The organism is Cupriavidus sp. a3 (genome assembly GCF_051015765.1).
In the GTDB taxonomy this organism is placed as follows: domain Bacteria; phylum Pseudomonadota; class Gammaproteobacteria; order Burkholderiales; family Burkholderiaceae; genus Cupriavidus; species Cupriavidus oxalaticus_A.
In genome coordinates this window covers 2,254,476-2,311,402 of record NZ_CP170644.1, presented here as the reverse complement: position 1 = coordinate 2,311,402, position 56,927 = coordinate 2,254,476, and the positions used below count along the sequence as shown (strand labels likewise).

Here is a 56,927-nt window from a genome sequence, read left to right as displayed (position 1 = left end):
TCGACCAGCGCCGGCGGCATCTTCTCGTCGCCGATGCGGAAGTTCTGGCGCGAGCGTTCGGTCTGCGCGCCCCAGAGGTGGTCGGCGGGCACCGGGACATCGCCCAGGCTGTCTTTCTCGATGCGGGTGTTGCTGGCGGAAGGGCTGGACATGGACAGACTCCTTTGCAAGGCAGGAGGCGGCGCTGCGGGCGCCGGCATTGCCGGATGGAAGGAACGTGGCAAGGAACGTGGGGAAGCGCGGGCGCCGGCAAGTCATGGCTGTCTGGAGCCAGGCCGCGCACCGCCCGTGCGAGCAGTCCGCCAGATTACGCCGCAGGCGCGCTGCGTGCGTTCAAGTCCATGCTGCCCGCCGGGATAACCAGCATGCGGCCGACGCGGCGGGCGGGGGCGCGGCTACGCCGTCATCTTGAGGCACTGCTCCATGCAAACCGCACAGGCCCGCGCGCACTCCTGGCAGTGCTCGGCGTCATGGCGCTCGCATTCCTCCTTGCACCACTTGCAGACTTCGGCGCAGTCCTCGCAGACCAGCGGCGCGAACTCGCTGTTGCGCAGCATGTAGGAGGCGGCCAGCTGCGCGATGCCGGCGACATCCATGTCCAGCGCGATGCAGCGCGCCATCCTGTGCACGTCCTGCTCTTCCAGGCAGGCCCCGGCGCATTTCAGCGCGGCGGCGGCACAGGCGTTGCACGCGGCGATGCAGTCGGCGTAGCGGGCGGCGTTTTCCTGCACGGTGGGTCGGATCATCGAGCGTCCTCCTTCGGGGGTAGGTGGATGGAACCGTGAATGCCGGCGCGTGGCCGGCGGGCGCAGGGCACCGCGCCGCCCTGGCGGCGGCAAGCCGGTCCCATGGCGCGGTGATGCGGGCGCCCCAAAGGCGCCGTCACGGGGCATCGTTATTCACAATAGCAGGCGAAAGTCGATCCTGCGGGCCCGGTACTTGCAGCGCCGCGCTGGTTACAATGCCGCCTGCGCCAGGCGTTCCGGAGGATAGGGCGCGGGTATCGTGCCCGGCACCCGGCGTGGTCGTCGGGCACCACCGTCCCCCCAACCGCATCTAACAGGAAGCCGCAGACAACATGACGCATTGCCGGGCTCCGGCCGGGCACGCGACAGGCCGCCAGTCGGCTACCCAACAACACACCGCACCGCGTGGCCACAGTGGCCGCGCCGGGGCAAGCACACCGGCAGCACGGGAAGGAAGGACATCATGGGCGAGGCAAAGAAACGGGGCACCCCCGAAGAGCGTGCGGCACAGGCGCGCGCGAAGATTGAGGCCCTGCGTCCGGCGCAGCTGGTCTGCGGGCACTGCAAGACTGCGTTCAAGCAGTTCGACACCCTCAACGTGCCGGGCCTGCCCGGCATCGACGCCGTGTTCGGCGGGGAATGCCCCGGCTGCGGCAACGATGTGGTGGTGTTCAAGGGCGCGCCGGAAGCCGTGGCGCAGGCCATGATCGCCTGGGAAAAGATGCTGGGCGCCGACGCCCAGCTTGGCTACCAGTCCAGCGACGGGCGCCATGTCCCGTTCGAGCCGGAAGGCAGCGGTGCGGCAACTGCCAACACCGTGCCTGGCAAGCCTGGCGGCACGCTGCATTGACGGGCCGCCGGCCCGGCACGGGCCTGCCACGGCCCAGCTGGTGGCTGAGTTCGCCGGCCAGGTCCGGCGGACCGATTTCATAGCGCCCGCGCCCGGCACCCTTGGCGCGGTACAGCAGCACGTCCGCGAGCCGCGTCAGCCCGCGGTCCTGCACTGGCCCGCCGTGGTAGAGCGCCACATCGGGCCAGCACCTTACACCCCTTCGGGTCACGCGCACGGGACTGTGCCTTGTGCATCCGTCGCGGTATAGTGCCGCGTTATCGCAAGGCACGCAGCCGTTTGCCGGGCGCTGGCCAGCCTGACGGGTTCCGTGGCAGGCGCGCGTCGCTGGCGCCAGACCGTTCACGAAGACCATGAGACTGACTGCGCTTCCCCCTGCCTTGCTGTCGCTGCTGGCCGCGGCAGGCGGGGCGCTGCTGACCGCGGGGGCGTGGCGCCAGGTACAGCAATTCGAGCAGCGGCTGGCCCAGCAGCATTTCGATGCGCGGCTGAGCCAGGCCAGCAGTGCACTGCGCGAGCGCATGCTCGAGAACGAGCGGCTGCTGCGCGGCGTGGCGGGCCTGATGACGGCCAATCCGGCAACTTCGCGCGCGCAATGGCGCAACTATCTCTATACCGCCCAGCTCGATGAGCTGCCGCCCGGCACACAATCGATCGGCTACGCACCGCTGACGGCGCCGCGCCAGGTCCAACCCCTGATCGCGGCCGCGCGCGCCGATGGCCTGACCGATTACCGGATCCATCCCGCCGGCCCGCGCAGGCTCTACGCGCCCATCCTCTACGTGGAGCCGCTGGCCGGGCGCAACGCCCGCGCCGCCGGCTTTGACCTGCTGTCCGAGCCGTCCCGTCGTGCCGCGATGGAAGCGGCGCGCGACAGCGGCGAGCCCCGGCTGACGCGCGGGCTCGACCTGGTGCGCGAGGCCGAGGCGCAGGAGCGGCAGCGCGGCGCGCTGCTGTTCCTGCCGGTCTACGGTGGCGGCGTGGCCGCCAGCACGCTGGCGCAGCGGCGCGAGGCGGTGGTCGGCTATGTCTATGTGTCGCTGCAGCTGGGCGACCTGATGCGCGGGATCGGCGCGCCGGCACTGGCGGACCTGGAACTGTCGCTGCACGAGGGCACGCCTGCCATGCCCGGCCCGCAGCTGTCGGATACGGTTGGTACCGCGGATCGCGATGACGGCAATGCCCCATTGCTGCGCGGCGAGCGCCAGTTCCACTATGGTGGCGCCGCGTGGAGGCTGCGTGCGGCCACGCGTCCCGCGTTCGAGGCGGCATATGGCCCGCGCCAGGGGTATGCCGTGCTGGCCGCGGGCGCGCTCGCCACGCTGGCGCTGGCCGGCATGGCCTATGCGCTGGCACGGCAGCGCCGCACCGCGCGGCAACGCGAGGCGCAGGCTGTCCCCCCCTGGGAAGACGACAATGCCACGCTGCAGGCATGCATGGCGCAATCCGCCGACGGCTTTGTCCTCACCGACGCCAACGGCGTGGTCGTGCGTGCCAGCGAGCGCGCCGGCATGCTGTTCGGCATCGCGCCGCCCGATCTCGTCGGGCGTAGCCTCGATACGCTCGCCCCGGGCGCCACCGGTGTCGTGGAGGGTGCCGATGGCGCTGGCCTGGCCCGCGGCGCCGCGCAGCGAGAGCTGGCCGGCGTGCGTAGCGACGGCAGCCGTTTCCCGCTGCGCGCCAGTGCCGCGCACCTGCCCAGCGCCGAGGGCGGCGACAGCAGCGACAGCGGCGCCCACTGGCTGTGGGCAATCACCGACCTGGAGCCGCAGCAGCGCGCGCACCAGGCCGCCGCGCACCAGGCCGCGCGCTACGCCGGGCTGCTCGACCATGCCAGCTTCGGCGTCATCACCTTCGGCGACGACGGCGTGATCACCAGCGTCAATGCCGCAGGCACGCGCATGCTGTGGTACACCACCGCCGAGCTGGTCGGCCGCATGCCGGTCACCGGGCTGCATCTCGCCGACGAACTGGCGGCGCACGCGCGCGCGCTCAGCCAGGAGCTGGGCGAACCGGTGCCGGCCGGCATGCCCGCGCTGGTCGCCAAGGCGCGGCTCGGGCTGACCGACGAAGGCGAATGGACCTGGGTGCGCAAGGGCGGGTCGCGCCTGCCGGTGCAGGTATCCGTGTCGGCGCTGGCCGCGCAGCCGGACGGGCCGCCGGCAGGCTACCAGGCCATCGCCTACGACCTGACCGAACGCCGCCGTGTCGACGAATACATCCGCCACCTGGCGCTGCACGACCCGCTGACCGGCCTGCCCAACCGCGCCGAACTCAACGAGCGCGCACAGCCCATGCTGCTGCACGCGCGCCGCCACGGCGAACGCGTGGCGCTGCTGCTGCTGGACCTGGACCACTTCAAGCACATCAATGATTCACTCGGTCACCCGGTCGGCGACGACGTGCTGCGCACCATGGCCGACCGCCTCAAGGGCGCGGTGCGCCAGGGCGACCTGGTGGCGCGCATGGGCGGCGACGAATTCGGCGTGGTGCTGGGCGGCCTGCGCGACGACAGCGAGGCCGAGCTGATCGCCGCCAAGATCCAGGCGCGGGTCAATGAGGAACTGCTGGCCGGCGGGCAGCGCCTGCGCGTGACCCTGTCGATCGGCATGGCGATCTTCCCCGAAGACGGCGATTCGCTGACCGAGCTGATGAAGTCCGCCGACGCCGCCGTCTATGCCGCCAAGCAGGGTGGCCGCGCCCAGCTGTGCCGCTTTGCCGCGTCGATGGCGGAGGCCTCGCTGGCGCGCTTCACCATCGAAGGGCTGCTGCGCCGCGCGCTGGCCGGCAATGAATTCCGGCTGCGCTACCAGCCCATCGTCGATACCGCCACGAAAGAGATTACCGGCGTCGAGGCGCTGATCGCCTGGGAAACGCCCGAACGCGGCCCGATGCAGCCGTCCGAGTTCATCCCCATCGCCGAGCAAAGCGGGCTGGTCGCGCCGCTGGGCGATTGGACGCTGGCCACCGCCTGCCGCGAGATCCAGGCGCTGCGCGAGGCGTTGGGCCGTGACATCGAAGTGGCGGTCAATATCTCGCCGCTGCAGCTGCGCCAGGCCGGCTTCCCGGACACCGTGGCGCGCTGCCTGGAGCAGGCCGGCCTGCCGCCGCGGCAACTGGTGATCGAGGTCACCGAAGGCATCCTCGTCGACGGCGGCGAGACCACCATCGAGACCTTCCGTCGGCTGCGCGCGCTTGGCGTGGCGCTGTCGATCGACGATTTCGGCACCGGCTATTCCGGCCTGAACTACCTGACCCGGCTGCCGATCGACCGGCTCAAGATCGACAAGTCCTTCGTCGACGACGTGGCCACGCCCGGCCACGACCAGGCGGTGGCTGCGGCGATCATCGCGCTCGGGCACCAGTTGCACCTGAAGGTGGTTGCCGAAGGGGTGGAAACCGCGGCGCAGTTCGAGTTCCTGCGGTCGCAGGGCTGCGACGGCGTGCAGGGCTTCCTGTTCTGCCAGGCGGTGGCGCCGCACGCCTTGCGCCAGCTGCTGGAGACAGGCCTGGAAACGCCGCTGGCCGACCAGGCCGCCCCGCGGCAATAGGCCGGACACGCCGGACTGCGGCCTCGCAGAAACGGGTACGCTCAGTGCGGTTGGGCGGCTTAGTGAATGCGCGGACCGGTCAGGCTTCGCGCGGCGTGTCGGGGGTGGGAAGCTCGGCGTGCAGGCGGCGGTACAGTTCGTCGATGCGCTGGCGGCTGGCCGCCAGTTCCTCGCGGCCGCGCTCGGTCAGCAGGTAGACGCGGCCGATGCCGTCGCGCAGCACGCTTTCGAGATAGCCCTCCATCTGCAGGGCGCGCAGCAGGGGACGCACGGTGCCGATGTCGACCTGGAAGCCGTACTCCAGCAGCATGTCGGCGAGCATGGCTACCGTGGCGGGGACTTCCAGGGCAAATTGCAGGACGTAGACGCGGGCAAGCAGGCCCAGGAACTGTCGTTTCATGAAATCTGGCAACGCGGCAGCCGTACCGGCGGTTGACGCGGGCGGCATGCTGGATGTTTGGGTTTGCGGACGTTGTGCCGCCAACAGCGGAAACGCTGCCGGTAGCCGGGTTTGCCGTGCAGCGTATGCCGGATAATTCACTTTAGACGGCGCAGGCAAAAAAGAAGCCGCCAGGAGCCCTGGCGGCTTGTCGGGAATGCGTCGGAGGGGTCAATTAACTCTGGCGCAGACCAGAGTTTAATTTAATTGAATACGGCTTGTCACCTGTCTGATTCGACACCCCTCCCATGGAGGGGTATGGGTGTAGGCGGTTCGAAGGGAACGCCCTGCAATTGTCTGCCATTGTGCCCAAAAAGGCAGCCTGATGTGAGGTAGATCCCTCAACTGCAGCGAAAAAGCGACTCACATGTGCCGCATTCATCGCATGCAACAAGATGCAGATGTCCGAATCCGGCTTGCGCCCGTGCCACCACCAGCGTCAAATCGCGACACCCTCATCTTGCCGTGGCGACGCAGCTCGCCGCCGCCTCCTCATGAAGCCCGCCGATCTCGCACGCCTGCTCACCTTGGCCGCCATTTGGGGCGCCAGTTTTCTGTTCATCCGCATTGGCGCGCCGGTGCTCGGCCCGATGCCGGCCGCTTTCGTGCGCGTGCTCGTTGCCGCCATCACGCTCGCCGTATGCCTGCCGTTGTTGGGACTGCGCTGGGACATGCGCGCCAAATGGCCGGCGGTGCTCACACTGGGCGTGATCAACTCCGGCATTCCGTTCGCCATGTACGCGGTGGCGGCGCTGTGGCTGCCCGCCGGCTATTCGGCGGTGTTCAATGCCATGACGCCGCTGATGGGCGTCGTGATCGGCGCGCTGGCCTTTTCCGAACGGCTGACGCGCGCCAAGGCGCTGGGCGTGATGCTGGGCGTGGCCGGCGTGGCGGTGCTGACGCGCACCGGCCCGGTCGCGTTCTCGACCGAGCTGCTGCTCGGCGCGCTGGCTTGCCTGGTGGCGACCGCCTGCTACGGCCTGTCCGGCTTCCTGGCGCGGCGCTGGATCACCCAGCGCGGCGGCCTGGACAGCCGCCTGGTCGCCGCCGGCAGCATGGTCGGCGCGACGCTGTTCCTGCTGCCGTTTTGCGCCGCTGCGCTGTGGCGCCACAACACCCTGCCCGAGGCCGGCGCCGGAGTGTGGTGGGCCATGGCGGGCCTTGGCGTGCTCTGCACGGCGCTGGCCTACATCCTCTATTACCGGCTGATTGCCGACCTTGGCCCGGTGCGCTCGCTGACCGTGACCTTCCTGATTCCGCCGTTCGGCATGGTCTGGGGCGCACTGTTCCTGGGCGAGGCGCTATCGTGGGCCCATGCCGCTGGCGGCGCGCTGATCGGCCTGGCGGTGTGGCTGGTGCTGCGGCCGGTGATGGCCGACGTGCCGGCGGCGGCGGCGGTGGGGATGCCGGCGAAACGCTGACCTGTCAGCAAGCCGCCCCTGGGCGCGCTGGCGCTCCCGCCGTCGTTCCCGCGGCGACGTTGTACTGCTCCCGCACCATCATCACGACGCGGCGCGCCTGGCGCCAATGACGGATGGCGTCGGCCTCGGTACGTTCGGGGAAATCGACCTCGGCGCTCCAGTTGCAGCCGGTGTGGTCGGGCCGGTGCACGCACACCGCCCGCAGTTGGCAGTCATGGCAGCCGGGTTCCTGCCTCAGGTACACGCTGAGCAGGCGTTCCAGTTCGGATAGCGGCTTGGTCAGGCGCTTCATGATGGCTCCGTCAGGGCGCGGCATCGCTATGTCTACGCGGACCTCGGGCGCGTTCAGGCTTGCGTGGGCAGCGCCGCGGACAGATGCGTTTCGTCCGCCGCGCCGGCACGGCACTCGGGGCAGACGCCGTACAGCACCAGCATGTGCTCGCGCAAAATAAAGGCGTTGTCGGCGGCCACCTGGCGCTGGCGTTGCTCGATGCTTTCGTCGCGGAATTCCTCCACGCGGCCGCAGGCAACGCAGATCAGGTGGTCATGGTGGCCGCCTTCGTTGAGTTCGAACACGGCGTGGTCGGACTCGAAGGTGTGCCGCAGCAGGATGTCGGCCTGCACCAGCTGGTTGAGCACCCGGTACACGGTAGACAGTCCCGCATCCTCGTCCTGGGTCAGCAGGATGCGGTAGACATCCTCCGCACTGAGATGGCGCCGTGCGCTGGTGCGGAACACTTCAAGGATCCGCATCCGCGGCGACGTAGCCTTCAGGCCCGCGCGCTTGAGGTGGATCGGGCTGGACTGTTCGGATGACATGGCGGATGACATTGGAATGCTGCTGTTGCCCCGCATCGGACAGGGCGGCACCGTGCCCGTCGCCGCGCACGGCGGCGTCGATGGCTTGGCGGGATATTCAGGCTGGAGCGCCAGGGCCGGCCGCGCGCAGCGCTGGCGTCCCTGGCGGCACGCCGTGCCTGCACGACGCGCTGAATAAAAAGGCGGCCTGGCTTGCCTGCGGAAGACGCGATCGGGAAAGCGGGGTCTGGTTGCTTTCCCGATCTTCCGAAGACTGGCTACTGCCAAACGCTCCGCGTGACGGAGCGGTCCCCACAAAAGTCGGTATCGGATGCCGCGTGGCATGGCACGTGGCGGCGTCCGGAAATTCTGTCCTGCCAGGGTTCGGGGCGGTGCCGCTTGCCGCGGCGGCCTCGGTGCTGGCCGGGCTGCCTGGGTGGTGAAGCACCGTGCGTCAGGCAGTGATCGAATGGTAAATGGGAATCGATCTCATTACAAGTGAAATTTTTGCCGATCTGATTTCTGATTGAATCGAGGCCCAGTCACACTGAACTGCGCGGGGCTTCTTCCATGACATGACGCTGGACGGAGCCATCACCTCGCCTGCCTGCCGTGACCCAATTCACCTAAAGTTGACTTTGCTTTGACGAGCGCGCAGCCAGCATCGCTCCCAGATCCACAGCGGGAGCGCACCGCTGCGCTTGGCTTGTGTAGCGGCCCCGGCACAAGGTAAGGAGAAGCGTGATGGCTCAGGTATTCGACGCGATCATCATCGGCACCGGACAAGCTGGCCCCGCGCTGGCCGCGCGGCTGTCCGGCGCAGGCAAGAAAGTGGCAGTCATCGAACGTGCGAACTTTGGCGGCACGTGCGTGAACACCGGTTGCATCCCGACCAAGACCCTGATCGCGAGCGCGTATGCGGCCCATCTTGCGCGGCGCGCGGGCGACTATGGCGTGACGATCGGTGGGCCGGTTGCCATCGACATGAGGCAGGTGAAGGCGCGCAAGGACGAAATCGCCGGGCGCTCCGCCAGTGGCGTGGAACAGTGGATGCGCGGCCTGGCCAACGGCACCGTCTATCAGGGGCACGCCCGCTTCGAAAGCGCGCACACCGTGCGCGTCAATGGCGAACTGCTGGAAGCTGAGCGGATCTTTATCAACGTCGGTGGCCGGGCCCTCGTTCCGCCGATGCCCGGGCTCGACGAAGTGGCGTACCTGACCAATGCGGGCATGATGAACGTTGACTACCTGCCCGAGCATCTGGTCGTCATTGGCGGCAGCTACATAGGCCTGGAGTTTGCCCAGATGTACCGACGCTTTGGCGCCAGGGTCACCGTGGTGGAAAAAGGCCCGCGCCTGATCCAGCGCGAGGACGAAGACGTGTCGGAGGCGGTGCGGGAGATCCTGGAGCGGGAGGGGGTCGAAATCCGCCTCGATGCCAACTGCCTGACTGCCCGCCGGGCGGGAGCAGGCATCTCCGTCGGGCTCGATTGCGCGTCTGGTTCGCGCGACGTCAATGGCTCGCACCTGCTCCTGGCAGTGGGGAGGGTACCCAACACGGCAGACCTGGGACTCGACAAGGCAGGGGTCGAAACCGACGAGCGGGGCTATATCAAGGTGGATGAACAGTTGCGCACCAGCGTCCCCGGCATCTGGGCGCTGGGTGACTGCAACGGCCGCGGGGCCTTCACGCATACGTCGTATCACGACCACGAAATCGTCGCCGCCAACTTGCTCGACAACGATCCTCGCACGGTTGCGGACCGCATCACGGCCTATGCCTTGTTCACCGATCCCCCGCTCGGGCGCGCCGGCATGACTGAAACGGAGGCCCGCCAGTCCGGGCGCAACGTTCTTGTCGGCAGGCGCCCCATGAGCCGCGTCGGGCGCGCCGTGGAAAAGGGCGAAAGCCAGGGTTTCATGAAGGTGGTGGTCGACGCCGACAGCCGCTTGATCCTGGGCGCGGCAATCCTGGGTCTGAACGGCGACGAGGTGATTCACTCCCTGCTCGACGTGATGTATGCCGGGGCGCCCTATACCACCATCAGCCGCGCCATGCACATCCATCCCACGGTATCCGAGCTGGTGCCGACAATGCTGCAGGAGCTGGCATGAGTGGATGGAAATGGCGACAGCCGAAGGTGAGGCGTAGGCCTGCGGCATCAGAGTCCCTTGGTGAACGAGTCCGACTCGCCGGCGCGGGCGCCGTCGGTGTACAAGTCGTAAGCACCGATGCGCGCACCGTCCGTGAACGGATCGGGCTTGCGAGCGGGCGACGCGGACACACCTGTCCGGTCCATGCCGGCCACAACGACTTCTCCTGCGTGGGCGTAGCCGCCCGACAGCGCGGCAGCAACGGTCAGGGTCGTCGACGCAACAACAAGAATACGGGCGAAATGGGAAATCATGATCAGCTCCTGAATCTTGGTAGGAAGAACCTCGTTTGCGGCTTCGCTGGATTGGTGCGTCGCCGTTGGGTTCAATGTAGGAGCCAGCTACTCAACACAGTAGAGCGATGAGTAGCGATTCAATGACAACCGATGGTTGGTAATGGTGGGATTCAGGCCGTGGGCCACGGCCGCTTGCAGCGTTCCGGGCAGGCATGGCAACACTCAAAATGGGGTTGGCTTGCCGCCGGATGCCAATGTGTTCGCTCATCGACACGGGTGCTGCTTTGCAGCAGCTTGGCTTGGTGTAGCGCTCGGCACGATCTCCTGGCAGCCTCAGGTCCTTGCCATGGTGACGCCCATGCGCTTTCGCGGCTATGGCATCCACGTATTGAACGTGAGCGTATCGACGCAGCCAGGCGCCGGGGCCGTGGAAGCCGCCGAGGCCGCGCTGGCCGGGCCACTGATGGAGCTGGCGGCGGCGATCCAGTTGCGGATGCTGCGGCTGGAGAACGAGGGATCCGGCTAATCCGCGCCGGGCGTGGTCCTGGCAAACATGGACATGTGCCGCGTGATATGGCTTAGCAGTTCGAGCGCAGCCGCCGGCAATGGCCGGCCGGCCTTCACCATCAGCCTTGCCTGGGTGCCCATGAACAGCGGGTGATCGATCGGCACGACGGCGAGCGTGCCTGCCGCGATCTCGCGATAGGCGGCAAATTCACCGATCAGCGTCATGAAATTGTTGTAGCCGACGAACTGCTTCAGGGCCGTCAGCGAATTGCTGACCAGCGTCGCCCGGATCGAGATGTTCTCGGCAAACTCCACCATGCTCAGTGCATGACCCACGCCGAAAGATGCCGGCATGATCGCGAGCGGGTAGGCCTGCAGATCCTGGAGGCTGGCCGCGCCGCCGCGCACGGCAAGCGGATGGTCGGGGCGGACCAGCAGGACCACCGGCTGCGCCGCACTCGCGCGGTACTCGACGCGCGGATGGGGCGGCGGATTGTACGCCAGCCCGATATGTGCGCGGCTTTCGGCGACTTCCTGCAGCACGCCGTCCACCGCCAGGATGTCCATGTGGATATCGAGCTTCGGATACCGGGCGCAGAACTGCGCAAGGACTTCGTTGACCAGGAGGTCCACATAGCCTTCGCTCAGCACCAGCCGGACCTCGCCTTGCTGCAAGCCCTTCAGTGAATGCAACTGGTCTTCGAGCTTCTCCTGGTGCGAGCGATAGCCACGCCAGAACTCGAGCAGGTGCGCAGCCGCCGCAGTCGGCTTGAGGCCACGCGGCTCGCGCTCGAACAGCGTCGCGCCGAGTTCTTCCTCGAGCAGCCTGATCTGCCGGGTGATCACGGACGGCGAGGTATTGAGGCTTTCCGCGGCCCCCCGGATGGTGCCGTGAGCCACGACTTCCCGGAAGTATCGCAACCGCTGCTGGTTGATCTCTCGCATGTCGAAACGCTCCGCTTCGCTTTCTGACCGCGCTGACGATACCTGAAGCCGGAGGCCCTTGCGCGGCACTTGCGGCACTCGGCGGAAAATCCGTTGCTCAAAAGGGAACGAACCGTGGACTTAGTTGCTCTTTGCCTGCCCCTCTCCGGCTGCCAGACTTCAGGCCAGAAAAACATGCAGACGACACGCAACCACAGGAGACAGGCAGCATGCTGGCAATTCCCACCTCGAGCGCCGCCGACGGCGCTTCCGACGCTTCCTCGCTGTACAGCAAGATCAACTGGCGCTTGCTGCCTTTCCTGCTGGTCTGTTACCTGTTCGCCTATCTGGACCGGGTCAATGTCGGCTTCGCCAAGCTGCAGATGCAAAGTGACCTGGGCTTCTCCGATGCCGCGTACGGCGTGGGCGCGGGGATTTTCTTTATCGGCTACGTGCTGTTCGAGTTGCCCAGCAACCTGATGCTGCCGCGGGTTGGCGCGCGCAAGACGTTCAGCCGCATCCTGGTGCTGTGGGGCATTACCTCCGCCTGCATGCTGTTCGTGCGCAACGTGCCGACGTTCTACGCCATGCGCTTCCTGCTCGGCGTGTTCGAGGCGGGATTCGCCCCGGGCATGATCTATTACCTGTCGTGCTGGTACGGTCCGCAACGCATGGCCCGCGCCATCGCGATCGTCTTCCTGGCGGGCCCGATCGGCGGGATCGTCGGGGGTCCGGTGTCGGCGTGGCTGATGACCGCGCTCGCCGGCCAGGCCGGTCTCGCGGGCTGGCAGTGGATGTTCCTGGTCGAGGGCCTGCCCTGCATCCTGCTCGGTGTGATGGCTTTGCGGCTGGTGCCGGATCGGCCCGCCCAGGCCAGCTGGCTGAGCGAACAGGAACGGCGCCTGCTTGAAGCCGAGCTGAGTCCCGCGGCGGCGCACAAGCATTCCTTCAAGGCCGTGGCGAAGGACGCGCGGGTCTACGTGCTGGCCCTGGCATACTTCTGCATCATCGCAACCATCTACGCCATCAGCTTCTGGCTTCCGAGCCTCATCAAGGCACAGGGCGTGAACGATACGGTGCAGCTTGGCTGGTACTCGGCCATCCCCTACCTGGCTGCCGCCTTTGGCATGGTCTTCATGGGCCGCAGGTCTGACCGGGTCGGGGAGCGGCGCTTCCACTGCGCGGTGCCTGCGCTGGGCGCGGCGGTGCTGCTGGCGGCCTCGTTTGCAACGGATGGAAACCTGTTCGTGACGCTGGCATTGCTGACGCTCGCCACGATGGGGCTGTGGATGGCCTACACGGTGTTCTGGGCCATGCCCGCCGAATACATCAAGGGTCCGGCGGCGGCGGGCGGCATCGCGCTGATCAATACCATTGGCTTGTCGGGCGGTTTCTGGGGTCCTGCCGTCATCGGCTGGACCAAGGGCGCGACCGGCAGCCTAAGTTATGGGGTGCTGCTGATGGCTTCGCTGCCGTTGCTCGCCGCCGTGATCGTCCTTGCCAACAAGCTGCCGGCCAAGCGCTGAACCTGCGCCAGGCGGCATGAATCAAGTATCGTGTCCGGACGCACCGGAGATCAAAAGGAGTAGCAATGCGCTTGCATCTTTCAACCTGGGCTGAAATCGAGCAATACCTGGCGCGCAGCCGTACCATCGTGGTTCCGATCGGCTCGAACGAGCAGCACGGACCGACCGGGCTGCTCGGCACCGACTGGCTGTGCCCGGAAATCATCGCCAATGAAGCGGAGAAGGGGGCCGATGTCCTGGTGGCACCGACGTTCAATATCGGTATGGCGCAGCATCACCTCGCCTTTCCGGGGACCATTTCCCTGCGCCCCTCGACCTTTATCGCCGCGATCGGTGACTGGGTCCGCTCGCTGGCCGGGCATGGCTTCGAGAAGATCCTGTTCCTGAACGGCCACGGGGGCAATGTGGCATCAATTGAAGCCGCGTTCTCCGAGCTCTACGCCGAGGCGAGCTTCGCCAGGCGCCGCGCGGGCTTCGCGCTAAAGCTGTGCAACTGGTGGGACCTGGAAGGCGTCGGCGAGCTGGCGCGCAATCAGTTCCCGGCTGGCCACGGCTCGCACGCCACGCCTTCCGAGATTGCGATCACTCAGTGGGCTTTTCCGGACGCCATCAAGATTGCCGACTATGCGCCGAAGATCGCACCGTCGGGCCCGATCCGCGAAGCGCTGGACTTCCGCGCGCGCTATCCGGATGGCCGTATCGGCTCCGATCCGGGACTGGCGACGCCGGAAAAGGGTGCCGAGCTGGTCAGGCTGGCCGCGCAAAGCCTGGTGCGCGAACTGGAAGCGTTCGGCCGCGAGTCCATGCCCGCCTGATTCACACGCTGCGCGCCGCGGTGGGGAACGTTGCAGAAGGCCCGCTGGGCCTCCGCCTACGGCGGCTATCTTGCGCCAAGAAGCGCCGCGCACCTTCAGGCTGTCGATGACGGTCGGCTTCCGAGCGCTGTGGCGCCCTCCGCGCTCTCCGTGCCCCCAGGGCCTTCGGCGACGGCGCCCTGCAGCAGGTCCAGCAGCGCCTGCGGCGCATACGGCTTGCGCAGCACCGCGGCGTCGCCCAGCGCCTGGTGCTGGGCCGGCGTCAGCGCCAGCGGATAGCCGGTGGCAAACACGATACGCAGCCGCGGCTGGCGCTGGCGCGCGGCCAGTGCCAGGTCCACGCCCGAGCCACTGGTGCCGCCGTGCAGCGCGACATCGGTCAGCAGCAGGTCGAAGGTGCCGGCGGCAAGCAGTGCCAGCGCCTCGATGTCGTTCTGCGCCTCGGTCACCTCGGCGCCGCAGGCGCGCAGCAGTTCCGCCGTGCTGGCGCGCACCTGCGCGTCGTCGTCGACGCACAGCACGCGCGTGCCCGAATCACTGGGCGCGCGGCCGGCGGCAGCCACAGCCGCTGCCCCCGCGGCACGCTGTTCCCGGTTGGCCAGCACATGGCGGACCCTGCGCGCCAGCGCTTCATGTGTATAGGGCTTGCTGAGCAGTTCGACGCCGGGATCCAGCCTGCCGCCGTGCACGATGATGCTGTCGGTATAGCCCGAGGTGAACAGCACCCCGATGCCCGGCAGCCGCTCGCGCACCTTGTCGGCCAGTTCGGTGCTGCGCAAGGGCCCCGGCATCACCACATCGCTGAACAGCAGGTCGATGTGAACGCCCCGCTCGACGATGGCCAGCGCACCCTGCGCATCGCGCGCGCGCAGCACGTGGTAGCCCAGGCTGGCAAGCATCTCGACCACGGTGGCGCGTACGTCCTCGTCGTCCTCGACCACCAGCACGGTTTCGCCGCCGCCGCGCGCGCGGTCCATATCGGGTTCGGCATCGGGATCCTCGGCCATGTGCACGCGCGGCAGGTAGAGCTTCACCGTGGTGCCGCGGCCGGGCTTGCTTACGATCTTCACATGGCCATCCGATTGGCGGATAAAGCCATACACCATGCTCAGGCCGAGGCCCGTGCCCTGGCCTTCGGGCTTGGTGGTGAAGAACGGCTCGAACACATGTTCCTGCACCTCGGGCGTCATGCCGGTGCCGGTGTCGGTGACCGCCAGCAGCACATACTGCGCCGCCGGCCGCGGCGCGCGCCCGTGCGGCGGCTCTTCCAGCGCCTCGTCGAGCCACGTGTTGCGCGCCTCGATGGTCAGGCGGCCCTGGCCGTGCATGGCGTCGCGCGCGTTGATCGCCAGGTTCAGCAGCGCGTTCTCGACCTGAAACGGGTCGACTAGCGTATTCCACAGGCCGTCGGCCACCACGGTTTCGATCTCGATGCCGTCGCCCAGCGCGCGCCGCAGCATGTCGTCCAGCGTGCGCGCCAGCCGGCCCAGGTTGACCACGCGCGGGGCCAGCGGCTGGCGCCGCCCGAATGCCAGCAGCTGCGACGACAGCTTGGCGCCGCGGGCCACGCCGGCCAGCGCATTGCGCAGCCGCGGCGCGGCGTCGGTATTGCCGGACAGGTCGCGCGCCAGCAGCTGCAGGTTGCCGCCGATCACCTGCAGCAGGTTGTTGAAGTCATGGGCGACGCCGCCGGTCAGCTTGCCGATGGCTTCCATCTTCTGCGCCGTGCGCAGGGCCTGGTCGGCATGGCGCAGCGCCGCCTGGACTTCGCGGTCGCCGGTCACGTCGCGGCCGACGCCGTGGAGATGGCCGTTGGCCGGATCCACCGTCAGGGTCCAGGCCAGCCAGCGCAACGCGCCGTCCGCGCGCGGCTGGCGGCATTCGAAACGCACCGGCGTGCCGTCGTGGCGCAGCGCCGCCAGCTGCGCGGTCACCAGCACCAGGTCGTCCGGATAGATGAACGACAGGTAAGGCCGGCCCAGCGCCTCGTGCGGGGCATGGCCAAGCGTGCGTGTCCAGGCCGGGCTGATGCGCTGCAGGGTGCCGTCGAAGCCGGCCACGATCAGCAGGTCTTCGCTCAGTTCCCACAGCCGGTCGTGGTCAGTCACGGCCTGCGCGATGCGCCGCTCGAGCGAGGCATTGAGGTCCTGCAGGCGGCGCTCGGTGGCGCGCCGCAGCTCTGACAGGCGCAGGTTGCTGGCCACGCGGGCCAGCAGTTCGCGGGCCGAGAAGGGCTTGATCAGGTAATCGTCGGCGCCCGATCCCAGGCCGCTCACGCGCGCTTCCTCGCCGGCGCGCGCCGACAGCAGCAGCACCGGCGTGTCGCGCAGCGCCGGATCCGCGCGCACGGCCTGCACCAGGCCGAAGCCGTCGAGCCTGGGCATCATCACGTCCGACACGATCAGCGCGGGCAACTGGCGGCGCGCCAACTCGAGCGCGGCCTCGCCGTCGGGTGCCACCTCGACGCGGTGGCCGGCGGCATTCAGCAGCCGGCGCATGTAGTCGCGCAGGTCGTCGTTGTCGTCAACCACCAGCACGGTGGCGGGGGCAGCCGCTTCGCCGCCGGGCGCAGGCGCATGTTGCGGGCTGTACTGCGCGTCCTCTGCGGCCATGGCCAGCGCCGGTGCCTCGGCATGCGGCCAGCGCAGCGTCGCGTCCACGTAGGCGCGGGCCTGCGCACTGCTGGCCGCGAGCGCTGGCACCGTGTCCGCCGGCACGTCCCCGGCGGCCGCCACCGGCATCGTGACCGTGAAGCAGGTGCCCTGGCCCTGCATGCTGTCGACTTCGACGGTGCCGCCATGCAGGCGCACCAGTTCCCGCACCAGCGCCAGGCCGATGCCGCTGCCTTCGATCGAGCGGCCCTGCGCGCCTTCGACGCGATGGAAGCGCTCGAAGATGCGCGGCAGCTCGCCGGCCGGGATGCCGATGCCGGTGTCGCGCACGCGCAGCACCGCATTGTCCCCATGGGCCACGATGCTGACGGTGATGCTGCCGGCAAACGTGAACTTGAACGCATTGGAGACCAGGTTCAGCACGATGGTCTCCCACATGTCGCGGTCCACCGCCACCGGCTGCGGCAGCGGTTCGCATTCGACGCGCAGCGACATGCCGGCGCTCTCGACACAGGCACGGAACAGCGAGGCGAGGTCGGCGGTGAAGGCGGCGAGGTCGGTGGGGTGGCGCCGCATGCGGATGCGGCCGGCCTCGATGCGCGAGAAGTCGAGCAGCGCGTTGACCAGCTTGAGCAGGCGCATGCCGCTGCGGTGGGTCATCTCCAGCAGCGAGCGTTGTTCGTCGCCGGCGCTGTCGTCGCCAGTGCCGGCGCGCCGCAGCAGCTCTTCGAGCGGTCCCAGCATCAGCGTCAGCGGCGTGCGGAACTCATGGCTGATGTTGGAGAAGAAGGTGGTCTTGGCGCGGTCGATCTCGGCCAGCGCCTCGGCACGCTTGCGCGCTTCCTCGTAGGCCTGCGCCGAATGCATGGCCGCGCCGATCTGGCCCGCCACCAGGTTCAGGAAGCTGCGGTAGCGCTCGCCGAACAACCGGTACGGGTTCAGCCCCACCACCAGCACGCCGCGATGCGAGGCGCTGCCCGACGGCGCCACCGGGATCACCGCGGCCGCATCCGTGGGCACACCCCACGCGCCGGCGGGCAGCGGCGCGGCAAAGCGCGTTGCCAGCTGCTCGATCAGCGCCGGCTGTTGCTGCTGCAGGACCTCGGCCACCGGCCACGGCGCCATGCCTTCGAGCGAGATCGCGGGCGGTGCGGCGGGGTGAGCAGGATCGATGCCGCTGGCGACCACGCGCTGCAGGTCGGTGGCGCCGGGTTCGGCGATGTAGAGCAGCGCGAAGACGATGTCGCGCGGGTCCGATGCCAGCGCGCCCATGGTGCGCTCGCACGCCTGGCGCCACGAACGCGCGTCGGTGGCCGCCGCGGCCACGTCACGCAACACATTCAGTTGTCGCTCGGCCAGGACGCGCTCGGTATCGTCGCTGTTGGCGCAGATGATGCCGCCGGTGCCGCCGTGGTCGTTCGGCACGGGGCTGTACGAAAAGGTGTAGTAGGTCTCTTCCGGATACCCGTTGCGCTCCATGATCAGGAGCTTCTGCTCGACGAAGGTGCCCTCGGCACCGGTCATCGCGGTGTCGAGCAGCGGGCCGATTTCCGGCCAGATTTCACGCCAGACCACTGCGGCCGGCTGGCCCAGCGCGCCGGGGTGCTTGCCGCCGATGATGGACTTGTAGGCGTCGTTGTAGAAGAAATGCAGCGCCTCGCCCCAACCGATCCAGATCGGCTGGCGCGAGGTCAGCATGATGCGGATGGCCGTCTTCAGGCTGTGCGGCCACGCCTGCGGCGGCCCCAGCGGCGTGGCGGCCCAGTCGTGCGCGCGGATCAGCGCGCCCATCTCGCCGCCCCCGGCCAGAAAGCCAGGCATGTCTGGGCAGGCGGGCGCTTGCGGCCCGATGCCGTCGGGTCTGCTCATGGTGGTCTCCCGAGCCGCGCCTGCGCTGCGCGCGCGTCCCGCAAGACTTTGCCTAGCCTGGTGGCGCAATGCAAGCTGCGCCGGCGCCTACAGCGGCGGGTTCACCCAGTACGGGTCCCGCCCGTAGTACTCGTGCAGCGACTTGCCCCACTGCGGATCGGCCATGGCCGGCCAGCTGTCCTTGTTGAAGCCGGGGGCGGACTTGATCCGATCCGCCGTCACGGCGATCCGGAAGCACTTTTCGTCGGTGTCCATCACCAGGGCGTTCCACGGGATGGCGTGCAGCGTATCGCCAATGCCGAGGAAGCCGCCGGCCTTCAGCACCGCGTAGGCGATGCGGCCGTGCGGCACGTCCAGCATGATCTCGGAGATCGTGCCGACGTGTTCGCCGTCGGACGAGTACGCCTTGGTGCCGTCCAGGCTGGATGCCGCCATGACTTCCGGACCGGGGCCTTCGCCCACGCCCGAACCGATGATGGCCGCGCCTTGACTGCTGGGAGATTGGGTTTGCATGTTGGGCTCCTTGTGCCAATGAACTCAGGAACATGGAGCGTGCGCAATGACCATGCCTGCACCGCGGGCGGCGCCGCAGCGGGCCACGCAAGGCTGTTTTGCCGCGTCGGGCGCGCGGCAACGTAATTCTTTCGCGCCGGGTTTGCAAAAATGCGCGCCGGGACGGCCGCGTTCAGAACTGGTGGCGCATCCCCAGCATGACGTCCACGCGCGTGCTGCCGTCCACGCCGGCGGCCGGGGTGCCGGCCCGGTATTCGGTCTGCCGGCCGACGACAGGCGCTGGTTTTCCTGGTCGATGCGGGCACCCAGGAAAGGTGCCGTGTCTGGCGCTGCACTGGCGAATCGCGTCAGCCTTCTGCAGGGGCGGCCGGCATGTCGCGCGACAGGCCCAGGATCCAGCCGCGGAAGGCCGCCAGTGCCTCCGATTCCGGCCGGCCCTCGGGGTAGGCGAAATAGTAGCCCTGGTCCTGGTCCTGGTCCTGGTCCTGGTCCTGGTCCTGGTCCTGGTCCAGCATGCGGGCCAGCGGCGTCACCAGCTGCCCGGTCTGCAGCTCGCGCTCGATCAGCAGCCGCGGCGCCAGGCCGATGCCGAGCCCCGCGGCGGCGGCGGCCGTCATCATCGTGAACAGCTCATAGCGCGGCCCGCGCGAGGCGGCCAGGCTGAAGTCCCAGCCCTGCGCCGCGTACCAGTCGCGCCAGGCGTTGGCGCGCGTGCTCAGGTGCAGGTGGCGGCAGCGTGCCAGGCTGGCGGCATCGGTGACGGCATGGTCGGCAAGGAAGGCCGGGCTGCACACCGGCACCATGCCGCCTTCGCGGAAGATCACGCCGCCGCGCGTGCCGGGCCAGAACTGGTAGCCGAAATAGATCGCCGCGTCGTAAGCGCACTCCTGGAACGAAAACGGCTGCGAGCGCGCCGACAGGTTGACGGTGACGTTGGGATGGCGCCGCGCAAAGTCGGGCAGCCGCGGGATCAGCCACTGCGTGGCGAAGGTGGGCACCACCGCCAGCTCCAGCGTGAAGCCCATGGCGCGGCCGGTGCTGATTTCCAGCGTGTCGCGCTGCAGGTGGTCCAGGTGCCGGCGGATGCGCGCGGCGTATTCGCGCCCGGTCTCGGTCAGTTCCAGGCGCCGCCGCACGCGCGTGAACAGCGCCACGCCCAGGCGTTGCTCGAGCTGCGCCACCTGCCGCCCCACCGCGCTGTGCGTCAGCGCCAGCTCGGCTGCGGCGCGGGTAAAGCTGCCCAGCCGTGCCGAGGCTTCGAAGGCCTGCAGCGCGCCCAGGTTGGGGATGTCGTTTCTCATGGGACGGCGAGGAAGGGAGTGCGCCAGTATAAACAGCGGCGAGGCACCGGAGGTCGTGCGCCGCGCGCACAACGTTGTGCGCAATGCGCGCTTGTGCCCGGGCGGCGCGGGCCACTATCCTGGCCCGCGGATCGTTGCCATATTGCCCGCCGGGGTGAAAGCCGGTCCAGCCCACTTCCAAGCGCCCATGTCATCCAATATCTCCACGCTCCTCACCGCCAACGTCGGTGCCACCCGCGCCGCGCAACTGATGTCGCTGGTCACGCTGCCGGCCAGCCTGCCCCAGGACCCGCAAGGTGCTACCCGGGCCGAGATCGCCCAGGCGCTGAACATGGTGCTGTTCGGCGGCATCCTGGAACGCGTGCCGACCGGCCGCGCCTACACCGATGACGTCGCCGCCGCAGGCGGCAAGGTCACCTTCGACCACGGCGCGCTGCGCACGGTCAAGTGGCGCGACAACGGCGCGCTGCCCGAAGGCGAGGCCGCCTTTACCCGCATCCTGCGGCCGTTGGGCTACGTGCTCAACGGCACCTATCCGCTTGACCGCATCGGCATGACCGGGCGCTCGTACGCCCACGCCGATGCATCCGAGGACATTGCCCAGTTCTTCGTCAGCGAATTCCATCCGGAGCGCTTCAGCGAAGACTTCCGCGCCGCAGTCAGCCGCGTGACCGGCAGCTCCGCCGATCCGCTGACGCCGCGCGCGCAGACGCTGCTGTGGCAACTGGAGCGCGACGGCGCGCTGGCAGTGGCCGACGGCGCTGAACTGGTCGGCTTGCTGGTGCCTTGCTTCGAGCGCCAGCACGCTGCACCACGGCTGGCCGACTACGAAGCGCTGCTGCGCGAATCGGCCGAAATGGCGTGGATCGCCACCGAAGGCAATGCCTTCAACCACGCCACGGACCGCGTCGACGACGTGTTTGCGCTGGCCGAGCAGCAGAAGCAGCTGGGCCGGCCGATGAAGGACAAGGTGGAAGTGTCGGGCAGCGGGCGCGTCAGGCAGACGGCGTTTCGTGCCGATACCGTGCGCCGCACGTTCGTCGGTGCACAGGGCGAGGCCGTGGAGCGCGAGGTGCCGGGATCGTTCTACGAGTTCATCACGCGCGAGCGCTTTGCCGAGGCCGAAGCTGCGCCGCAGCGTTATGACCTCGGCTTTGATGCGGGCAATGCGCAGGGGATTTTCAGGATGACCGCGGCGGCGTGCTGAGCGCGAGTTGGGGATAGCCGTCGACTCCGCAGGTTGCGTGCTCCCTCTCCCGCTTGCGGGAGAGGGAGCGAACCATCGCTAGCCGAGCTTCTTCGCCGAAATCACCGCTTCGGCAACGTTGGCCGGCGCCTCGGCATAGTGCTTGAACTCCATGGTGAACGTCGCGCGACCCTGCGTCAGCGAGCGCAGCGTGGTCGAGTAGCCGAACATCGTCGCCAGCGGCACTTCGGCGCGCACGATCTTGCCGCCGCCACCGGCGATGTCTTCCATGCCGTGCACCATGCCGCGGCGTGACGAGAGGTCGCCCATCACGTTGCCGGTGAATTCCTCCGGCGTTTCCACCTCGACCGCCATCATCGGCTCCAGCAGCGCCGGGCGGGCCCGCCGCATGCCTTCCTTGAACGCCATCGAGCCCGCCATGCGGAAGGCATTCTCGTTCGAGTCCACATCGTGGTACGAGCCGAACACCAGCGTGGCCTTGATGTCTACTACCGGGTAGCCCGCCAGCACGCCCGACTGCAGGGTCTCGCGGATACCCTTGTCCACCGCCGGGATAAATTCGCGCGGCACCACGCCGCCCTTGATCGCATCGACGAATTCGTACCCGGCGCCGTGCGGCATCGGCTCGAGGTTCAGCACCACGTGGCCGTACTGGCCGCGGCCGCCGGACTGCTTGATGAACTTGCCCTCCACGTCCTTGACCGGCTGGCGGATGGTCTCGCGGTAGGCCACCTGCGGCTTGCCCACCGACGCTTCCACGTTGAATTCGCGGCGCATGCGCTCGACCAGGATTTCCAGGTGCAGCTCGCCCATGCCCGAGATGATGGTCTGGCCGGATTCCTCGTCGGTGTTCACGCGGAACGACGGGTCCTCCTGCGCCAGGCGGTTCAGCGCAATGCCCATCTTTTCCTGGTCGGCCTTGGTCCTGGGCTCCACCGCCTGCGAGATCACGGGTTCGGGGAAGCTCATGCGCTCCAGGATGATGACCTTGTCCGGGTCGCACAGCGTATCGCCGGTGGTCGCCTCCTTCAGCCCGACCGCCGCGGCGATGTCGCCGGCGCGCACTTCCTTGATCTCCTGGCGCACGTTGGCATGCATCTGCAGGATGCGGCCGAGCCGCTCGCGCTTGGACTTGAGCGGGTTGTAGACGGTGTCGCCGGAATTGACCACGCCCGAATACACGCGGAAAAAGATCAACTGGCCGACGAAGGGATCGGTCATGATCTTGAACGCCAGCGCCGAGAACGGCTCGTCATCGCTCGGATGGCGCTCGGCCTGGCGGTCGTCCTCGGTGTGGCCGAGGATGGCGGGCACGTCGGCGGGCGAAGGCAGGTAGTCGATCACCGCGTCGAGCATGCTCTGCACGCCCTTGTTCTTGAAGGCACTGCCGCACAGCATCGGCACGATCTCGTTGGCGATGGTGCGCTTGCGCAGGCCACGCTTGATCTGCTCTTCGGTCAGCGCCTCACCCGACAGGTAGCGCTCGAGCAGGGCCTCGTCGGCCTCGGCGGCGGCTTCTACCATCTTGTCGCGCCAGGCCTGCGCGGTCTGCAGCAGCTCGGCCGGGATCTCCTGGTACTCGAAGCGCACGCCCTGGCTGGCATCGTCCCAGACGATGGCCTTCATCTTGACCAGGTCGATCACGCCCAGGAAATGGTCTTCGGCGCCGAGCGGGATCTGGATCGGCACGGCGCGCCCCTTGAGGCGGTCGGCGATCTGCGCATGCACGCGGAAGAAGTCCGCGCCGACGCGGTCCATCTTGTTGACAAAGGCGATGCGGGGCACAGCGTACTTGTTGGCCTGGCGCCAGACCGTCTCGGATTGCGGCTGTACGCCGCCGACCGCGTCGTAGACCATGCAGGCGCCGTCGAGCACGCGCATCGAGCGCTCGACTTCAATGGTGAAGTCGACGTGTCCCGGCGTATCGATGATGTTGATACGGTGTTCGGGGTAATTGCCGGCCATGCCTTTCCAGAAGGCGGTGGTGGCAGCCGACGTGATGGTGATGCCGCGCTCCTGCTCCTGTTCCATCCAGTCCATGGTGGCAGCGCCATCGTGCACTTCGCCCAGCTTGTGGTTGACGCCCGTGTAGAACAGGATGCGTTCGGTCGTCGTGGTCTTGCCTGCGTCGATATGCGCGCTGATGCCGATGTTGCGGTAGCGCTCGATGGGGGTCTTGCGGGACACAGTGTTCTCCTGGGTAACACCTCCGGAATAGAGTAGCACCACTGGAACTTTGCCGTTGTCCCTGCAGCACGCAGGGGAACGCGCGCGAGCGGCGCATGGCCCTGCATAACCCGGTGCTCGGCGTCTGAGGCGAGCCTAGGGGCGAGCTGCATTACCTTGCGGAATCCTCCCATCCTGCGCGCCGCCTTGCCTCCCTATACTGGCCCTGCATCGCGCCGGCCGATGCCCCGACATACCCATTCACGCGAACCGACGCATGACCACCATCCTGATCGTTGACGACCACCCGGCGATGCGGCTGATTCTCAAGACCCATCTGCTGCAGCTGCTCGGCGTCGATGAAGTGCTCGAGGCCGACAACGGGCAAAGCGCGCTCGAGCTGGTGCGCGCGCGCATGCCCGACCTCGTGCTGCTCGATCTCGACATTCCGCGTTCCAGCGGCCTCGACGTGGCGCCGCGCCTGCGGGCGATCCATCCGCAGGTGCGCCTGCTGGTGGTGACGGCGCTCGACCCGGCGGTGTTCGTCAGCCGCGCGTGGCAGGCTGGCGCGCAGGGGTTTGTCAGCAAGACGCAGGACCTGAAGGAAATCCTGCGCGCGGTCGAGTCGGTGCTGGCCGGCTATACCGTGTTCCCCGCGATGGGGCGGGACGGCGGCTCGCGCCACGCGGTTTCCGCCGACGACGAGATGCTGCGCCGGCTTTCCGACAAGGAACTGGTGGTGCTGCAGATGCTGGCGCGCGGCATGTCGTACAAGGCCATCAGCGCCAGCCTGTTCATCAGCAACAAGACCGTCAGCAGCTACAAGGCGCGCATCATGGCCAAGCTGCAGGTGTCGTCGCTGGTGGAACTGGTCGACTTCGCGCGCCGCTGCCACCTCGCCTTGTAGGCGCCAGTCGCCAGCTATTGTTCAGACATCGTATGACTGACGGCGCCTGGAAACACCCGGCAGGGCGTCCCGGGCGTCCCGGGCGTCAGGCCTGCGCGCCGCCGGAGCCCGAGGCCTTGCGCAGCCGCTCGCGGCTGTTGGTCAGGTGCATGCGCATCGCCGCCTTGGCCGCGTCGGGGTCGCGGCGTTCGATCGCATCGTAAATGTTCTCGTGCTCGAACTGGACCCGCTCCAGGTACTGCTCGCGCTCCGGCGTATTGACCCGCAGCCGGCTGCGCGGGATCAGCATGGTGCCCAGGTGGTCCATGATGTCGGTGAAGTAGCGGTTGCCGGTGGCGCGGGCGATGGCCAGGTGGAAAGCAAAATCGCTGTCCACCGCGTCGTTGCCGGCGCCGGTATTGCGCTTGAGGTCGTCTAGCGCCTGGCGCATGGCGGCCAGCTGCGCGTCGCTGCGGCGCGCGGCGGCCAGTCCGGCCGCCTCGGCCTCCAGGCTGACGCGGAATTCCAGCATCGCCATCACGTCGATCGCGGTTCCCAGCGTATCCGGCCCGATGCGGAAGGGCGACGGTGCCTCCGCCGCGCGCGCCAGCACGAAGGTGCCGATGCCGTGGCGGGTTTCCACCAGGCCGCTGGCCTGCAGCCGCGACAAGGCCTCGCGCACCACGGTGCGGCTTACGCCCTGTGTCGCCATGATTTCCGATTCGGTCGGCAGCTTGTCGCCGGGCTTGAGCTGGCCCTGGCGGATCTCTTCGGAGAGCGCCTGCACCACTTCTTCGGCCAGGGTGCGGCCGCGGCGGCGCAACGGCACGGCCGCGGCGGCGTTGGGCGCACCGGCGGCGGGGGCAGCGGCAAGCGGGTCGGGCAGGGCAGGGTTGCGTGCGGTAGGCATGGCGGATACGGGCGGGGTTTCCCGGACTTGACCGGTTCGAGATGGCCTCATTATACTGGGTTATCAGTCATACGATGACAGATAACATAGCAATGCCGGAGACCAGACCCGAATGACCCATCCCGCCACTTCCGCCGCCCCCGCCATGCACGCCGGTGCCGGCCAGACCCCCGTGGTGACCGAACTCACCGTGGTGCCCGTGGCCGGGCACGACAGTATGCTAATGAACCTGTCGGGTGCCCATGGCCCGTACTTCACGCGCAATATCGTGATCCTGCGCGACAGCGCCGGCCACACCGGCGTGGGCGAGGTGCCGGGCGGCGAAGGCATCCGCCAGACGCTGGAAGACGCGCGTCCGCTGCTGGTCGGGCAGCCCATCGGGCAGTACCAGGCCATCCTGAACCGCGTGCGCGCCACCTTCGCCAGCCGCGACGCCGGCGGCCGCGGCCTGCAGACCTTCGACCTGCGCATCACCATCCACGCCGTCACCGCGCTGGAATCGGCGCTGCTCGACCTGCTCGGCCAGCACCTGGAGGTGCCGGTGGCGGCACTGCTCGGCGAAGGCCAGCAGCGCGACGCCGTCGAGATGCTCGGCTACCTGTTCTATATCGGCGACCGCCAGCGCACCACGCTGGACTACCGCACCGAAGCCGATGCCGGTAACGCCTGGTTCCGCCTGCGCAATGACGTGGCGATGACGCCCGAGGCGGTGGTCCGGCTGGCCGAGGCCGCGTACGAACGCTACGGCTTCAACGACTTCAAGCTCAAGGGCGGCGTGCTGCGCGGCGAAGAAGAAATGCAGGCGATCCTGGCGCTGGCCGAACGCTTCCCCAAGGCCCGCATCACGCTCGACCCCAACGGCGCCTGGTCGCTGGCCGAGGCCGTACGCCTGTGCCGTGACAAGCGCGGCGTGCTGGCCTACGCCGAAGACCCGTGCGGCGCCGAGGACGGCTATTCCGGCCGCGAAGTGATGGCCGAGTTCCGTACCGCCACCGGCCTGCCCACGGCGACCAACATGATCGCCACCGACTGGCGCCAGATGGGCCACGCGGTGCGCCTGCAGTCGGTCGACATCCCGCTGGCCGACCCGCACTTCTGGACCATGCAGGGTTCGGTGCGCGTGGCGCAGATGTGCGCCGAATGGGGCCTGACCTGGGGCTCGCACTCGAACAACCACTTCGATATCTCGCTGGCGATGTTCACCCATGTGGCCGCCGCCGCGCCGGGCCGGGTCACCGCCATCGACACGCACTGGATCTGGCAGGACGGCGAGAACCTGACCAAGGCGCCGCTGAAGATCGAGAACGGCCTGGTGCAGGTGCCGAAGACGCCGGGCCTGGGGGTGGAGCTCGACATGGACGCGCTGGGCCGCGCCCACGCGCTGTACCAGAGCAAGGGCCTGGGCGCGCGCGACGATGCCATCGCCATGCAGTTCCTGATCCCCGGCTGGCAGTTCAACAACAAGGCGCCCTGCATGGTGCGCTGAGCCGGCACGGCAGTCCGGTATCGACAAGACAGAGCAGGAGACAACGATGTATTCCTCCCAACGCACGGGTGCCCTGCGCCTGCAAGACTGGCTGCGCATGGTTGCCGTCGGCTCGGTGCTGACGGTCGCGGCGCTGGCCGCGCTGGCGGCCGGCAACGCCCGGGCCGCGCAAGACTGGCCGCAACGCCCTGTTTCGGTGGTGGTGCCGTTCCCCGCGGGCGGTTCCACCGACACCATCGCGCGCATGCTGACGGCGCCGCTCAACGAGAAGCTGGGCCAGCCGTTCGTGGTCGACAACAAGCCCGGGGCGACCGGCGCCATCGGTGCGACCTTCGTCAAGCGCGCGCCGGCGGACGGCTACACCATGCTGGTGGCGTCGATCGGCGTCTTTGCCGTCAACCCGTTCCTGCAGAAGAACCTGGGCTACGACCCGGTCAAGGACTTCGACCTGCTGACGGTGGCGGTGCGCGCGCCTAACGTGCTGGTGGTCAATCCGCAGTTCCCGGCGAATAACGTGCAGGAACTGGTGGCGCACATGAAGAAGAACCCGGGCAAGGTCAGCTTTGCCTCGTCCGGCGCGGGGTCGTCCGACCACCTGACCGCGGCGCTGTTCTGGCAGAAGACCGGCACCGACGGCCTGCATGTGCCGTACAAGGGCGGCGCGCCCGCCATCTCCGACCTGCTCGCCGGCCAGGTGGACGTATCGTTCCAGAACATCAACGCGGTGCTGCAGCACATCCGCACCGGCAAGCTCAAGGCGCTGGCGGTGACGGCGGACAAGCGCCCGGCCGTGCTGCCCAACGTGCCGACCATGGCCGAAGCCGGGGTCAAGGAAGTCGAGGTCTATTCCTGGCAGGGCGTCGCCGCGCCGCGCGGGCTGCCCGCCGACGTGAAGACGCGCCTGCACGGTGCGCTGGTCGGCGCGCTGAACGATCCGAAGATGCGCCAGAAGCTGTCGGAGAGCGGCTTCGAGGTGGTGGCGAATACGCCCGAGCAATTCAGCCAGTTTGAAGCGCAGGAACTGCAGCGCTGGAAGACCGTGATCGAGAAGGGCCGCATCGTGCTCGACTGAGCGCAACAAGCATCGACCGCACCTGACCAACACACCGACAGCGCCGGCCGCCGCACGACCACCGTGCCGCGCCGGCGCACCTGCAACAACAATGGAGACATAGCATGACCCAGGGACGCCGCATTTTCCTCAAGCAGACTTCCGCGCTGGCCGCGGGCATCGCCGCCGGCCCGCTGGCCGGCCTCGCCACAGGCGCGCACGCCGCGCAGCAGGCCTGGCCGACGCGCCCGATCCGCCTGGTGGTGCCGTACACCGCCGGCGGTTCGTCCGACATCATCGCGCGGCTGATCAGCAAGCAACTGGGCGAAGCGCTGGGCCAGTCCGTGGTGGTCGACAACAAGCCGGGCGCCAACGGCAACGTCGGAGCGGCCATGGTTGCGCAGGCCACCGACAACCATACGCTGATGCTGTGCGATATCGGCGCGCTGGCGATCAGCCCGTCGGTTTATACCAAGCTCAGCTTCAACATCGCCAAGGACCTCAAGCCGGTGACGATGCTGGCGTACTCGCCGCACCTGCTGGTGGTGCATCCGTCAGTGCAGGTCAGCAACCTGAAGGAACTGGTCGAACTGTCCAAGCGCAGCCAGCTCAACTTCGCCGTGACGGCGATCGGCAGCGCGCCGCACCTGGCCGGCGTAGCGGTGGAGCAGGCCACCGGCGCCAAGTGGCAATACGTGCCGTACAAGGGCGGCTCGCAGGCGATTGCGGACACCGTGGGCGGCAGCGCGCAGGTGCTGATGAACGGCATGCTGGCCACGCTGCCGCATGTGCAGTCGGGCAAGCTCAAGCTGATCGCCCAGTCCAAGCGCACGCGCATGCCGCTGCTGCAGAACGTGCCGACCATTGCCGAGCAGGGCGTGCCCAACTTCGAGTCGGGCACGTGGCAGGGCGTGATGGCGCCGGCCAGCATGCCGGATGCGCTGGTGACGCGCCTGAACGCCGAGCTGATCAAGATCATCCGCGCGCCGGAACTGCGTTCGCAACTGGTCCAGCAGGGTGCCGAAGTGGTGACGATGACGCCGGCGGAAACCGGCAAGTTCTTCGTGGCCGAGCAGGCGCGCTGGGCGGGGGTGGTGAAGCAGGCGGGGATCAAGCTGGAGGCTTGACCGGCAGGGATCGGCCGCCCCGGCAGGGCGCTTCGACGCGATAAACGACAGGCGGCCCGCGTGACGAACGCGGGTCGCTTTCTTTTCTTTTGCGCTGGCTTATTAAAACAAAAAGCCCCGCACAAGGCGCGGGGCTCATCATTGCAAGTGTTGCGCTTATCCCCGCAGTGCCGCCGGCAGCAATCCCTGCGGCAGGTTCTGGTAGCACACCGGGCGCAGGAAACGGTCGATCGCCGTGGCGCCGACCGAGGTCGAACGCACGTCAGACGTGGCCGGGAAGGGCCCGCCATGCACCATGGCGTGAGCAACTTCCACGCCGGTCGGATAGCCATTGCACAGCACGCGCCCGGCCTTGCGCTCCAGCACCGGCAGCAGCTGGCGCGCGGCGTCGAGGTCGGCGTCGTCGAGCTGCATCGTGGCGGTGAGCTGGCCTTCGAGCTGGTTGGCCAGCGCCAGCACCTCTTCCAGGTCGCGGCACACTACCAGCACGGTCGACGGGCCGAACACTTCGGCCTGCATGCGGTGATCGGCCAGGAACTGCGCGGCGGTGGTCTCGAACATCACCGGACGGGCCTGGTTGACACCCGTGGCGGCGACGCCGTCGCCGATACGCTGCAGCCCATCCAGCGACGACAGCTGCGCCACGCCCTTTTCATAGGCGGCATGGATGCCGGGCGTCAGCATGGTCGCCGCCGGCTTGCCGCCCAGCGCGTCGAGCGCGGCGGCACGGAACTGGTCCAGCGCCGGGCCTTCGATGCCGATCACCAGGCCGGGGTTGGTGCAGAATTGCCCGACGCCCAGCACCAGCGAATCGACCAACTGGCGGCCGATCTCGGCGCCGCGCGCCTGCAGTGCGGCGGGCAGCAGGAACACCGGATTGATGCTGCTCATCTCGGCATACACGGGAATCGGCTGCGGACGCGCGTTGGCCGCCTGAATCAGCGCCATGCCGCCCGAACGCGAACCGGTGAAGCCGACCGCCTGGATCGCGGGGTGCGACACCAGCGCCGTGCCGACGACATTGCCCGCGCCCACCAGCAGCGAGAACACGCCTTCGGGCAGGCCGGCGTCCTGCACGGCTTTCTGGATCACGCGGCCGACCAGTTCGGACGTGCCCAGGTGCGCCGAATGCGCCTTGACCACCACCGGGCAGCCGGCTGCCAGCGCCGAGGCGGTGTCGCCGCCCGCAACGGAGAAGGCCAGCGGGAAGTTGCTCGCGCCGAACACCGCCACCGGGCCGATGGCGATGCGCTGCATGCGCAGGTCGGGGCGCGGCGGGGTGCGCTCGGGCAGCGCGGCGTCGAAGGTGGCCTCCTGCCAGCGGCCTTCGCGCAGCACGGTCGCGAACAGGCGCAACTGGCCTGCGGTGCGGCCGCGCTCGCCCTGCAGGCGCGCGATTGGCAGGCCGCTTTCCTGGTGCGCGCGCTCGATCAGCGTGTCGCCCAGCGCCTCGATGCCGGCGGCGATCGCGTCCAGGAAGCCCGCGCGCTGCTCGGACGAGGTATTGCGATAGGTATCGAAGGCCGCTTCGGCCAGCGCGCAGGCGCGCTCGACGTCGGCCTGGCCGCCGCCGTGGAAGTCAGGGCCCAGGGTCTCGCCCGTGGCCGGGTTGATGGCCTGCAGCGTCGATTCGGTGCCGCGCACGGCTTGCGCGCCGATCAGCATGTCGCCGGTGATTTGCATGGGAGGTTCCTTGTCAACGTTTGAGTGTGGCAGAAGAGGACAAGCCGGCCGGAGGGCAAGGTGCCCCGCGGCCGGCTTGTCGCGATGCATATGGCAAGGACGGATCGGATTACTGCGGGCCGAGCTTGTTGATCAGCGTGCCCAGCATTTCCATCTCTTCGCCGGTCAGGTCGGTCAGCGGCGCGCGCACCGGGCCGCCGTCGCGGCCGACGATGCGGGCGCCGGCCTTGACGATGCTCACGGCGTAGCCAGCCTTGCGGTTGCGGATGGCCAGGTACGGCAGGAAGAAGTTGTCGATCAGGCGGCCTACGGTCTCTTGATCGTCCGCGGCGATGGCGCGGTAGAAGTCCATCGCGGTCTTCGGGATGAAGTTGAACACCGCCGACGAGTACACCGGCACGCCCAGCGCCTTGTAGGCGGCGGCGTAGACCTCGGCCGTGGGCAGGCCGCCCAGGTACGAGAAGCGGTCGCCCAGCTTGCGGCGGATGCTGACCATGGACTCGATGTCGCCCACGCCATCCTTGAAACCGATCAGGTTGGGGCAACGGTCGGCCAGGCGGGACAGCTGCTCGGCGTTCAGTTTGGAGTTGGCGCGGTTGTAGACGATCACGCCGATGCCGACCGACTTGCAGACCTCTTCCACGTGGGCGGCGACACCGTCCTGGCTGGCTTCGGTCAGGTAGTGCGGCAGCAGCAGCACGCCGGCGGCGCCAAGGCGCTGGGCTTCCTGCGCATAGGCGATGGCGGTGCGGGTCGGGCCGCCGGCGCCGGCCAGGATGGGCACCTTGCCGGCGCAGGTCTTGACCGCGGTGTCGACCACGGCGGTGTAGTCGGCCGGTGTCAGCGAGAAGAACTCGCCGGTGCCGCCGGCGGCGAACAGCGCGGTGGCGCCGTACGGGGCCAGCCATTCCAGGCGGGCGGCATAGGACTTCGCGTTGAAGTCGCCCTTGACGTCGAAGTCGGTAATGGGGAAGGAGAGCAGGCCTTCAGAGACGATCTGCTTGAGTTCGTTGGGTGCGAGCATTTGCGAAATCCTGATCGGGCCGGCGGCCCAGGGTGGTGACGGCGGCGACCTGCCAGTTGGCGGGACATCCGAGTTATCAGTCATCGTACGACAACGATCATACAAAGGCAATAGGGCTGGAGGGCATTCGCGGGTTTACCGGGGCGGATGTGCCGGCAGCCCGCATAGATCCATGGATGGCACCGGCATTGAGACGTCTGCGGCACCGGCATGAGCCGGCGTGCCCTCTCAACGTTGTAGGACAACGTAAGTGACGGCAAATCAGTAATTTTGATGCTCCCATGCAAAGCCGCCCCGTGCATCGGTTGCCTCCGGCTGGCACACTGGCAACCTGAACCAACGGGGGAAAAGACGGTGGGAGAGTTACAAGCCTTGCTGGAAGACCACGGGCTGATGCTGGTATTCCTGAACGTGCTGGTTGAACAGGCGGGACTGCCGGTGCCGGCGTACCCGATGCTGTTCGTCGCCGGCGCGCTCGGCATGCAGGAAACCGGTCCGTCGATCGGCGCGGTGCTGGCCGCGGTGATCGTCGCCTGCCTGATCGCCGATACCGGCTGGTACTTCGCCGGCCGCCGGCTGGGGCAGCCGATGCTGCGCACCATCTGCAAGGTATCGATCTCGCCCGATTCCTGCATCCGCCAGACCCAGTCGCTGTACCTGCGAGTGGGGCCGCGCTCGCTGGTGGTCGCGAAGCTGCTTCCCGGTGCCGGCGCGCTGTCCACCGCGATGGCCGGCATGACCGGCACGCCGCTGCCCGTGTTCCTGTTCTATGACGCGATCGGTGCCCTGGTGTGGGCCGGCAGCGGCCTGCTGATCGGCGTGGTGTTCAGCGACTTTATCGATACCATCCTGGAGGGCTTCAGCACCTACGGGCATATGGCCGTGGTGGCGGTGGTGGCGGCGTTCCTGGTGTTCCTGGCGTGGCGCTCGTGGCGCCGTTTCCGGCTGCTGCGCATCACCAGGCGCGTGCCGCGCATGAGCGTGGATGAACTGGAATCGCGCCGCCTGGCCGGCACGCTGCCCGTCGTGATCGATGTGCGCGCCCATGGCGACATGCCGATGGAGCGCATCCCCGGCTCGATGGTGCTCGACATGCAGGGTGCGCTCGACAGTCTCGACGCGCTGGGCGTGCCGCCTGCCGAGGCCGACATCGTGGTCTATTGCGCCTGCCCGCACGAGATGTCCGCGGCACTGCTGGCCGAACGCCTGCGCGTTGCCGGCTACCCAAGGACCTGGGCGCTCGCCGGGGGCTTCGACGAATGGAAGCGGCGGCACGGCGAGACCGTGCCGCCCGCCGTCACGCATCCCGATCCGGGCAAGGTGGCGGCACGCTGAAGCGCAAGCCTCAGCGCTTGCCGGCGGTCTGGAATACCGACAGGTCCGGATAGATCGCGCGGATCTTCTCCCACTCGGCGGCATTGAAGAACTGGCACTTGCCGATGCCGAAGCGCTTGGCCACCTCCACGCAGAAGCGCACCGCCTCGGCGATGTCGATCTCGTGGTTGGCCGAGGTGGCGCTGCCTGACACCACCGACTGCGCGGTCACTGCCACGCCCACCACCGGCGCCGCCGTGGCGACGTGCGGCTGCATGATGCTGTTGAAGTGATACAGGCCGTTGTGGTACGGCGTGATGTCCTGCAGCGAGATCGGGAAGGTCACTGCCGGGCAGCCGGTGGTCGATTCCATCGTAGCCACCAGGTCCGGCGCCACGCGCAGGATATAGCCCTGCATCGCCGTCGGCGAGATGGCAAAGCCGCGATGCTTGATGATGCTGTTGCCCTTGGACGCGTCGATCGACAGGATCGCATCCATTTCCGGCAGCACCTGGTAGTCGTTCATGGTGTCGGAGGACACCGGCATGCCCATGAACGGCACCGGGTCGTGCGGCACCATCGAGACATCGGTCGACAGGTGCGTGGTCACGATCACGTCGCCTTGCAGGTGGTCGCCGCGCGCCTTCATCTGCGCGAGCTTCAGCGCCACCGCCAGGCAGCCGATCGGGCCGTCCGCATCGGACACCAGGCCAACCAGTTCCGGACGCGCGCCGATGGCGCCGTTGCGGCCGATCACGCCAAGCGTCGGCGCCTTGCCGCGGCCACGCTTGCCGGCGCTGCCGGGGATCACGATGGTGATGAAGTCGGTGGTGTTGGCCGTGTTCTCGGGGGGCGCGTTGTTGACGGTGGTGACTTGCAAGGTCACGCCGGCGCCGGCGTAGGGCGCGAACAGTTCGCTGACGACCGCACCGTTGGCGTGCGGGCTGTCCAGGGCTTCGTGAATGACCAGCGTCTGCTGCAGGGCCATGGCTTTCTCCAGATGAGGTGCCGGGTCCGCGTGGCGCGGGCCCGGCGTCGGTTGAATCGTTAGAACTGGTGGCGCAGGCCGACCATCACGGTGGTCTGGCTGTCGCGCCCGTCCAGCGGCGTGCCGCTGCCGCCGGTCCAGCTGGTGGTGTTGTTGCCGAACAGGCCCGACCAGTCGCCGTGGACGCGGTCATAGGCCAGCGCCACGTAGGTGTCGGTGCGCTTGCTGAAGGCGTAGTCGGCCACGGCATACGCGGTGGTGCGGTTGCCGCTGAAGCTGTCGGCGCGGGTGCGGTTGTGCATCACGCTGCCGGTCAGCGTTACGTTGCCGGTCACGGCATAGCTCGCGCCCAGCGTGAAGAAGTCGTCGTGGCGGCTGCTGCCGAACACCGAGTTGATCGCCGCGCGGTTGGTCGGCGTGGCCGCGGTCGACATGCTGGTGATGGTGGCCGTGTCGGTGCCGCCCTTGGACGAGTCGAAGCCCGCCTCGCGGTCGCTGTGGAGGTAGTTGGCGAACAGGCTGGCGCGGCCGATCGCGACTTTCAGGCCCGCCAGGTAGATGTTTGCGGTACGGCTCTGGCTGTCGCGGGTCTGCTGGAAGTCGCCGATCGCGGTGATCGGGCCGGCCGCGTACTTCATGCCGAACGACGTGGACGAGGTGGCGCGGGTGTTGCCCGCGGTCTCGCCCAGCGCGTATTCGGCGATCAGCGACACCGGGCCGAAATTGCCGGTGTAGCTGACGGCGTTGTCGTAGCGCTGCCCGGTCAGGTACACCATCCATGAGTTCGACGGTGCCGCGCCCACGCCGAGCGGATCGACGTAGTACAGCATGGTGTTGGCCGTGGTGTATTGCCGGCCCAGCGCCAGCTCGCCCCACTTGTTGCCGATCTTCACGTACGCCTGGCGGCCGAATAGCTGGCCCTGCTGGTCGAACTTGCCGGTGTCGGCCAGGAACCCGTTCTCCAGCACGAAGCCGGCCTTTACCCCGCCGCCCAGGTCCTCGACGCCCTTCAGGCCAAAGCGGCTCCCGGACAGGAAGCCTTCGCCGCCTTGCTGCAGGCCGACCTGCGCATCGCCGGCGGGGTTGGAATGGGTCTGGTACGTCAGCGCGGTATCGATGACGCCGTACAGCGTCACGCCGGACTGCGACATCGCGGCGGTGGGCAGGCCCAGCATCAGTGGCAAGGTCAGCCGGGCGGCGTGGCGAAGGGTTTGGCTCATTGTGTTTCTCCTCCAGATGGCAAAAAGGGGGCCGCGCGGGCGGCGCAGCGCGGCCCGCGGGGCAGGGTTTTGTTTGTGTGTTTGTTGTGACCGGGGTTGGCTAGTCGCTAGTCACGCATTCGTCCCGCTGGTTTGCTCCCCTCTCCAGCTTGCGGGAGAGGGGAGGCAACAGTCTGTGCTTCGGCGTTTAACGCATCACTCAGGCCGAAAAGCCCCGCCATTCCTCCATCCCGGCAGGCCCGGTGATCTGCGACAGCGGAAAAGGCTCGCCCTCACGAATGGCCTCGACCCTGCCTTCAGCCGGGAACCACAGCGCATTGCGCTCGCCTAGCACGGTGCCGTGGGTGCCGTCCGAGTACAGCGCCGAACCTTCCGGCAGCGCGAACACCTGTTCGGGCGCATTGATGTGCAGGAACTCGGCCAGGCGCTCTTCCCGGCTTTCGCCGTTGTGGCCCGCGGGCTTGCCGCTGATGAAGTGCGGGTTGACCTGGAACGGCACCAGGCCCAGCGCGCGCAGCGAGGGCGGCTGCACGATCGGCATGTCGTTAGTGGTGCGGATGGTCGGGCAGGCCACGTTGCTGCCGGCGCTCCACCCGACGTACGGCGTGCCCGCGCGCACCCTGGCGCGGATCGCGTCGACGATGCCGGCGTCGTACATGCGCTTGAGCAGCGCGAAGGTATTGCCGCCGCCCACGGCGATGGCTTTGGCTTCCTGCACCGCGCGCAGCGGATTGGCGCTGTGGTGGATCGACTCGAGCGCATAGCCGAGCTTCTCGAACACCGGCTTGACCATGCCTTCATAGGTATCGAAGCTGAAGGTCACGCCCGCGAACGGCACGAACAGCACCTTGCGCGGCTCGCGCTGCAGCAGCGTGTGGATCTGCTCGCCGGCGTGCTCCAGGTAGCCGAGGTTGTCCTTGCGCGAGCTGCTCATCAGGAGGATGCGTTGGGTCATGTCTTGGTATCCGTTTTTTCGGTGATGCGTTCAGGCGATGGCGGCGCGGATCAGTGCGGCGACGCGGTCGATCTCTTCGTGCGTGTTGAAGTAGTGCAGCGACACGCGCGCCATGGTCGGCACGCCGTAGCGCGCCAGGATCGAATCGGCCATGAAGTTGCCCGCTTCGATGATGCATTGCTGCGCTTCCAGCGCGGCCACGATGCGCGCGGGGTCGACGCCGCGCACGTTGAACGGCACGATGCCGATGCGCTGGGTCACGTCGGTGGGACCGTACAGCTCGAAGCCCGGAATCGCGGCGAACTTCGCCACCGCGTACTCAGTCAGGTCGCGCACGCGCGCCTCGATGGCGTCGATGCCGATCGCGGTGGCATAGTCGATGGCGGTGCCCATGCCGAGGATTGCCGGCACGATCGGGCAGCCGGCCTCGAAACGCTTCGCGCCCGCCACCAGCGACAGCGCGCCGGTGTTGCGGTCGCACGCGCCGTTCCACCAGCCCACCAGCATCGGCTCGACCTGCCCGATCAGCGCGCGGCGCACATACAGGAAGCCCGAGCCCTCAGTCGCGCGCAGCGCCTTGCGCCCGCAGCCGGCGAGGAAGTCGCAGTCCAGCTGCGCCACATCGGAACGCAGCATGCCCACGCTTTGCGCGGCATTGACGAGCGACAGCACGCCATGCTTGCGCGCGACCGCGCAGATCTGCGCGGCGGGCTGCACGGCGCCGGTGGAATTGGGCAGGTGCGAGAAGGTCAGCAGGCGCGTGCGCGGCGTGATCGCGGCCTCGAATGCCTGCGCGCTCAGCAGGCCCTCGGCATTGGCCGGCACCGTCTTCACTACAACGCCGTGCGATTGCTCCAGCCGCCGCCACGGCAGCAGGTTGCTCAGCATTTCGGTGTCGGCCACCAGCACTTCATCGCCCGCTTGCCACGCGATGCCGCGCGCGGCGATGGAAATGCTTTCGGTGGCGTTCTTGGTGAAGGCGATCTCGTCGGCCGAGCAGTTGAGCAATCCGGCCAGCATGCCGCGCACGGCTTCCACGCGGGCATAGGTCTCCTTGCGGAACGCCGGCAGGTAGATGCCAACATGGCCGGTATCGAGCAGGTAGCTGCGCACGGTGTCGAGCACGGCGTCGGGCGGAATCGAGGCCGCGGCCGTGTCGAGATAGATGGTGGAAGCCGTCAGCGGAGTGTCGGCGCGGATTGCTTGGATATCCATGGAACGTCTCGGGTAATGACAGGCGGGGCGCGGCGCGCGCGCCCCGGGATGGCTTGCCGCAGGGCTTACTTCTTCAGCTTGGTGACGGAGCCGAAGAAGCTGAAGAGGGCATCGCCGGCGATCACGCCGCCGGCAAAGGCGCTCATCTCGGCCAGATGCTTGTCGCCGCGCAGGCGCTGCACCACGAAGCGGATCAGCAGGCCCGCCAGCACTGCCCAGCCGGCCAGCGGCGAGGCGATCAGCATGCCGGTGGAAAGGAGGATGCCGAGCTGGCGCTTGGAACCGCCGAGCCACTGCAACAGCGCGCCGGGGATCGCCCAGATCACCAGGTTGCGCGCGATCTCCGCCGAGGAGCCGGCCTTGATCGATGCCGCATAGACACGGTCCACCGGCGGGATCAGGCCCTGCGAGAAGAAGGTGCCGTGGAACACGATCACCACCACGGCGGCCACGCCGAAGCCGACCATCGCCGCCAGGAACTGCTGCTTGCGGCCCGCGATTTCGGCCTCCATGTCGCGGCCCTCGCCGCGCAGCAGGTAGCCGGTCTTGAGGTCGTAGCCCATGTCGGCAAAGGCCGGCCCGGTGGCGGCCGAGAAGCCCACCAGCACCGCCAGCGCCGTTGGCGGGAAGCCGATCAGGATGCCGATGGTCAGCGTGATCAGCGCCACCGCGAAGGCCGGGAACCAGCCCGAGTGCATCGCCGCGATGCCGACGATCAGCTCGTGCACATAGGCGGCAAAGGCGGCGTACAGCACGAACACGACCAGCATGCCGAGCGACATGTCGGATACATGCCCGGCCAGCAGCGAGATCAGCAACGCGATCGCCAGGTAGATGAGGAAGCCGCCCGACAGGATGCGGCTGGCGCGCGAGGCCGGGACTTCGATGGTGCGCGCGTCGGCGGCCGGCGCGTTGCGTGCACGGCGGATTTCCATGGCGACCTGGAACAGCGCGACGATGCCCGCGCCGATCATCAGCCCATGCGGGATATAGGCCTTGGCGATATCGATGCCGGTCACGGCCACCGAATAGCCGCGCACCAGCAGGCCGATGCCGAACATGGTCAGCGCCGCCAGGTTGCCCAGGAACGCCGCGCCGAAGGCCGACATCGGCACGCCCAGCCACGCGCCGCCCACGCCCACGGCAATGCCCAGGCCCAGGAACGCCGCCTTGCGGCCGCCGCGGTCGCCGGCCCAGATCGCCTCGGCAGTGGCGATACCCGCCGGCCAGGTGCCGGTGGCGGGGAAGACCTTGCTGCCGAACAGGAAGTACAGCATGGCCCCGTCGACGAACATGGCGATCACCGCGCCGATCAGCATCGGCGTGGCCAGCTCGGGCATGCCCATCGCATACGGCACGCCGATCGGGATCATCAGCGAGTTGGCGGCGCCGAAGGTGGCCGACGAGATCGCGGTCTGGACCAGGTTCTGCCGCTCCAGCACGCGGAAGCGCCGCGTAATCTCCAGCGGGATGCGCGAAAACACGATCGCGATCAGCGCGCCGATGATCGAGGTATTGGCCGATATCCCCAGCGACACGATCAGCTGCATGCCGATCATGGCGCCGAATACCGACAGCGCCACCGATACCAGCAGCAGCAAAGGCTCCATAAAGCGCGACCGTGTCGCGGGCTGCGCCGCCATTGGCGCGTTCAGTTGTGTTGGCATGGTCATGTCTTCCACCGCTCCTCGTAGTGTTGTCTGGTTTTGTGTGTCGTGTGCGCGCGTTTGCGTGGGCCGGCAATCCTGACCCGCTATCGCATGAAGCCCGCCACCGGGCCGATCGTCTTTCGCGCCGCGCGCAGCGCTTCCAGCAGCCGCGGCACGGCCTCGCGCGTCAGCCGCTGCAGCGGGCCGGCGATGGCGAGGGATCCCACCACCGCCTGGGTGTCGCGGTGGTGCAGCGGCAATGCCAGCCCCGCCACCGTGGCCGCGGATTCCTCGCAGGTATAGGCAAAGCCGTCGGCGCGGACCTGGGCCAGTTGCGCGGCCAGTTCCGGCGCGTCGCCGATGACCTGCCGCCGGAACGCTTCCGGCTGGAATGCGAGGATCGCTTTGGCATGCGCGCCGGCGTCCAGCGCGAAGCGCTGGCCCACCTCGATCGAAAAGCGCAGCTGGTGCTGGCTCTGGGCGATGTCCGTGCACAGGCCTTCGTGACCGTCCAGCCACGACAGGAAAACCGTTTCGCCACTTTCCTGCGCCAGCGCCTCCAGCGCGGGCTGGACCACTGCCGCCGGCGAAAACGCCTTGCGCATCACTTGACCCAGTTCGAACCAGCGCAAGCCCAGCCCATAGCGGCCGACGCTGTCCTGCGTCAGGAAGCCATTGGCGGCAAACGTGGCGAGTACGCGATGCACGACGGCGTGGTGCACGCCGCTTTCGCGCGCCAGTTCGCGCACGCCCCAGCTGGGCTGGCGAGCGGTGAAATGGGTGAGGAGCGCGAGCGCGCCGTCCAGGGTCTTGAGCATGACTGACTGCTTTGTGTCTCTAATATAGAGACAACGTCTCTGATACAGAGAAATGCTAGGCCGCGCCCAGACGCGCAACAATCAGGGTTAACGCGCAATCTCCGCCGGTGGCTGGGCGAATATCGACCATGCGCCGTTGCCTATACTTGGCGCAGAGCGACTGCTACGGGAGGCGCCCATGGCTGCGGAAGACCACGGTTTCGGCGACGAAGCGGCCCGCATCGCGCATCGGCGCCGCCAGCTCGGCATCTCGCCGCGCACGCAGGAGCGCCAGCGCAACTGGGCGCTGGCGCTGTCCGGCGGCGGCATCCGCAGCGCCACGTTCTGCCTGGGCGTGATGCAGGCGATGGCCGGCACCGACATGCCGGCGCGCACGCTTGCCACCGCCGCGAACACCGAGGCTCCTCCGACGCCCGCGGCGAACACCGCCGCCGCGGCGCAGGCCGTGCCCGGGATGGCCTCGCTGCTGGCCCAGTTCGACTACTTGTCCACCGTCAGCGGCGGCGGCTACCTCGGGGCCTTCTTCGTCAGCCTGTTCGTGCCGGGCCGCCTGCGCCGCGGCACCGGCCCGGTCCAGGCCGCGGCCGACGCCTACCACACGCTGCAATGCGAGCCGCCCGGGCGCATCCACACCTCGGTCTCCTATGCCGCCGATCCCGGCCGCGGCGCGCTCGCGTGGCTGCGCGAGAACGGTCGCTACCTGTCGCCCACGGGCGCGGGCGACAACCTCTATGCTGCCGCCCTGGTGGTGCGCAACTGGCTGGCCATGCACTACGTGATCGGCAGCGCGCTGCTGGCGTTGCTGGCCCTGCTCGCGCTGCTGCTGCATGGCGCCGCGGGAGCGTGGTACGGGTTCGGGCGCTATGAGATGGACCTGCTGCACGATGCGCGGCAGGCCTTCAACCAGGGCGAGTGCGCGATCTGGTGGAGCCCCTGGCTGTGGCTGCCGCTGGTTACGGTGGTGATCGGCGCGGTGCCGCCCGGCCTGGCATACTGGCTGGTCTACCCGCGCGCCAACGATCCGCAGGCGCCGGCGCGCTTTCTCAGCCCAGCACCGCTGGTGGCGACGCTGCTCGGCCTGCTGTTGCTGGCGGCCGCGCACTGGTCGGAATGGCTCGGTGCCAACCACGTTCCGGCGCAGCTCTTTGCCGCGCTGGGTGTGCTGACGTGGCTGGGCGTGCTGAGCTGCCTGGTGATGCTGCAGGGCGAGCCGCGCACCGTGTCCGGCTATCGCGTACGCGCCACGCGTGCGCTGCGCACTGCGGTCACGCTGACGCTGTGGCTGGCGGCATTGGGCGTGGCCGATACGGTCGCGCGAACCGCCTACCTGTATGCCCATGCCGCTCATCATCCGTGGGGCGCGGCGCTGCCCGCGGGCGTGCTTGGCGTGCTGGTCTGGCTGGTGCGCTACGGCGCGCGCTGGCTCGACGCAGGCCGCAAGGGCAGCGCCGACACCGCCTGGCGCGCACTGTGGGCGCGCTTGCCGGTCTCGTTGCTGGCCGGCGCGGCCGCGGCGGTGCTGGCGCTGCTGATGTTCGTGCTGTGGTCGTGGCTGGTGCTGTGGGTGCGCTGGGATGGCCGCGAGCCGGTCGACTGGCTGGTGTACGGCACGGCCTACACCGGGCCGGCGCTGGCAATGCTGACTGTCGTGGCGCTGGTGCTGGCGCTGGTCGCCGGCCGCTTTACCGGGTTCCTCAACCTGTCCACGCTGCAGCCCTTCTATGCGGCGCGCCTCACGCGCGCCTACCTTGGCGCGTCCAACGGCGAGCGCTTTGCCGCGCCCGATCCCGATCCGGTGGCGGACCGCCGCCGGCGCGCGCGCTTCAGCGTGGCGGAGCCCGTGCCCGGCGACCAGCTCGGCCTCAACGCCTATTACGATCCGCGCGTGCTGGCGCCGCTGCACCTGATCAACGTGACGCTGAACCTGACCGTCGATCCGGCCGAGCAACTGGTCCAGCGCGACCGCAAAGGCAAGCCGTTGTGCCTGGCGCCCGGCGCCAGCGTGGCCCAGCCGGGCGCCGCGGCCACCATCGCGCCGGATGCCTATGCGCGCTTCACCATCGACGGCCGGCAGTGCTGCCCGGATGCGTCATGGCCCGCATCGGGCAAGCTGTCGCAATCGCTCACGGTGGGCGACTGGATCGCCATCTCGGGGGCGGTGGTGTCAACGGGACTGGGCCGGGCCACCACGCTCGGGACCTCGCTGCTGCTGGGCCTGGCCAACCTGCGGCTGGGCACGTGGTGGCCCTCGTACCCGGCCAGGTATGCGCGCCAGGGCGGAGCCGAGGGCGAGCGGTGGCGCCATCCCGAACGCGCCACGCATCCGTGGCTGGCCGCCGGCATGTTCCGCACGCAGTACTACCTCGGGTGCGAGCTGAGCGCCCGCTTCCATGGCACGCGGCGCGGCTGGCAATACCTGTCGGACGGCGGCCATTTCGACAACACCGGTGTCTACGAGCTGCTGCGTCCGGGTCGGGACGTCGCGCTGATCGTGCTGTGCGATTGTGGCGGCGATCCGGACTATCGCTTCGGCGACCTCGCCAACCTGATCCGGCTCGCGCGCATCGACCATGGCCTGGAGATCGTGGTCGATACCGAGGCCGCCACGCATCCCGTGCTGAGCCGCGTCTTCGGCGTGCCGGACGATTTCATGCCTGGTGTGACGGGCAGCGACCCTGCCGCCGACAAATGCGCGGTGCTGCTCAACGTGTACCGCACCGATCCGGCGTGCGCGGCGCCGCGCGCGCAGGTCTGCCGCATCGTGCTGCTCAAGCCGCGGCTGGTGTCATGGGCGCCGGCCGATGTGCGGCACTATGGCGCCACGCACCCGGCCTTCCCGCAGGAAAGCACCAGCGACCAGTTCTTCGATGAAGCCCAATGGGAAAGCTATCGGGCGCTGGGCCATGCGATCGGCAAGCGGGTGCTGGGCGGCGAAGTGGGAAAGGCGCTGCTTGCGTGATCGAGCCGACTGAACGTTGGCGTCAGCGCACGAAGCCGATCACGTCTTCCAGCCGGCCGCTGGCGTCGCGCAAGGCCTCCAGCAGGCGCGGCACGGCGGCCTCGTCCAGGCGCTGCTGCGGCCCGGCAATCGCCACCGAGCCCACCACCGCGCTGCGGTCGCGCGACCACAGCGGCAGTGCCAGCCCGGCCACGCTGGCCGCGGCTTCCTCGCGCGTATGGGCCCAGCCGCGTTCGCGCACCTCGGCAAGCTGCTGCTCGATGCGCTCGCGGTCCAGCGTGGTGTGAGGGCCCACGCGCGCCATGCCCTGGCGGTAGACTTCGTCGCGGAAGGCATCTTCCTGGAAGGCGAGCATCGCCTTGGCATGCGCCCCCGCGTACAGCGCAAAGCGCTCGCCCAGCTCGATCGAGAAACGCAGTTGGTGCTGGCTCTGCACCAGCCCCACGCACAGGCCTTCATGGCCGTCGAGCCACGACAGGAATACGGTCTCGCCGCTTTGCGCTGCCAGCTTTTCCAGAACCGGGCGCACGATCTCGTCCGGCGAGAAGCTCTTGCGCACCACCTGTCCCAGCTCGAACAGCCGCAGCCCCAGCGAATACTTGCCGGTCGCCGCGTCCTGTACCAGGAAGCCGTTGGCGGCAAAGGTCGCCAGCACGCGGTGCACCACGGCGTAATGCACGCCGCTGTGCTTGGCCAGTTCGCGCACGCCCCAGGTGGGCTGGCGCACGGTGAAGTGCGTCAGCAGGGCCAGCGCGCCGTCCAGTGTCTTGAGAGTCATCGATCGTTCCTTCGCATCGGGCTGAATGGTAAGGGCAAGCGGCGCGAGGCTCAATCCTTGCCGTCGGGCGCTGGTCCGGCGGATACCCACATACCCACGCCGCCCGCAGGGCCGCAAATCCGTCGCCAGCACGTTCCGCGCAGGCTCACTAACATAGCGAACCATCCGCATAGCATCGGGCGGCGCACGTGTGGCGTACGCCGCCCGCCAGACCACAACATGAATCGCGACTCTCTCCCCGCCGGCAACGGCATCGCTTACTCGGTGCTCGACCTGGCTCCCATCCCGCAGGGCAGCGACGCCGGCCAGGCCATGCGCAACTCGCTCGACCTGGCGCGCCATGCCGAGCAACTGGGCTACCACCGCTACTGGCTGGCCGAGCACCACAACATGCCCGGCATCGCCAGCGCCGCCACCGCGGTGCTGATCGGCTATGTCGCCAACGGCACGCAGACCATCCGCGTGGGCTCCGGTGGCGTGATGCTGCCCAACCATTCGCCGCTGGTGATCGCCGAGCAGTTCGGCACGCTGGCCTCGCTGTACCCGGGCCGCATCGACCTGGGACTGGGCCGCGCGCCCGGCACGGACCAGGCCACCGCGCGCGCGTTGCGCCGCCATCTGACCAGCGACAGCGCCGATACCTTCCCGCAGGACGTGGAAGAGCTTCAGGCGTATTTCGATGACGTGCGCCCTGGCCAGCGCCTGCGCGCCGTTCCCGGTGCCGGCCTGAAGGTGCCGATCTGGCTGCTGGGCTCGAGCCTGTTCAGCGCGCAGCTGGCCGCGGCCATGGGCCTGCCGTTCGCGTTTGCCTCGCACTTCGCGCCGGGCTTCATGCGCCAGGCGCTCGACCTCTACCGTCGCACCTTCCGGCCCTCTGAAGCGCTGGATCGCCCGTACGTGATGCTCGGCTTCAACGTCTTTGCCGCGGACAGCGCCGATGAGGCGCGCCGCCTGTTCAGCTCGCTGCAGCAGCAGTTCCTGGCACTGGTGCGCGGCACGCCGGGGCAACTGCGCCCGCCGGTGGACGACATCGAGTCGCTGTGGACCGAGAGCGAGGCCGACCATATCCGCCGCTCGCTGGCGTGCTCGGTGGTGGGCGATCCGGACTCGGTGCGCGCCGGCATGCAGCGCTTTGTCGACGACCTGCAGCCGGACGAGCTGATGCTGACCGGCCAGATCTACGACCACCAGGCGCGCCTGCGCTCCTTCGAGATCGCCGCCGGCGCGGCGCGCAGCCTCAAGGCCAACGCCGCACTTTGAGCCATCCGGTATGGCGCACGCCGCACTTGCGGCGTGCGCTGGCCGACGTCTCCTGATTCCTGCCTGCCATTCTGGTTTGCATCCCGCCGACGCGCTCGGATACATTAGAAGGCCGAGACCAGACAGAGGCGTGGCCACCCAGGCACGCGCCCGCACAGTCCGCCCGATCCGCCCCCCTCAGCAGGCTCCCGGGGCCGACGGCAGCGACGACCAGGAGACAGCGATGGACCTGCGGCAACGCGAGCACATCGAGACGGTGGTCCAGGCCACCACATACCTAGCCCCGCCCGCCGTGCTGGCGGACCGGATCGCGCACGACGCCATCATCCAGAACTCATGGCGGCGCTGCGTGCACCAGTACGGGCTCGATCCCTCGCGCATGCAGGAAGCGCGCATCCTGCCGCAGCCGCGGCTGCGCGAACACCAGGAACGCATCGACGATTTCGCGCGCATCGCGCGCCACGGCCTGCAGAGCCTGTACGGGCAAGTGGCCGCACTGGGCTACGTGGTGCTGCTGACCGATGCGCAAGGCGTGACGGTCGACTATATCGGCGATGCGCGCACCGATGCCGCACTGCGGCACGCCGGCCTCTACCTCGGCGCGGAATGGAGCGAGAGCGGCGCCGGCACCTGCGCGGTGGGAACGGCGCTGGTCACCGGCCAGGCACTGACGGTGCACCAGGCCGACCATTTCGATGCAACCCATATCCCGCTGACCTGCACCGCCGCGCCGCTGTTCGACACGCACGGCAACCTGCACGCCATCCTCGACATCTCCGCGCTGACCTCGCCGCACGCCAAGGACAGCCAGGGGCTGGCGTTGCAGCTGGTACGCATCTATGCCGCGCATATCGAGAACGCCAACTTCCTGCGCGCGCACCGGCGCGACTGGATCCTGAAGCTGAACGTGGCGCCGGAGTTCGTCGACGTCAATCCCGAATACCTGCTGGCGCTGGACGAGGTCGGCCGCATCGTCGGCCACAACCACCGCGCCCGGCTGATGCTGGAGGGCGAGCTGGGCGGCGCGGCCGGCGCCACCGTGCTCGGCCAGCGGTTCGAGACGCTGTTCGGCGCCCGGCTGGAAGACCTGGGCAACTATGTCTACTCCCGGCCCAGCGAGCAGCGGCTGGTGGCGCTGAACCGCAGCGGCGGGCTGCTATACCTGAGCGTGATGCCACCCGCGCTGCGCTGGCAGGCTCCCGCGAAGGAAGCGCCGGTGGTTATGCCCGAGGCGCTGGCCGCGCTGACCGGCGGTGACGCTGCGCTGCAGCAGCAATTGCAGCGCGCCGCGCGGCTGGTCGATTCGCCGATCAACCTGCTGATCCACGGCGAGACCGGCAGCGGCAAGGAATTCTTCGCCAAGGCCCTGCACCAGGCCAGCGCGCGCCGCGGCGGCCCGTTCATCGCGGTGAACTGCGCGGCGATCCCGGAAACGCTGATCGAGAGCGAACTGTTCGGCCACCTGCCCAACAGCTTCTCCGGCGCCGGCCCGCGCGGCAAGCGTGGGCTGATCCAGGAAGCCGACGGCGGCACGCTGTTTCTGGACGAGATCGGCGATATGCCGCGCGAGCTCCAGTCGCGGCTGCTGCGCGTGCTGGCCGAGGGCGAGGTGCTGCCGGTCGGCGCCGCGCGGCCCGTGCCGGTGCGGCTGCGCGTCATTTCCGCGACGCACCACGGCCTGGAGCAACTGGTCGCCGAAGGACGCTTCCGCGAAGACCTCTTTTACCGCCTGAACGGCGCCCGTTTTGAACTGCCGCCGCTGCGCGCACGCCACGACCTCGACTGGCTGCTGGCCAAGCTGCTGCAGGAAGGCGCCGCCGCACCCGTGACGCTGTCGCCGGCGGCACGCGAGCGGCTGCATCGCCATCGCTGGCCGGGCAACCTGCGCGAGCTGCGCAACGTGCTGGAATACGCGCGCGCCGTCTGCACCGGCGGCTATATCGATGAGCAGGACTTGCCCGACGGCCTCGGCATCGCGGCCATCGCCGCTGCGCCGGCACAAGCTGTGCAGGTTGCCGGCGACAGCGCCGCCGCGCCATTCGACCCGCACCAGCTGCCGCCGGAAGGCATGCTGCTGATGCAGTACCTGCGCGCTTCCGGCTGGAACCTGAGCGCGGTCGCGCGCCAGATCGGCATCAGCCGCATGACGCTGTACCGGCGCATGGAGCGTTATGGCATCCAGTCGCCTAACCGGCGCGACGGGGCCGACGATGAAGGCGGCAAGCCCATTCACTGAGCGGTCGCGCGATACGGTTGTCCACCCGCTGTACACCTGTGCTGTGACACCTGTCACAGCGCACCGCCCCGTCTTGCCTTTTCGTCGCGGGTAATCCCTCGGTTTTTGCGCATTTTTCGCCCTGCGCGCGCTGGCACAGCCATTGCAATTTGCCTGTCACCACAATGACAACAGGAGACAGGCAATGGGGCACGCAGCCGGCGCCGGCACGCCACTGGTCGGCATCATCGCCAACCCGATTTCCGCGCGCGATATCCGCCGCGTGATCGCCAACGCCAACAGCCTGCAACTGGCCGATCGCGTCAATATCGTGCTGCGCCTGCTGTCCGCGCTGGCGGCATGCGGCGTGGGCCGCGTGCTGATGATGCCGGACCGCGAAGGACTGCGCGTCATGCTGGCGCGGCACCTGGCGCGCCGGCAGGGACCCGACTCCGGCCTGCCTGCCGTCGAATACCTCGACATGCCCGTGACCGCGCGCGTCGACGACACGCTGCACGCCGCGCGCTGCATGGCCGATGCCGGCGTGGCCGCCATCATCGTGCTCGGCGGCGACGGCACCCACCGCGCGGTGGTGCGCGAATGCGGCGGGGTTCCCATCGCCGGCCTGTCGACCGGCACCAACAACGCCTACCCCGAGATGCGCGAGCCGACCATCATCGGCCTCGCCACCGGGCTCTACGCCACCGGGCGCGTTTCCGACAAGCACGCGCTGGCCTCCAACAAGCGGCTCGACATCGTCATCCGCGACGGCGATGGCGGCTTTCGCCGCGACATCGCGCTGGTGGATGCGGTGATCTCGCACGAACACTTCATCGGCGCGCGCGCCTTGTGGAAGACCGACACGCTCGCAGCGGTCTATGTGTCGTTCGCCGATCCGCAGGCCATCGGCCTGTCGGCCATTGCCGGACTGCTCGAACCGCTGGGCCGGCGCGAGCCCGGCGGCCTGGCGATCGAGCTGGCCGCGCCGGGCGAGGGCGAATTCGACCTGCGCGCGCCGATCGCGCCGGGACTGTTGTGCACGGTGCCGGTCGCCGGCTGGCAGCGTCTCGAACACGGCCGCCCGCACCGCGTGCGCCAGCGCAGCGGCATTGTCGCGCTCGACGGCGAACGCGAGCTGGCCTTCGGCCCTGACGACGAAGTCACCGTGACCCTGCATGAACACGCTTTTCGCAGCATCGACGTGGCGGGCTGCATGCGCTATGCCGCGCAGCATCGGCTGATGCGCAGCAGCAACCCGTTGCTTTCCTGCCTTTCCTGAAGTGCAAACCTTGATAGAACGAAGGAGACAGACATGACAGCCAGAGCTTCACAAGCTTCCGCCTTGCTGCCGCTCGACAAGGAGACCCTGCTGACGGTGTACCGGAAGATGCGCACCATCCGCGATTTCGAGGAACGCCTGCACGTGGACTTCGCGCGTGGCGACATCCCGGGCTTCGTCCACCTGTACGCAGGCGAGGAGGCCGCGGGCGTCGGCATCCTGCACCACCTGCACGATGGCGACCGCATTGCCAGCACGCACCGCGGCCACGGCCACTGCATTGCCAAGGGTGTGGATCCGGTGGCGATGATGATGGAGATCTATGGCAAGAAGGGCGGTTCATGCAACGGCAAGGGCGGCTCGATGCATATCGCCGACCTGTCCAAGGGCATGATGGGCGCCAACGGCATCCTGGGCGCGGGTGCGCCGCTGGTCTGCGGCGCCGCGCTGGCGGCCAAGTTCCGCGGCAAGGGCGAGGTCGGCATCACCTTCTGCGGCGACGGCGCTTCCAACCAGGGCACCTTCCTGGAAAGCCTGAACCTGGCCGCGGTGTGGAACCTGCCGGTGATCTTCGTGATCGAGAACAACGGCTATGCCGAGTCGACCTCGCGTGACTATGGCACCGCGGTGGACAGCTACGTCGACCGCGCCGCCGGCTTCGGCATCCCCGGCGTGACTGTCGACGGCACCGACTTCTTCGCCGTGCACGAGGCCGCGGGCGAAGTGATCCGCCGCGCGCGCGAAGGCGGCGGCCCGTCGCTGCTCGAATGCAAGATGGTGCGCTTCTACGGCCATTTCGAGGGCGATGCGCAGACCTATCGCGCCGCCGGCGAACTCGACGATATCCGCGCCAACAAGGACTGCCTGAAGCTGTTCGCCCGCACCGTGACGCAGGCCGGCGTGGTCGCGCGCGAGGAACTCGACACCATCGACCGCGAAGTCGCCGCGCTGATCGAGCACGCCGTGCAGGAAGCCAAGGCCGCGCCGCTGCCCGGCCCGGAAGACCTGCTCACCGACGTCTACGTCAGCTACTGATCGCCTCTCGCCAACCAGACGGCTAACCGAACTATCAGGAGACAAACATGGCTCGCAAACTGAGCATCAAGCTGGCGATCAACGAGGCGATCGACCAGGAAATGACCCGCGACCCCAGCGTCATCATGCTGGGCGAAGACATCGTCGGCGGCGCCGGCGCGGATGGCGAGAAGGACGCCTGGGGCGGCGTGCTGGGCGTGACCAAGGGACTCTATGCCAAGCATGGCGACCGGCTGCTGGATACGCCGTTGTCGGAGTCGGCCTATGTGGGCGCGGCCATCGGCGCCGCGGCCTGTGGCATGCGCCCGATCGCCGAGCTGATGTTCATCGACTTCATGGGCGTGTGCTTCGACCAGATCTTCAACCAGGCGGCCAAGTTCCGCTACATGTTCGGTGGCAAGGCCGAAACCCCGGTGGTGATCCGCGCCATGGTCGGCGCGGGCTTTCGTGCCGCCGCGCAGCACAGCCAGATGCTGACGCCACTGTTCACGCATATCCCCGGGCTCAAGGTGGTATGCCCGTCAACGCCGTATGACACCAAGGGCCTGCTGATCCAGGCGATCCGCGACAACGACCCGGTGATCTTCTGCGAGCACAAGAACCTGTACGGGCTGGAAGGCGAGGTGCCGGAGGGCGCGTACGCGATCCCGTTTGGCGAGGCCAATATCGTGCGCGACGGCAAGGACGTGTCGATCGTCACCTACGGGCTGATGGTGCACCGCGCGCTGGAGGCGGCGGCCACGCTGGCGAAGGAAGGCATCGAAGCGGAAGTGATCGACCTGCGCACGCTGTCGCCGCTGGACATGGACACGGTGCTGGAATCGGTCGAGAACACCGGCCGCCTGGTGGTGGTGGATGAAGCCAGCCCGCGCTGCAATATCGCCACCGATATCTCCGCGCAGGTCGCGCAGCAGGCCTTCGGCGCGCTCAAGGCCGGCATCGAGATGGTGTGCCCGCCGCATACGCCGGTGCCGTTCTCGCCGACGCTGGAAGACCTGTATATCCCCGGCGCCGCGCAGATCGCTGCTGCCGCGCGCAAGACGGTGAAGGGAGGCAAGCAGTGATGGCAAGCGCAGCAATTACCCCGATCGTGATGCCCAAGTGGGGCCTGTCGATGAAGGAAGGCACGGTCAATGCCTGGCTGGTCGACGAGGGCGCCGAGATCAGCGTGGGCATGCCGATCCTCGATGTGGAAACCGACAAGATCGCCAATGCGGTGGAGGCGCCGGACGCCGGCACGCTGCGCCGCAAGGTGGCGCAGGCCGGCGACGTGCTGCCGGTCAAGGCGCTGCTTGGCGTGCTGGCCCCGGCGGAGGTGAGCGATGCGGATATCGACGCGTATGTATCGGCTTATGAAGCGCCCGCGGACGACGGCGACGAGGAAGACGCTGCCGCCGCGTACCAGTTCGCCGACGTGGACGGCGTCCGCGTCCGCTACGCCCGCAAGGGCAGCGGCGCCGAGACCGTGCTCTTCATCCACGGCTTTGGCGGTGACCTGGACAACTGGCTGTTCAACCTCGATCCCCTTGCCGACGCGTACACGGTCGTGGCACTGGACCTTCCCGGCCATGGACAGTCGTCGCCGCGGCTCGCGGGCACGACGCTGGCGCAGATGGCCGGCTTTGTAGCGCGCTTCATGGACGAGACCGGGATCGACGCGGCGCACCTGGTCGGCCATTCGATGGGCGGCGGCGTGGCGGCGCAGCTCGCCGTGGACTCGCCGCAGCGGGTGTTGTCGATGGCACTGGTGTCGCCGGTGGGCTTTGGCGAAGCGGTCAACAGCGGCTATACCGAGGGCTTCGTCAATGCGCAGTCGCGGCGAGAGCTGAAGCCGGTGATCGAACTGCTGTTCGCGGATGCCGGGCTGGTCAGCCGGCAGATGCTCGACGACCTGCTGCGCTACAAGCGGCTGGATGGCGTGACCGAAGCGCTGACGTCCCTGGGCCAGGACCTGTTCGCCGGCGGCAGGCAGAAGGAGCAGCCCGGCCAGCGGCTGGCCGGCAGCGGCAAGCGCGTGCTGGTGGTGTGGGGCGGCCAGGACCGCATCATCCCGGCGGAACATGCCGAGGCGGCGCCGCCCGGCGCTACCGTCAAGGTCTTTGCCGACGCCGGCCATATGAGCCAGATGGAGAAGGCCAACGACTTCAACGCGCTGCTCAGGCAGCACCTCGGCGGCTGATGCCGCGGCGCGGGCGGCGGCGTGCGCTGCCGCCCGCCTTTGTCCTCCATCCACCGAATCAGGACGACAGCTTTTATGAGCACTGAACTGAAGACCCGCCTCGCCCAGATTAACAAGCAGTTCGCCGCGCTCGCGCAGGCCCAGCCCGCGGCCATGAGCGCATTCCAGGGCCTGATGAAGGCCGCCACGCAGGAAGGCAGCCTGCCGGCCGCGGTCAAGGAACTGGTCGCGGTCGCGCTGGCTGTGCAGAAGGGCTGCGACGACTGCGTGCTGTTCCACACGGCACAGGCGTTGCGCCACGGCGCCACGCGCGATCAACTGGCCGAAGTACTGGCGCTCAATATCGAGATGGGCGGCGGCCCGGGCGCGATGTATGCGTCGAAGGCGCTGGCCTATTTCGATGCGCTCAACGGTTAGCCTTGCTAGACTCGGCCTATCGTTACCCGACCGGCCAAGACCGCTGCCGCGCCATGCCTTTTGAGTTCGTCGAGCCCGCGCCTGCCGGCCAGCCGCATGCGGATCCGCTGCAGGACGAACTGGCCTTGCTCGAGTTCGCCGCGCAGGGCCGGCAGGTCGCGCAACTGTGGGAAGCGCCACTGTCGCTGGTGGTGCCGCGTACCTATCAGCGGCATGCCGGCTTCGAGGCGGCGCGCGCCGAGTTCGCCCGGCAAGGCTGTCCGGTGTTCCTGCGCATGTCGGGCGGGGGACTGGTGCCGCAAGGCCCGGGCATCCTCAACCTGAGCCTGGCCTATAGCGTCGGCCAGCCGCCGGGTGCGCTCAGCGATGGGGTCTACCTGCACCTGTGCGATGTCATCGGCAAGGGGCTGCTGGCGCTGTGCGTGCCGACCCATTGGCAGGCGGTGGCCGGCTCGTTCTGCGACGGCCGCTTCAATCTCGCGTGGGGACCGCCGGAGGCGGCCCGCAAGATCGCCGGCACCGCGCAGTACTGGCGGCGCGCGCCGGCGGCCATGCAGTCGCCGGATGGGCAACGGCACCTGGTCCTGGCGCATGCGGTGCTGCTGGTAAGTGCCGACCCGGCGCAGATCAACGCGCGCGCCAATGCCTTCGAGGCAGCGATCGACAGCGGGCGCCACTATGATCCGCGCAAGGTGGTCAGCGTGCGCGAGGCGCTGCAGGCGCAGGGGCGCGCCGCCGCCGACGGGGCCGAACTGATGGCGCAGGTATCGCAGGTACTGAGGCACAGTGCCGCGCAGACGCCCCCGCCGGCCTAGTTGGCAGGCAGGAAGCGGATGTCGCCATACCAGGCGCGGGCGGCACTGTGGGTGTTGTCGGTATCGGTGATGATGCCGTACGCCTTGAGCGGGCCCGGTTGCTCATGGAACACCCGTTCGTAGTCCTGCACGACGTTACGGCGCAGGCTTTGCCATTTACCGGCATCGCCTTGCGCGCCAGAGACGACGATCATCTGCACGCGGCCGGTATGCGGGTTGGGGATGACGCTGCCCGGCTCGGCACTGTCGGACCACACATACATCAACGTGGCATAGGGCAGTTCTTCACCGGCGAGACTCTTGGCGATCTGCATCGCCGCGCGGTCACCTAGCGAGAGCTTGCTCGTGTCGCCCTCGAAGAAGAACACCAGCCGGGCCGGCGCATCCTCATGGGCGCCGTCGCTATTGTCCGCACCGGGAATCGGGCCTTGCGCCTTCCAGCGCCACGCCACCACGGGCGTGCGTGAGAGATTCACATCGCCCGCGTGCAGCAGCGCCGAGGCTGAGTGTTCGGCGTCGGCCTGCAGCACCGTGGCGCGGCCGTCGGCCACCAGCTGATAGCTGGTTTGCGCCTTGCCGTTGGCCACCGGTAAATTCTTCCAGCCATCTGGCAGCGCTGCTCCCGGCTTGAGCGCGGACACCGATAGTCCGGGCTGTTCGTCCGCGGCCTGAACGGCAAGCTGCGGCAGCAGCAGCGCGGCACACAAGGCGAGGCGCAGGGCAGGCGTGGCACTCATGGTCGATCCGGGAGGGAATATGGCCACGGGGCGTGACGCAAGGCTCGTGCCCATCACCATGCGCATCACGCACCGGCCGCACAAAAAAATTGCGGCCCACGTGGGGCCGCCAATCGGGAATGCGAGGAGGTCAGTTTCCTCAAGAAGCGTTATCGACGCCAGACGGCGTCGCAAGACCCCACTTCGGTGGGGCGTATGCATCACAGTTTGCGAGGCGGGCAATCGTTCAGGCGATAAGGCAGGAGCCATGCGGATCCGGTTCTGCCGCTGCCTTGATCCTGCGGACATTGGCTTCCAGTTCGGCATGGGCGGTGTCAAGCCATCCCACGCGATGGCGCACGGGATCCTTCGGCGACAGGTCGCTGACGGACAGCTCGCGCAGGAAATAGCGCACCATGCTGCCGGCTCGTGCGGGTACCGGCATCATGCCCAGCAACTGGTCGCGCGCAATCAGCCGCCGGCTGACGGCATGCCGGAGCCCGGCCCAGGCGGTGCGGCCCAGCGCGATATAGAAAGCGTCGGTGCGTATCTGCCGGACGGTGCCGAGAAACTGGTTTTCGAAGACTTCGCGAAGCATGGGCGCCGCCATCAGATCTTCGAAGGGGCCGTCGAAGGCGAGCCCGCGCCGGGTAGTGGCATGCGGCAGCAAGGCCAGCGGCTGCAGCCGCTCGAAGCCTTCGTTCCACAGCGCCGCGGCATGTGGCAGGCGGACCAGCTCGGGTACGCGGAAGTGGTCGAGCATGCGGATCAGGTTTGGCCGAATCAGCTTGCCGCCCAGTTCCACCCGACGCTTGTTCTCGCGCTGGATCACGCGGCCCGGCGCATGGCTGCGCAGCAGCTCCTCGGTCACGGACGCTGCCAGCCGCACATGGGCATGGCCCGGGGTGGTGCTGACGAGCACCAGCTGCGCCTGCGTGTTCAGGTATTCGCACGGCACGTAGTGCATGGCGTACGTACCGTCTTGCCCAACCAGGACGGGTCTGGCGATGACGCCGGTGGCGCCCCCAAGCCGTACCTGAGAGCAATACGCTTCAATAAAGTTGGTCAAGGACTCCCCCGCTCGCGACGCTTCTGGATGCGCTTTTTTCTTGTTCTGCTTTTCGATCATGGTAAGCCGGCGCTGCATCGCAGACAAAGTGCGCGGTGCCGGATTAGCCTGAATACGACGCAACCTTCGTTGGACAGCCAACATACTGCCGGCGGCGTCCCCCGATCGGGTGGGCGTAGCGGCATTAGCCGCACAGTAGCCCGGGGCCGGCGTCAGGACGATGACATTCCGATGCATGCGAGCGCGTCAACGGCTCTGGATTGAGGGTACGAGCGGGAAGAAAAAACCGGACACGAAGCGTGTCCGGTAACCCATTTGCTGACTCAGGTCGTGTCAGAACCCGAGGTCGCAAATGATAACGATTATCATTTTCTGCGGCAACAGGAGCCGGTTCTCAGCCGATCGATGTCTCGATAGCGATCTGTCCGGACAGCGTCTTGTGTACCGGGCAACGGTTGGCGACCCGCAGGAGGTCATCCAGGATCTGGGGCGTCAGTTCACCACTGACCTTGACCTCGCGCTTCAGCGAATAGGTGCCGTTGGATTCTTCATGGACGATCGACACGTCGATCCTGGCGATGGCGTAGCCCTTGCGCTTGGCATAGAGCTGCAGCGTCAGGGTAGTGCAAGCGGCCAGCGCGGAGTCGAGCAAGTCGTGGGGGCTGGGGTAGCTGGTATCGCCGCCCGCCGAGGCATCCAGGTCGGCCTGCCATTTGGCGGTACCGTTGCTCAGGTGGCAGATGGTGTTGCCCTGGCTCGGCTGCCAGGTCGCTTGGATAGTCATCGATCGTCCCCATCTAATAAGAGAAGGCGGCCCGGCGGGCCGGAGCAGTCATTCTATACAGGGCGTTGCAGGCTGTTCAAAGCGGTGGCAGCTGCACTTTTGCTGCGGTTTCGGAGTTTTCCGAAAAAGTGCTTGCCAACCCTGGCACGCTCACTTAATATTCGCCCCCTCGCAACACAACGCGGCGCTGCAAGGCAGACGCAGCAAGGGTTGCGGGGTCGACCGCAAGGCCGCAGATTCAACCGGTCAACGCAACAGCTTGATGGAATCGTTCAGCCGGTGTATCGAAGTTTAGTGTCTTGCGCGGGCGTTCGTTGAGCCGCCTGGCGATGGCATTGAGCTTGGCTTGCGAATAGACCGAGAGATCGGTTCCTTTCGGGAGGTACTGTCTCAAGAGCCCGTTCGTGTTTTCGTTCGTGCCGCGCTGCCAGGGATTCTGAGGATCGCAGAAATAGACCTTGATATCGGTCGCGACAGTGAAGCGCTTGTGGCCAGCCATCTCTGTGCCGCGATCCCACGTCAGCGATTTGTACAATTCCTGCGGTAGCTTGCCAGCGTGCTTGATCAGGGCGTTGACTACAGCCTCAGAGTCCTTGCTGGCAATCTTCACCAGCATCACAAACCGGGTCTGGCGTTCGACGAGTGTTGCAATCTGGCTGTTGGCGCTGCCGAACAGCAGATCGCCTTCCCAGTGCCCAGGTATCGCGCGATCCTCTGCCGTGGCAGGGCGTTCACTGATCGATACGGCATCTCGGATGTTCGTACGGTTGTCGGTCTTCAGTGTGTGTTGGCGCGATCTACGCATGGCTCGAGAACGCCGTAGGTGTTCCAGCAACTCCCTTTTCAGCGCGCCACGGGCCTGGATGTAGAGGCTCCGATAGATGGTTTCGTGCGACACCTGATAGTCCCTGTTGACCGCGTACACGTGCTTGAGCCAACCCGCAATCTGCTCTGGCGACCACTGCAATCGAAGCTTGCTTGCCACCACCTGGGCAAGTGTCCGATTCTTGACGAGCTTACATGCCTTTGGGCGCCGTGCGCGCTCCCATGCGAGCTCGTCGGCCTGGTTCGCCAGATAGCCCTGTCTGCCCCCATTTCGCCGGACCTCGCGGCTGATAGTAGAAGGAGCACGCCCCAGCCGGGCTGCTACGGATCGGATGGAGTGGCCGGCGACTACTGCGCGCGAAATCTCCTCTCGTTCGGCAAGCGTCAAGGCCAGCCTGGAGCGGTGTCGTTGCGCTGGCTGTATTCCGCCAGTCTTGGCGAGAATCCCTTGTATGGAGGAGTGGTAGCGATCGAACAGTCGGGCAATCTGCGCAAGCGTGTCACCTTTGCGCCACCGCTCCCACATCAGTGCCTTTTGAGTCTCGGTGTAGTAGATCCGCCGTCTTTGTTTCATTTGCAGCACTCCTCAGGCTCACAAAGCCTTTAGTGTGTTGCATCGACCGGTGGAATCTGCA

Annotated in this window: 46 protein-coding genes and 1 pseudogene (1 of these 47 only partly in view); 22 read left to right on the top strand and 25 right to left on the bottom strand. The window is 67.9% G+C overall.

What is annotated here, in order from left to right:
• Both fumC and ACAD63_RS32340 read right to left on the bottom strand, forming a co-directional pair.
• A protein-coding gene (gene fumC / locus ACAD63_RS32345) for a class II fumarate hydratase (RefSeq protein ID WP_133097088.1) crosses the window boundary here: on the bottom strand, positions 1-152 show its start. Its footprint begins 1,255 nt before the window's first position; only the first 152 of its 1,407 coding nucleotides appear in the window; the start codon lies at positions 150-152; its stop codon lies beyond the left edge, outside the window.
• A gap of 243 nt (positions 153-395) precedes the next feature.
• Positions 396-746, bottom strand: coding sequence for a four-helix bundle copper-binding protein (locus ACAD63_RS32340; protein ID WP_133097087.1), 351 nt, complete (start codon positions 744-746; stop codon positions 396-398).
• 463 nt (positions 747-1,209) lie between these two features.
• On the opposite strand from ACAD63_RS32340, the gene ACAD63_RS32335 reads away from it, so the two are divergent.
• A complete protein-coding gene (locus tag ACAD63_RS32335; protein ID WP_133097086.1) occupies positions 1,210-1,596 on the top strand; it encodes a hypothetical protein in 387 nt (128 codons plus the stop codon).
• A 353-nt stretch (positions 1,597-1,949) separates the two neighbouring features.
• Complete coding sequence (locus ACAD63_RS32330; protein ID WP_434034310.1) at positions 1,950-5,147, top strand: bifunctional diguanylate cyclase/phosphodiesterase; 3,198 nt, start codon at positions 1,950-1,952, stop codon at positions 5,145-5,147.
• 79 nt (positions 5,148-5,226) lie between these two features.
• Here ACAD63_RS32330 and ACAD63_RS32325 read toward each other — a convergent pair whose 3' ends face one another.
• The gene (locus ACAD63_RS32325; protein ID WP_133097084.1) at positions 5,227-5,547 is read right to left on the bottom strand and encodes a PadR family transcriptional regulator; all 321 of its coding nucleotides are present in this window, start codon (positions 5,545-5,547) and stop codon (positions 5,227-5,229) included.
• Between the two features lie 533 nt (positions 5,548-6,080).
• Here ACAD63_RS32325 and ACAD63_RS32320 point away from each other — a divergent pair.
• A complete protein-coding gene (locus tag ACAD63_RS32320; RefSeq protein ID WP_135703419.1) occupies positions 6,081-7,007 on the top strand; it encodes a DMT family transporter in 927 nt (308 codons plus the stop codon).
• A gap of 4 nt (positions 7,008-7,011) precedes the next feature.
• Here ACAD63_RS32320 and ACAD63_RS32315 read toward each other — a convergent pair whose 3' ends face one another.
• Together ACAD63_RS32315 and fur are read right to left on the bottom strand one after the other, a co-directional pair.
• A complete protein-coding gene (locus ACAD63_RS32315; RefSeq protein ID WP_133097082.1) occupies positions 7,012-7,299 on the bottom strand; it encodes a hypothetical protein in 288 nt (95 codons plus the stop codon).
• Between the two features lie 53 nt (positions 7,300-7,352).
• Positions 7,353-7,826: a ferric iron uptake transcriptional regulator gene (fur, locus tag ACAD63_RS32310; protein WP_240745754.1), complete on the bottom strand. Its 474-nt coding sequence runs from the start codon at positions 7,824-7,826 to the stop codon at positions 7,353-7,355.
• Positions 7,827-8,549: 723 nt separating this feature from the next.
• Here fur and ACAD63_RS32305 point away from each other — a divergent pair.
• The gene (locus tag ACAD63_RS32305) at positions 8,550-9,920 is read left to right on the top strand and encodes an FAD-containing oxidoreductase (protein WP_135703420.1); all 1,371 of its coding nucleotides are present in this window, start codon (positions 8,550-8,552) and stop codon (positions 9,918-9,920) included.
• 47 nt (positions 9,921-9,967) lie between these two features.
• Here the strand turns inward: ACAD63_RS32305 and ACAD63_RS32300 are convergent.
• Positions 9,968-10,126: pseudogene (locus ACAD63_RS32300) on the bottom strand (copper resistance protein CopQ); the annotation flags it as partial.
• A gap of 415 nt (positions 10,127-10,541) precedes the next feature.
• On the opposite strand from ACAD63_RS32300, the gene ACAD63_RS32295 reads away from it, so the two are divergent.
• Entirely contained in the window at positions 10,542-10,721 is a 180-nt protein-coding gene (locus tag ACAD63_RS32295) for a hypothetical protein (RefSeq protein WP_240745755.1), read from the top strand.
• Here the strand turns inward: ACAD63_RS32295 and ACAD63_RS32290 are convergent.
• Positions 10,718-11,647 (bottom strand): LysR family transcriptional regulator, encoded by a 930-nt coding sequence (locus ACAD63_RS32290; RefSeq protein WP_133097080.1) that lies wholly within the window; start codon positions 11,645-11,647, stop codon positions 10,718-10,720. The two genes, ACAD63_RS32295 and ACAD63_RS32290, sit on opposite strands and share 4 nt — an antisense overlap.
• Positions 11,648-11,856: 209 nt before the next feature.
• On the opposite strand from ACAD63_RS32290, the gene ACAD63_RS32285 reads away from it, so the two are divergent.
• Together ACAD63_RS32285 and ACAD63_RS32280 are read left to right on the top strand one after the other, a co-directional pair.
• Positions 11,857-13,152, top strand: coding sequence for an MFS transporter (locus ACAD63_RS32285; RefSeq protein ID WP_133097079.1), 1,296 nt, complete (start codon positions 11,857-11,859; stop codon positions 13,150-13,152).
• Positions 13,153-13,217: 65 nt separating this feature from the next.
• Positions 13,218-13,967 (top strand): creatininase family protein, encoded by a 750-nt coding sequence (locus ACAD63_RS32280; RefSeq protein WP_135703422.1) that lies wholly within the window; start codon positions 13,218-13,220, stop codon positions 13,965-13,967.
• A gap of 95 nt (positions 13,968-14,062) precedes the next feature.
• Here the strand turns inward: ACAD63_RS32280 and ACAD63_RS32275 are convergent, their stop codons facing one another.
• The 3 genes from ACAD63_RS32275 to ACAD63_RS32265 form a co-directional block, all read right to left on the bottom strand.
• On the bottom strand, positions 14,063-18,448 hold the full coding sequence (locus tag ACAD63_RS32275) for a response regulator (RefSeq protein WP_434034309.1): 4,386 nt from the start codon (positions 18,446-18,448) through the stop codon (positions 14,063-14,065).
• Between the two features lie 87 nt (positions 18,449-18,535).
• Positions 18,536-18,961, bottom strand: coding sequence for a PRC-barrel domain-containing protein (locus ACAD63_RS32270; RefSeq protein ID WP_133097076.1), 426 nt, complete (start codon positions 18,959-18,961; stop codon positions 18,536-18,538).
• 347 nt (positions 18,962-19,308) lie between these two features.
• A complete protein-coding gene (locus ACAD63_RS32265; RefSeq protein WP_434034308.1) occupies positions 19,309-20,262 on the bottom strand; it encodes a LysR substrate-binding domain-containing protein in 954 nt (317 codons plus the stop codon).
• 187 nt (positions 20,263-20,449) lie between these two features.
• Between ACAD63_RS32265 and ACAD63_RS32260 the strand changes: the two genes are divergently transcribed.
• Complete coding sequence (locus ACAD63_RS32260; RefSeq protein ID WP_135703425.1) at positions 20,450-21,469, top strand: DUF1338 domain-containing protein; 1,020 nt, start codon at positions 20,450-20,452, stop codon at positions 21,467-21,469.
• 78 nt (positions 21,470-21,547) lie between these two features.
• Here the strand turns inward: ACAD63_RS32260 and fusA are convergent, their stop codons facing one another.
• On the bottom strand, positions 21,548-23,656 hold the full coding sequence (gene fusA / locus ACAD63_RS32255) for an elongation factor G (RefSeq protein ID WP_135703426.1): 2,109 nt from the start codon (positions 23,654-23,656) through the stop codon (positions 21,548-21,550).
• A 256-nt stretch (positions 23,657-23,912) separates the two neighbouring features.
• Between fusA and ACAD63_RS32250 the strand changes: the two genes are divergently transcribed.
• Complete coding sequence (locus ACAD63_RS32250) at positions 23,913-24,542, top strand: response regulator transcription factor (protein ID WP_133097072.1); 630 nt, start codon at positions 23,913-23,915, stop codon at positions 24,540-24,542.
• A gap of 85 nt (positions 24,543-24,627) precedes the next feature.
• Here the strand turns inward: ACAD63_RS32250 and ACAD63_RS32245 are convergent, their stop codons facing one another.
• Positions 24,628-25,431, bottom strand: coding sequence for a FadR/GntR family transcriptional regulator (locus ACAD63_RS32245; RefSeq protein ID WP_240745756.1), 804 nt, complete (start codon positions 25,429-25,431; stop codon positions 24,628-24,630).
• A gap of 112 nt (positions 25,432-25,543) precedes the next feature.
• Here ACAD63_RS32245 and gudD point away from each other — a divergent pair, with 112 nt between their 5' ends.
• From gudD to ACAD63_RS32230, 3 genes are all read left to right on the top strand, one after another.
• Positions 25,544-26,917 (top strand): glucarate dehydratase, encoded by a 1,374-nt coding sequence (gene gudD, locus ACAD63_RS32240; protein ID WP_240745757.1) that lies wholly within the window; start codon positions 25,544-25,546, stop codon positions 26,915-26,917.
• A gap of 46 nt (positions 26,918-26,963) precedes the next feature.
• Entirely contained in the window at positions 26,964-27,989 is a 1,026-nt protein-coding gene (locus ACAD63_RS32235) for a Bug family tripartite tricarboxylate transporter substrate binding protein (protein WP_135703427.1), read from the top strand.
• Between the two features lie 104 nt (positions 27,990-28,093).
• On the top strand, positions 28,094-29,095 hold the full coding sequence (locus ACAD63_RS32230; RefSeq protein ID WP_133097070.1) for a Bug family tripartite tricarboxylate transporter substrate binding protein: 1,002 nt from the start codon (positions 28,094-28,096) through the stop codon (positions 29,093-29,095).
• A 156-nt stretch (positions 29,096-29,251) separates the two neighbouring features.
• Here ACAD63_RS32230 and ACAD63_RS32225 read toward each other — a convergent pair whose 3' ends face one another.
• Complete coding sequence (locus ACAD63_RS32225; protein WP_135703428.1) at positions 29,252-30,778, bottom strand: aldehyde dehydrogenase (NADP(+)); 1,527 nt, start codon at positions 30,776-30,778, stop codon at positions 29,252-29,254.
• 109 nt (positions 30,779-30,887) lie between these two features.
• The gene (kdgD, locus tag ACAD63_RS32220) at positions 30,888-31,802 is read right to left on the bottom strand and encodes a 5-dehydro-4-deoxyglucarate dehydratase (RefSeq protein ID WP_135703429.1); all 915 of its coding nucleotides are present in this window, start codon (positions 31,800-31,802) and stop codon (positions 30,888-30,890) included.
• A gap of 354 nt (positions 31,803-32,156) precedes the next feature.
• Between kdgD and ACAD63_RS32215 the strand changes: the two genes are divergently transcribed.
• On the top strand, positions 32,157-33,137 hold the full coding sequence (locus ACAD63_RS32215) for a DedA family protein/thiosulfate sulfurtransferase GlpE (RefSeq protein ID WP_135703430.1): 981 nt from the start codon (positions 32,157-32,159) through the stop codon (positions 33,135-33,137).
• 10 nt (positions 33,138-33,147) lie between these two features.
• Here ACAD63_RS32215 and ACAD63_RS32210 read toward each other — a convergent pair whose 3' ends face one another.
• The 6 genes from ACAD63_RS32210 to ACAD63_RS32185 form a co-directional block, all read right to left on the bottom strand.
• The gene (locus ACAD63_RS32210; RefSeq protein WP_133097066.1) at positions 33,148-34,104 is read right to left on the bottom strand and encodes a DUF1177 domain-containing protein; all 957 of its coding nucleotides are present in this window, start codon (positions 34,102-34,104) and stop codon (positions 33,148-33,150) included.
• 59 nt (positions 34,105-34,163) lie between these two features.
• Complete coding sequence (locus ACAD63_RS32205; protein WP_434034307.1) at positions 34,164-35,324, bottom strand: porin; 1,161 nt, start codon at positions 35,322-35,324, stop codon at positions 34,164-34,166.
• A gap of 199 nt (positions 35,325-35,523) precedes the next feature.
• Positions 35,524-36,279: a dipeptidase PepE gene (pepE, locus tag ACAD63_RS32200; RefSeq protein WP_135703432.1), complete on the bottom strand. Its 756-nt coding sequence runs from the start codon at positions 36,277-36,279 to the stop codon at positions 35,524-35,526.
• Between the two features lie 30 nt (positions 36,280-36,309).
• Positions 36,310-37,494, bottom strand: a complete 1,185-nt coding sequence (locus ACAD63_RS32195; RefSeq protein ID WP_135703433.1) for an aminotransferase class V-fold PLP-dependent enzyme — start codon at positions 37,492-37,494, stop codon at positions 36,310-36,312.
• Positions 37,495-37,559: 65 nt separating this feature from the next.
• Positions 37,560-39,167 (bottom strand): OPT/YSL family transporter, encoded by a 1,608-nt coding sequence (locus ACAD63_RS32190; RefSeq protein ID WP_434034306.1) that lies wholly within the window; start codon positions 39,165-39,167, stop codon positions 37,560-37,562.
• Positions 39,168-39,247: 80 nt separating this feature from the next.
• Entirely contained in the window at positions 39,248-39,961 is a 714-nt protein-coding gene (locus ACAD63_RS32185) for an IclR family transcriptional regulator (protein WP_135703435.1), read from the bottom strand.
• Positions 39,962-40,139: 178 nt separating this feature from the next.
• Here ACAD63_RS32185 and ACAD63_RS32180 point away from each other — a divergent pair, with 178 nt between their 5' ends.
• Positions 40,140-42,920 carry a hypothetical protein gene (locus tag ACAD63_RS32180; RefSeq protein ID WP_434034305.1) on the top strand — a complete coding sequence of 927 codons (2,781 nt, stop codon included), beginning with the start codon at positions 40,140-40,142 and terminating at the stop codon, positions 42,918-42,920.
• Between the two features lie 22 nt (positions 42,921-42,942).
• On the opposite strand, the gene ACAD63_RS32175 is transcribed toward ACAD63_RS32180, so the two are convergent.
• Positions 42,943-43,698: an IclR family transcriptional regulator gene (locus tag ACAD63_RS32175; protein WP_135703437.1), complete on the bottom strand. Its 756-nt coding sequence runs from the start codon at positions 43,696-43,698 to the stop codon at positions 42,943-42,945.
• Between the two features lie 219 nt (positions 43,699-43,917).
• Between ACAD63_RS32175 and ACAD63_RS32170 the strand changes: the two genes are divergently transcribed.
• The 8 genes from ACAD63_RS32170 to ACAD63_RS32135 all read left to right on the top strand — a co-directional run bounded on the left by ACAD63_RS32170 (position 43,918) and on the right by ACAD63_RS32135 (position 52,898).
• Complete coding sequence (locus ACAD63_RS32170; RefSeq protein WP_135703438.1) at positions 43,918-44,958, top strand: LLM class flavin-dependent oxidoreductase; 1,041 nt, start codon at positions 43,918-43,920, stop codon at positions 44,956-44,958.
• Between the two features lie 223 nt (positions 44,959-45,181).
• Positions 45,182-47,194: a sigma-54-dependent Fis family transcriptional regulator gene (locus ACAD63_RS32165; protein WP_434034304.1), complete on the top strand. Its 2,013-nt coding sequence runs from the start codon at positions 45,182-45,184 to the stop codon at positions 47,192-47,194.
• A gap of 184 nt (positions 47,195-47,378) precedes the next feature.
• Entirely contained in the window at positions 47,379-48,452 is a 1,074-nt protein-coding gene (locus tag ACAD63_RS32160; RefSeq protein WP_135703439.1) for an ATP-NAD kinase family protein, read from the top strand.
• 33 nt (positions 48,453-48,485) lie between these two features.
• The gene (locus ACAD63_RS32155) at positions 48,486-49,487 is read left to right on the top strand and encodes a thiamine pyrophosphate-dependent dehydrogenase E1 component subunit alpha (protein ID WP_133097056.1); all 1,002 of its coding nucleotides are present in this window, start codon (positions 48,486-48,488) and stop codon (positions 49,485-49,487) included.
• A 47-nt stretch (positions 49,488-49,534) separates the two neighbouring features.
• The gene (locus tag ACAD63_RS32150) at positions 49,535-50,551 is read left to right on the top strand and encodes an alpha-ketoacid dehydrogenase subunit beta (RefSeq protein ID WP_135703440.1); all 1,017 of its coding nucleotides are present in this window, start codon (positions 49,535-49,537) and stop codon (positions 50,549-50,551) included.
• Positions 50,551-51,666, top strand: coding sequence for an acetoin dehydrogenase dihydrolipoyllysine-residue acetyltransferase subunit (locus ACAD63_RS32145; RefSeq protein ID WP_135703441.1), 1,116 nt, complete (start codon positions 50,551-50,553; stop codon positions 51,664-51,666). Before ACAD63_RS32150 ends, ACAD63_RS32145 begins: the two co-directional genes overlap by 1 nt.
• Before the next feature lie 75 nt (positions 51,667-51,741).
• Positions 51,742-52,083 carry a carboxymuconolactone decarboxylase family protein gene (locus ACAD63_RS32140; RefSeq protein ID WP_133097053.1) on the top strand — a complete coding sequence of 114 codons (342 nt, stop codon included), beginning with the start codon at positions 51,742-51,744 and terminating at the stop codon, positions 52,081-52,083.
• 53 nt (positions 52,084-52,136) lie between these two features.
• Positions 52,137-52,898, top strand: coding sequence for a lipoyl protein ligase domain-containing protein (locus ACAD63_RS32135; protein WP_133097052.1), 762 nt, complete (start codon positions 52,137-52,139; stop codon positions 52,896-52,898).
• Here the strand turns inward: ACAD63_RS32135 and ACAD63_RS32130 are convergent.
• The 4 genes from ACAD63_RS32130 to ACAD63_RS32115 form a co-directional block, all read right to left on the bottom strand.
• Complete coding sequence (locus ACAD63_RS32130) at positions 52,895-53,635, bottom strand: DUF3047 domain-containing protein (protein ID WP_195428076.1); 741 nt, start codon at positions 53,633-53,635, stop codon at positions 52,895-52,897. The genes ACAD63_RS32135 and ACAD63_RS32130 overlap by 4 nt on opposite strands.
• 226 nt (positions 53,636-53,861) lie before the next feature.
• Positions 53,862-54,683, bottom strand: coding sequence for a hypothetical protein (locus tag ACAD63_RS32125; RefSeq protein WP_135703442.1), 822 nt, complete (start codon positions 54,681-54,683; stop codon positions 53,862-53,864).
• A gap of 394 nt (positions 54,684-55,077) precedes the next feature.
• Positions 55,078-55,467 carry an OsmC family protein gene (locus ACAD63_RS32120; protein WP_135703443.1) on the bottom strand — a complete coding sequence of 130 codons (390 nt, stop codon included), beginning with the start codon at positions 55,465-55,467 and terminating at the stop codon, positions 55,078-55,080.
• A gap of 238 nt (positions 55,468-55,705) precedes the next feature.
• Positions 55,706-56,866, bottom strand: a complete 1,161-nt coding sequence (locus ACAD63_RS32115) for an IS30 family transposase (protein ID WP_058698825.1) — start codon at positions 56,864-56,866, stop codon at positions 55,706-55,708.
• Between the last annotated feature and the right edge of the window lie 61 nt (positions 56,867-56,927).

Bases quoted from the DNA above. Each gene is read 5' to 3' on its own strand.
- ACAD63_RS32340 (WP_133097087.1), bottom strand. From the start codon at position 746: ATGATCCGACCCACCGTGCAGGAAAACGCCGCCCGCTACGCCGACTGC.
- ACAD63_RS32335 (WP_133097086.1), top strand. From the start codon at position 1,210: ATGGGCGAGGCAAAGAAACGGGGCACCCCCGAAGAGCGTGCGGCACAG.
- ACAD63_RS32330 (WP_434034310.1), top strand. From the start codon at position 1,950: ATGAGACTGACTGCGCTTCCCCCTGCCTTGCTGTCGCTGCTGGCCGCG.
- ACAD63_RS32325 (WP_133097084.1), bottom strand. From the start codon at position 5,547: ATGAAACGACAGTTCCTGGGCCTGCTTGCCCGCGTCTACGTCCTGCAA.
- ACAD63_RS32320 (WP_135703419.1), top strand. From the start codon at position 6,081: ATGAAGCCCGCCGATCTCGCACGCCTGCTCACCTTGGCCGCCATTTGG.
- ACAD63_RS32315 (WP_133097082.1), bottom strand. From the start codon at position 7,299: ATGAAGCGCCTGACCAAGCCGCTATCCGAACTGGAACGCCTGCTCAGC.
- fur (WP_240745754.1), bottom strand. From the start codon at position 7,826: ATGTCATCCGAACAGTCCAGCCCGATCCACCTCAAGCGCGCGGGCCTG.
- ACAD63_RS32305 (WP_135703420.1), top strand. From the start codon at position 8,550: ATGGCTCAGGTATTCGACGCGATCATCATCGGCACCGGACAAGCTGGC.
- ACAD63_RS32295 (WP_240745755.1), top strand. From the start codon at position 10,542: ATGGTGACGCCCATGCGCTTTCGCGGCTATGGCATCCACGTATTGAAC.
- ACAD63_RS32290 (WP_133097080.1), bottom strand. From the start codon at position 11,647: ATGCGAGAGATCAACCAGCAGCGGTTGCGATACTTCCGGGAAGTCGTG.
- ACAD63_RS32285 (WP_133097079.1), top strand. From the start codon at position 11,857: ATGCTGGCAATTCCCACCTCGAGCGCCGCCGACGGCGCTTCCGACGCT.
- ACAD63_RS32280 (WP_135703422.1), top strand. From the start codon at position 13,218: ATGCGCTTGCATCTTTCAACCTGGGCTGAAATCGAGCAATACCTGGCG.
- ACAD63_RS32275 (WP_434034309.1), bottom strand. From the start codon at position 18,448: ATGAGCAGACCCGACGGCATCGGGCCGCAAGCGCCCGCCTGCCCAGAC.
- ACAD63_RS32270 (WP_133097076.1), bottom strand. From the start codon at position 18,961: ATGCAAACCCAATCTCCCAGCAGTCAAGGCGCGGCCATCATCGGTTCG.
- ACAD63_RS32265 (WP_434034308.1), bottom strand. From the start codon at position 20,262: ATGAGAAACGACATCCCCAACCTGGGCGCGCTGCAGGCCTTCGAAGCC.
- ACAD63_RS32260 (WP_135703425.1), top strand. From the start codon at position 20,450: ATGTCATCCAATATCTCCACGCTCCTCACCGCCAACGTCGGTGCCACC.
- ACAD63_RS32250 (WP_133097072.1), top strand. From the start codon at position 23,913: ATGACCACCATCCTGATCGTTGACGACCACCCGGCGATGCGGCTGATT.
- ACAD63_RS32245 (WP_240745756.1), bottom strand. From the start codon at position 25,431: ATGCCTACCGCACGCAACCCTGCCCTGCCCGACCCGCTTGCCGCTGCC.
- gudD (WP_240745757.1), top strand. From the start codon at position 25,544: ATGACCCATCCCGCCACTTCCGCCGCCCCCGCCATGCACGCCGGTGCC.
- ACAD63_RS32235 (WP_135703427.1), top strand. From the start codon at position 26,964: ATGTATTCCTCCCAACGCACGGGTGCCCTGCGCCTGCAAGACTGGCTG.
- ACAD63_RS32230 (WP_133097070.1), top strand. From the start codon at position 28,094: ATGACCCAGGGACGCCGCATTTTCCTCAAGCAGACTTCCGCGCTGGCC.
- ACAD63_RS32225 (WP_135703428.1), bottom strand. From the start codon at position 30,778: ATGCAAATCACCGGCGACATGCTGATCGGCGCGCAAGCCGTGCGCGGC.
- kdgD (WP_135703429.1), bottom strand. From the start codon at position 31,802: ATGCTCGCACCCAACGAACTCAAGCAGATCGTCTCTGAAGGCCTGCTC.
- ACAD63_RS32210 (WP_133097066.1), bottom strand. From the start codon at position 34,104: ATGGCCCTGCAGCAGACGCTGGTCATTCACGAAGCCCTGGACAGCCCG.
- ACAD63_RS32205 (WP_434034307.1), bottom strand. From the start codon at position 35,324: ATGAGCCAAACCCTTCGCCACGCCGCCCGGCTGACCTTGCCACTGATG.
- pepE (WP_135703432.1), bottom strand. From the start codon at position 36,279: ATGACCCAACGCATCCTCCTGATGAGCAGCTCGCGCAAGGACAACCTC.
- ACAD63_RS32195 (WP_135703433.1), bottom strand. From the start codon at position 37,494: ATGGATATCCAAGCAATCCGCGCCGACACTCCGCTGACGGCTTCCACC.
- ACAD63_RS32190 (WP_434034306.1), bottom strand. From the start codon at position 39,167: ATGACCATGCCAACACAACTGAACGCGCCAATGGCGGCGCAGCCCGCG.
- ACAD63_RS32185 (WP_135703435.1), bottom strand. From the start codon at position 39,961: ATGCTCAAGACCCTGGACGGCGCGCTCGCGCTCCTCACCCATTTCACC.
- ACAD63_RS32180 (WP_434034305.1), top strand. From the start codon at position 40,140: ATGGCTGCGGAAGACCACGGTTTCGGCGACGAAGCGGCCCGCATCGCG.
- ACAD63_RS32175 (WP_135703437.1), bottom strand. From the start codon at position 43,698: ATGACTCTCAAGACACTGGACGGCGCGCTGGCCCTGCTGACGCACTTC.
- ACAD63_RS32170 (WP_135703438.1), top strand. From the start codon at position 43,918: ATGAATCGCGACTCTCTCCCCGCCGGCAACGGCATCGCTTACTCGGTG.
- ACAD63_RS32165 (WP_434034304.1), top strand. From the start codon at position 45,182: ATGGACCTGCGGCAACGCGAGCACATCGAGACGGTGGTCCAGGCCACC.
- ACAD63_RS32160 (WP_135703439.1), top strand. From the start codon at position 47,379: ATGGGGCACGCAGCCGGCGCCGGCACGCCACTGGTCGGCATCATCGCC.
- ACAD63_RS32155 (WP_133097056.1), top strand. From the start codon at position 48,486: ATGACAGCCAGAGCTTCACAAGCTTCCGCCTTGCTGCCGCTCGACAAG.
- ACAD63_RS32150 (WP_135703440.1), top strand. From the start codon at position 49,535: ATGGCTCGCAAACTGAGCATCAAGCTGGCGATCAACGAGGCGATCGAC.
- ACAD63_RS32145 (WP_135703441.1), top strand. From the start codon at position 50,551: ATGGCAAGCGCAGCAATTACCCCGATCGTGATGCCCAAGTGGGGCCTG.
- ACAD63_RS32140 (WP_133097053.1), top strand. From the start codon at position 51,742: ATGAGCACTGAACTGAAGACCCGCCTCGCCCAGATTAACAAGCAGTTC.
- ACAD63_RS32135 (WP_133097052.1), top strand. From the start codon at position 52,137: ATGCCTTTTGAGTTCGTCGAGCCCGCGCCTGCCGGCCAGCCGCATGCG.
- ACAD63_RS32130 (WP_195428076.1), bottom strand. From the start codon at position 53,635: ATGAGTGCCACGCCTGCCCTGCGCCTCGCCTTGTGTGCCGCGCTGCTG.
- ACAD63_RS32120 (WP_135703443.1), bottom strand. From the start codon at position 55,467: ATGACTATCCAAGCGACCTGGCAGCCGAGCCAGGGCAACACCATCTGC.
- ACAD63_RS32115 (WP_058698825.1), bottom strand. From the start codon at position 56,866: ATGAAACAAAGACGGCGGATCTACTACACCGAGACTCAAAAGGCACTG.